The 57,671-nt window shown below is 46.9% G+C and carries 55 protein-coding genes, 1 tRNA gene, 1 rRNA gene and 1 pseudogene (1 of these 58 running past the window's edge); 27 read left to right on the forward strand and 31 right to left on the reverse strand.

Features of this window, described 5'->3' with window-relative positions:
- Nucleotides 1-776 (reverse strand): 16S ribosomal RNA (locus Q0144_RS08990); the annotation flags it as partial.
- A gap of 762 nt (nucleotides 777-1,538) precedes the next feature.
- Here Q0144_RS08990 and Q0144_RS08995 point away from each other — a divergent pair.
- Together Q0144_RS08995 and Q0144_RS09000 are read left to right on the forward strand one after the other, a co-directional pair.
- Nucleotides 1,539-2,063, forward strand: coding sequence for a DUF4149 domain-containing protein (locus tag Q0144_RS08995; protein ID WP_298063487.1), 525 nt, complete (start codon nucleotides 1,539-1,541; stop codon nucleotides 2,061-2,063).
- A complete protein-coding gene (locus Q0144_RS09000) occupies nucleotides 2,053-2,448 on the forward strand; it encodes a YbgC/FadM family acyl-CoA thioesterase (protein WP_298063490.1) in 396 nt (131 codons plus the stop codon). The genes Q0144_RS08995 and Q0144_RS09000 overlap by 11 nt, the downstream gene beginning before the upstream one ends.
- Before the next feature lie 484 nt (nucleotides 2,449-2,932).
- On the opposite strand, the gene Q0144_RS09005 is transcribed toward Q0144_RS09000, so the two are convergent.
- From Q0144_RS09005 to Q0144_RS09030, 6 genes are all read right to left on the reverse strand, one after another.
- Nucleotides 2,933-3,589, reverse strand: a complete 657-nt coding sequence (locus tag Q0144_RS09005; protein WP_298063492.1) for a uracil-DNA glycosylase — start codon at nucleotides 3,587-3,589, stop codon at nucleotides 2,933-2,935.
- A 7-nt stretch (nucleotides 3,590-3,596) separates the two neighbouring features.
- Nucleotides 3,597-4,397 (reverse strand): peptide chain release factor N(5)-glutamine methyltransferase, encoded by an 801-nt coding sequence (gene prmC, locus Q0144_RS09010; RefSeq protein ID WP_298063494.1) that lies wholly within the window; start codon nucleotides 4,395-4,397, stop codon nucleotides 3,597-3,599.
- Nucleotides 4,384-5,592 (reverse strand): M48 family metallopeptidase, encoded by a 1,209-nt coding sequence (locus Q0144_RS09015; protein ID WP_298063496.1) that lies wholly within the window; start codon nucleotides 5,590-5,592, stop codon nucleotides 4,384-4,386. The genes prmC and Q0144_RS09015 overlap by 14 nt, the downstream gene beginning before the upstream one ends.
- 5 nt (nucleotides 5,593-5,597) lie before the next feature.
- On the reverse strand, nucleotides 5,598-7,550 hold the full coding sequence (gene abc-f, locus Q0144_RS09020; RefSeq protein WP_298063498.1) for a ribosomal protection-like ABC-F family protein: 1,953 nt from the start codon (nucleotides 7,548-7,550) through the stop codon (nucleotides 5,598-5,600).
- A 240-nt stretch (nucleotides 7,551-7,790) separates the two neighbouring features.
- Nucleotides 7,791-7,952 (reverse strand): hypothetical protein, encoded by a 162-nt coding sequence (locus Q0144_RS09025; RefSeq protein ID WP_298063500.1) that lies wholly within the window; start codon nucleotides 7,950-7,952, stop codon nucleotides 7,791-7,793.
- Nucleotides 7,953-8,099: a hypothetical protein gene (locus tag Q0144_RS09030; protein ID WP_298063502.1), complete on the reverse strand. Its 147-nt coding sequence runs from the start codon at nucleotides 8,097-8,099 to the stop codon at nucleotides 7,953-7,955. It lies immediately after the preceding gene.
- A 33-nt stretch (nucleotides 8,100-8,132) separates the two neighbouring features.
- On the opposite strand from Q0144_RS09030, the gene Q0144_RS09035 reads away from it, so the two are divergent.
- Nucleotides 8,133-8,723 carry an alpha/beta hydrolase-fold protein gene (locus Q0144_RS09035; protein WP_298063505.1) on the forward strand — a complete coding sequence of 197 codons (591 nt, stop codon included), beginning with the start codon at nucleotides 8,133-8,135 and terminating at the stop codon, nucleotides 8,721-8,723.
- A gap of 802 nt (nucleotides 8,724-9,525) precedes the next feature.
- On the opposite strand, the gene Q0144_RS09040 is transcribed toward Q0144_RS09035, so the two are convergent.
- Together Q0144_RS09040 and Q0144_RS09045 are read right to left on the reverse strand one after the other, a co-directional pair.
- The gene (locus Q0144_RS09040) at nucleotides 9,526-10,149 is read right to left on the reverse strand and encodes a hypothetical protein (protein WP_298063507.1); all 624 of its coding nucleotides are present in this window, start codon (nucleotides 10,147-10,149) and stop codon (nucleotides 9,526-9,528) included.
- Nucleotides 10,150-10,182: 33 nt separating this feature from the next.
- The gene (locus tag Q0144_RS09045) at nucleotides 10,183-11,169 is read right to left on the reverse strand and encodes an amidohydrolase family protein (RefSeq protein WP_298063509.1); all 987 of its coding nucleotides are present in this window, start codon (nucleotides 11,167-11,169) and stop codon (nucleotides 10,183-10,185) included.
- Nucleotides 11,170-11,764: 595 nt separating this feature from the next.
- Here Q0144_RS09045 and Q0144_RS09050 point away from each other — a divergent pair.
- Complete coding sequence (locus tag Q0144_RS09050; protein WP_298063511.1) at nucleotides 11,765-13,087, forward strand: MATE family efflux transporter; 1,323 nt, start codon at nucleotides 11,765-11,767, stop codon at nucleotides 13,085-13,087.
- On the forward strand, nucleotides 13,063-14,340 hold the full coding sequence (locus Q0144_RS09055) for a M48 family metallopeptidase (RefSeq protein ID WP_298063514.1): 1,278 nt from the start codon (nucleotides 13,063-13,065) through the stop codon (nucleotides 14,338-14,340). The genes Q0144_RS09050 and Q0144_RS09055 overlap by 25 nt, the downstream gene beginning before the upstream one ends.
- A 310-nt stretch (nucleotides 14,341-14,650) precedes the next feature.
- On the opposite strand, the gene Q0144_RS09060 is transcribed toward Q0144_RS09055, so the two are convergent.
- The 4 genes from Q0144_RS09060 to dnaJ all read right to left on the reverse strand — a co-directional run bounded on the left by Q0144_RS09060 (nucleotide 14,651) and on the right by dnaJ (nucleotide 18,257).
- Entirely contained in the window at nucleotides 14,651-14,872 is a 222-nt protein-coding gene (locus Q0144_RS09060; protein WP_298063516.1) for a hypothetical protein, read from the reverse strand.
- A 168-nt stretch (nucleotides 14,873-15,040) separates the two neighbouring features.
- Nucleotides 15,041-15,481: a hypothetical protein gene (locus Q0144_RS09065; protein ID WP_298063518.1), complete on the reverse strand. Its 441-nt coding sequence runs from the start codon at nucleotides 15,479-15,481 to the stop codon at nucleotides 15,041-15,043.
- Between the two features lie 213 nt (nucleotides 15,482-15,694).
- Nucleotides 15,695-16,939, reverse strand: a complete 1,245-nt coding sequence (locus tag Q0144_RS09070) for a hypothetical protein (protein ID WP_298063520.1) — start codon at nucleotides 16,937-16,939, stop codon at nucleotides 15,695-15,697.
- Nucleotides 16,940-17,162: 223 nt separating this feature from the next.
- Complete coding sequence (dnaJ, locus tag Q0144_RS09075) at nucleotides 17,163-18,257, reverse strand: molecular chaperone DnaJ (protein WP_298063523.1); 1,095 nt, start codon at nucleotides 18,255-18,257, stop codon at nucleotides 17,163-17,165.
- A gap of 129 nt (nucleotides 18,258-18,386) precedes the next feature.
- Between dnaJ and Q0144_RS09080 the strand changes: the two genes are divergently transcribed.
- From Q0144_RS09080 to Q0144_RS09120, 9 genes are all read left to right on the forward strand, one after another.
- Nucleotides 18,387-19,058, forward strand: a complete 672-nt coding sequence (locus Q0144_RS09080; protein ID WP_005870149.1) for a response regulator transcription factor — start codon at nucleotides 18,387-18,389, stop codon at nucleotides 19,056-19,058.
- The gene (locus Q0144_RS09085; RefSeq protein ID WP_298063526.1) at nucleotides 19,055-20,296 is read left to right on the forward strand and encodes an ArsS family sensor histidine kinase; all 1,242 of its coding nucleotides are present in this window, start codon (nucleotides 19,055-19,057) and stop codon (nucleotides 20,294-20,296) included. Before Q0144_RS09080 ends, Q0144_RS09085 begins: the two co-directional genes overlap by 4 nt.
- The gene (gene recR / locus Q0144_RS09090; RefSeq protein WP_298063529.1) at nucleotides 20,293-20,862 is read left to right on the forward strand and encodes a recombination mediator RecR; all 570 of its coding nucleotides are present in this window, start codon (nucleotides 20,293-20,295) and stop codon (nucleotides 20,860-20,862) included. The genes Q0144_RS09085 and recR overlap by 4 nt, the downstream gene beginning before the upstream one ends.
- A gap of 518 nt (nucleotides 20,863-21,380) precedes the next feature.
- On the forward strand, nucleotides 21,381-22,688 hold the full coding sequence (gene murC, locus Q0144_RS09095; RefSeq protein ID WP_298063532.1) for a UDP-N-acetylmuramate--L-alanine ligase: 1,308 nt from the start codon (nucleotides 21,381-21,383) through the stop codon (nucleotides 22,686-22,688).
- 61 nt (nucleotides 22,689-22,749) lie between these two features.
- Nucleotides 22,750-23,622 carry a hypothetical protein gene (locus tag Q0144_RS09100; RefSeq protein WP_298063535.1) on the forward strand — a complete coding sequence of 291 codons (873 nt, stop codon included), beginning with the start codon at nucleotides 22,750-22,752 and terminating at the stop codon, nucleotides 23,620-23,622.
- Nucleotides 23,612-25,819 carry an endonuclease MutS2 gene (locus Q0144_RS09105; RefSeq protein ID WP_298063538.1) on the forward strand — a complete coding sequence of 736 codons (2,208 nt, stop codon included), beginning with the start codon at nucleotides 23,612-23,614 and terminating at the stop codon, nucleotides 25,817-25,819. Before Q0144_RS09100 ends, Q0144_RS09105 begins: the two co-directional genes overlap by 11 nt.
- Nucleotides 25,820-27,075: 1,256 nt before the next feature.
- Nucleotides 27,076-27,798 (forward strand): CorA family divalent cation transporter, encoded by a 723-nt coding sequence (locus Q0144_RS09110; protein ID WP_298063540.1) that lies wholly within the window; start codon nucleotides 27,076-27,078, stop codon nucleotides 27,796-27,798.
- Between the two features lie 16 nt (nucleotides 27,799-27,814).
- Nucleotides 27,815-28,228, forward strand: coding sequence for a hypothetical protein (locus tag Q0144_RS09115; RefSeq protein ID WP_298063542.1), 414 nt, complete (start codon nucleotides 27,815-27,817; stop codon nucleotides 28,226-28,228).
- Nucleotides 28,229-28,273: 45 nt separating this feature from the next.
- A complete protein-coding gene (locus Q0144_RS09120; protein ID WP_298063544.1) occupies nucleotides 28,274-29,107 on the forward strand; it encodes a methylated-DNA--[protein]-cysteine S-methyltransferase in 834 nt (277 codons plus the stop codon).
- A 716-nt stretch (nucleotides 29,108-29,823) separates the two neighbouring features.
- On the opposite strand, the gene Q0144_RS09125 is transcribed toward Q0144_RS09120, so the two are convergent.
- Nucleotides 29,824-30,081 carry an MGMT family protein gene (locus Q0144_RS09125; protein WP_298063546.1) on the reverse strand — a complete coding sequence of 86 codons (258 nt, stop codon included), beginning with the start codon at nucleotides 30,079-30,081 and terminating at the stop codon, nucleotides 29,824-29,826.
- Between the two features lie 148 nt (nucleotides 30,082-30,229).
- On the opposite strand from Q0144_RS09125, the gene Q0144_RS09130 reads away from it, so the two are divergent.
- From Q0144_RS09130 to Q0144_RS09190, 13 genes and pseudogenes are all read left to right on the forward strand, one after another.
- On the forward strand, nucleotides 30,230-31,330 hold the full coding sequence (locus Q0144_RS09130) for a hypothetical protein (RefSeq protein ID WP_298063548.1): 1,101 nt from the start codon (nucleotides 30,230-30,232) through the stop codon (nucleotides 31,328-31,330).
- A gap of 230 nt (nucleotides 31,331-31,560) precedes the next feature.
- A complete protein-coding gene (gene pepE / locus Q0144_RS09135) occupies nucleotides 31,561-32,394 on the forward strand; it encodes a dipeptidase PepE (protein WP_297941632.1) in 834 nt (277 codons plus the stop codon).
- Nucleotides 32,395-32,627: 233 nt separating this feature from the next.
- A complete protein-coding gene (locus Q0144_RS09140) occupies nucleotides 32,628-33,137 on the forward strand; it encodes a hypothetical protein (RefSeq protein ID WP_298063550.1) in 510 nt (169 codons plus the stop codon).
- A 208-nt stretch (nucleotides 33,138-33,345) separates the two neighbouring features.
- On the forward strand, nucleotides 33,346-34,212 hold the full coding sequence (locus tag Q0144_RS09145) for a hypothetical protein (RefSeq protein WP_298063553.1): 867 nt from the start codon (nucleotides 33,346-33,348) through the stop codon (nucleotides 34,210-34,212).
- Between the two features lie 498 nt (nucleotides 34,213-34,710).
- Entirely contained in the window at nucleotides 34,711-35,208 is a 498-nt protein-coding gene (locus Q0144_RS09150) for a hypothetical protein (RefSeq protein WP_298063556.1), read from the forward strand.
- A 61-nt stretch (nucleotides 35,209-35,269) separates the two neighbouring features.
- Nucleotides 35,270-35,545, forward strand: coding sequence for an immunity 53 family protein (locus Q0144_RS09155; protein WP_298063558.1), 276 nt, complete (start codon nucleotides 35,270-35,272; stop codon nucleotides 35,543-35,545).
- Nucleotides 35,530-35,832: a hypothetical protein gene (locus tag Q0144_RS09160; RefSeq protein ID WP_298063560.1), complete on the forward strand. Its 303-nt coding sequence runs from the start codon at nucleotides 35,530-35,532 to the stop codon at nucleotides 35,830-35,832. The genes Q0144_RS09155 and Q0144_RS09160 overlap by 16 nt, the downstream gene beginning before the upstream one ends.
- A 277-nt stretch (nucleotides 35,833-36,109) precedes the next feature.
- Nucleotides 36,110-36,682: a hypothetical protein gene (locus tag Q0144_RS09165; RefSeq protein WP_298063562.1), complete on the forward strand. Its 573-nt coding sequence runs from the start codon at nucleotides 36,110-36,112 to the stop codon at nucleotides 36,680-36,682.
- A 32-nt stretch (nucleotides 36,683-36,714) separates the two neighbouring features.
- Nucleotides 36,715-37,146: a hypothetical protein gene (locus Q0144_RS09170; protein WP_298063564.1), complete on the forward strand. Its 432-nt coding sequence runs from the start codon at nucleotides 36,715-36,717 to the stop codon at nucleotides 37,144-37,146.
- A 112-nt stretch (nucleotides 37,147-37,258) separates the two neighbouring features.
- Nucleotides 37,259-37,621, forward strand: coding sequence for a hypothetical protein (locus tag Q0144_RS09175; protein WP_298063566.1), 363 nt, complete (start codon nucleotides 37,259-37,261; stop codon nucleotides 37,619-37,621).
- Between the two features lie 22 nt (nucleotides 37,622-37,643).
- A complete protein-coding gene (locus Q0144_RS09180; protein WP_297904579.1) occupies nucleotides 37,644-37,973 on the forward strand; it encodes a hypothetical protein in 330 nt (109 codons plus the stop codon).
- Nucleotides 37,974-38,079: 106 nt separating this feature from the next.
- Nucleotides 38,080-38,808: a hypothetical protein gene (locus tag Q0144_RS09185; protein WP_298063569.1), complete on the forward strand. Its 729-nt coding sequence runs from the start codon at nucleotides 38,080-38,082 to the stop codon at nucleotides 38,806-38,808.
- 165 nt (nucleotides 38,809-38,973) lie between these two features.
- Nucleotides 38,974-39,717: pseudogene (locus tag Q0144_RS09190) on the forward strand (DUF4272 domain-containing protein).
- A gap of 461 nt (nucleotides 39,718-40,178) precedes the next feature.
- On the opposite strand, the gene Q0144_RS09195 reads toward Q0144_RS09190, so the two are convergent.
- The 17 genes from Q0144_RS09195 to tuf all read right to left on the reverse strand — a co-directional run.
- Nucleotides 40,179-40,343, reverse strand: coding sequence for a hypothetical protein (locus Q0144_RS09195; RefSeq protein WP_297990429.1), 165 nt, complete (start codon nucleotides 40,341-40,343; stop codon nucleotides 40,179-40,181).
- Nucleotides 40,343-40,873: a thiol peroxidase gene (gene tpx / locus Q0144_RS09200; RefSeq protein ID WP_297990427.1), complete on the reverse strand. Its 531-nt coding sequence runs from the start codon at nucleotides 40,871-40,873 to the stop codon at nucleotides 40,343-40,345. Before tpx ends, Q0144_RS09195 begins: the two co-directional genes overlap by 1 nt.
- A 633-nt stretch (nucleotides 40,874-41,506) precedes the next feature.
- The gene (gene fusA / locus Q0144_RS09205) at nucleotides 41,507-43,582 is read right to left on the reverse strand and encodes an elongation factor G (protein WP_297990424.1); all 2,076 of its coding nucleotides are present in this window, start codon (nucleotides 43,580-43,582) and stop codon (nucleotides 41,507-41,509) included.
- 9 nt (nucleotides 43,583-43,591) lie between these two features.
- The gene (gene rpsG / locus Q0144_RS09210) at nucleotides 43,592-44,062 is read right to left on the reverse strand and encodes a 30S ribosomal protein S7 (protein ID WP_177386837.1); all 471 of its coding nucleotides are present in this window, start codon (nucleotides 44,060-44,062) and stop codon (nucleotides 43,592-43,594) included.
- 69 nt (nucleotides 44,063-44,131) lie between these two features.
- Entirely contained in the window at nucleotides 44,132-44,506 is a 375-nt protein-coding gene (rpsL, locus tag Q0144_RS09215) for a 30S ribosomal protein S12 (protein WP_291939381.1), read from the reverse strand.
- Nucleotides 44,507-44,589: 83 nt separating this feature from the next.
- Complete coding sequence (locus Q0144_RS09220) at nucleotides 44,590-44,979, reverse strand: DoxX family protein (RefSeq protein WP_297882273.1); 390 nt, start codon at nucleotides 44,977-44,979, stop codon at nucleotides 44,590-44,592.
- Between the two features lie 46 nt (nucleotides 44,980-45,025).
- Nucleotides 45,026-49,540, reverse strand: a complete 4,515-nt coding sequence (gene rpoC, locus Q0144_RS09225; protein ID WP_298063572.1) for a DNA-directed RNA polymerase subunit beta' — start codon at nucleotides 49,538-49,540, stop codon at nucleotides 45,026-45,028.
- Entirely contained in the window at nucleotides 49,537-53,673 is a 4,137-nt protein-coding gene (gene rpoB, locus Q0144_RS09230) for a DNA-directed RNA polymerase subunit beta (protein ID WP_298063598.1), read from the reverse strand. Before rpoB ends, rpoC begins: the two co-directional genes overlap by 4 nt.
- 90 nt (nucleotides 53,674-53,763) lie before the next feature.
- A complete protein-coding gene (gene rplL / locus Q0144_RS09235) occupies nucleotides 53,764-54,147 on the reverse strand; it encodes a 50S ribosomal protein L7/L12 (protein WP_291939393.1) in 384 nt (127 codons plus the stop codon).
- A 20-nt stretch (nucleotides 54,148-54,167) separates the two neighbouring features.
- Complete coding sequence (gene rplJ / locus Q0144_RS09240) at nucleotides 54,168-54,647, reverse strand: 50S ribosomal protein L10 (protein ID WP_291939396.1); 480 nt, start codon at nucleotides 54,645-54,647, stop codon at nucleotides 54,168-54,170.
- A gap of 113 nt (nucleotides 54,648-54,760) precedes the next feature.
- Nucleotides 54,761-55,462 carry a 50S ribosomal protein L1 gene (rplA, locus tag Q0144_RS09245; RefSeq protein WP_297895448.1) on the reverse strand — a complete coding sequence of 234 codons (702 nt, stop codon included), beginning with the start codon at nucleotides 55,460-55,462 and terminating at the stop codon, nucleotides 54,761-54,763.
- Between the two features lie 56 nt (nucleotides 55,463-55,518).
- Nucleotides 55,519-55,944, reverse strand: a complete 426-nt coding sequence (gene rplK / locus Q0144_RS09250; RefSeq protein WP_298063602.1) for a 50S ribosomal protein L11 — start codon at nucleotides 55,942-55,944, stop codon at nucleotides 55,519-55,521.
- 20 nt (nucleotides 55,945-55,964) lie between these two features.
- Nucleotides 55,965-56,495, reverse strand: a complete 531-nt coding sequence (gene nusG, locus Q0144_RS09255) for a transcription termination/antitermination protein NusG (RefSeq protein WP_298041814.1) — start codon at nucleotides 56,493-56,495, stop codon at nucleotides 55,965-55,967.
- 14 nt (nucleotides 56,496-56,509) lie between these two features.
- On the reverse strand, nucleotides 56,510-56,683 hold the full coding sequence (secE, locus tag Q0144_RS09260) for a preprotein translocase subunit SecE (protein ID WP_297997693.1): 174 nt from the start codon (nucleotides 56,681-56,683) through the stop codon (nucleotides 56,510-56,512).
- A gap of 12 nt (nucleotides 56,684-56,695) precedes the next feature.
- Nucleotides 56,696-56,771, reverse strand: a tRNA-Trp gene (locus tag Q0144_RS09265).
- 7 nt (nucleotides 56,772-56,778) lie between these two features.
- Nucleotides 56,779-56,952, reverse strand: a complete 174-nt coding sequence (gene rpmG / locus Q0144_RS09270; RefSeq protein WP_005872634.1) for a 50S ribosomal protein L33 — start codon at nucleotides 56,950-56,952, stop codon at nucleotides 56,779-56,781.
- A gap of 55 nt (nucleotides 56,953-57,007) precedes the next feature.
- Nucleotides 57,008-57,671: the 3' portion of an elongation factor Tu gene (gene tuf / locus Q0144_RS09275; RefSeq protein ID WP_040304280.1), read on the reverse strand. 536 nt of this gene lie beyond the right edge of the window; 664 of the gene's 1,200 nt are visible here — the last part of the coding sequence; the start codon falls outside the window, past its right edge — the gene reads right to left on this strand; the stop codon is at nucleotides 57,008-57,010.

Genomic DNA, 57,671 nt, shown 5'->3' on the forward strand with positions numbered 1-57,671 from the left:
TACCAGGGTATCTAATCCTGTTTGCTCCCCACGCTTTCACGCATTAGCGTCAGTTAAGTTCCAGCAGATCGCCTTCGCAATAGGTATTCTTCTTGATATCTACGGATTTTACCCCTACACCAAGAATTCCATCTGCCTCTCCCTTACTCTAGATTATCAGTTTCCCAAGCAGTTTAACGGTTAAGCCGTTAGATTTCACAAGAGACTTGATAATCCGCCTACGCGTCCTTTACGCCCAGTGATTCCGAGTAACGCTTGCACCCTCCGTATTACCGCGGCTGCTGGCACGGAGTTAGCCGGTGCTTATTCGTTAGGTACCGTCATTATTCTTCCCTAACAAAAGGAGTTTACGCTCCGAAAAGTGTCATCCTCCACGCGGCGTTGCTGCGTCAGGGTTTCCCCCATTGCGCAATATTCCCTACTGCTGCCTCCCGTAGGAGTTTGGACCGTGTCTCAGTTCCAATGTGACTGATCATCCTCTCAGACCAGTTACGCGTCATAGCCTCGGTAGGCCGTTACCCCACCGACTAGCTGATACGATATAGTCTCATCCCTTGCCGAAATTCTTTCCCGATTTATCTTATGGTAAAAAGGAGTATGGAGTATTAGCAGTCATTTCTAACTGTTGTCCTCCAGCAAGGGGCAGATTAGCTATATATTACTCACCCGTGCGCCACTAAATTTAAAAGAGCAAGCTCTTTTAAATTCCGTTCGACTTGCATGTATTAGGCACGCCGCCAGCGTTCACTCTGAGCCAGGATCAAACTCTCCATATTTATTTGATTTCGCAGACTAGCGAAGCTAGTCTTTGCGACCAAAGGGCTACGCCCTTTGGAAACCCCTAAAGCACACCGCTTCTATCGGAAGCGGCGTATATTATGCAGATAAAACCTATTATCCGCTTATCCACATAATTAAATTTTAAAACTAACGAAACTTTCGTTAGTTCAGATTCAAATAATTGAATTAAGCTTTAGAGAGTCGATATGAAGTTTTTAATCTAAAAACTTTATGTTTTTGTAACATTGTTTTTATGAACTTAAATCCTTTAACGGATCTAAATCCATAGGCTCAATCGATCACTTGTTTAGATTTCAAAGATTGACTAAAGATATTTGTTTTTAACAGTTAAAATTTTAAAAAACACGTTCGCTAAAAGGCTAAAACTACTAGGACTTAAGAGTTAAGGAAGCAGGTTTGGCTCGGTGCGAAACAGAATTGTGATTATACAAGAGCGATGCTTAAAGGGGGCTGAATAAAAAGGAATTTTAAAAAACGATTTGGAAAATTTTAAATTTTATAATGAAATTTTATACTTAACGCGCCTGAGACAAATTTCATCTCCAGCCTCCGTAAAAATTTTATAAATTTCGCAAACGACCGGATCCAAACTAAAATTTTATTATACCGCGATATGCCGCAGTATCGCGACTGCCAACCGCACCCATTCGCCCAAAAACCCGCCTACAAAACGCTTAAGCGCACGATTATAAGATTTCGCTATAATCACGTCCGATTTAAAATTTAAAAGGACCTTTATGCGCGCAATTTTTTCTATCTATATCTTCATCATCGCAGCCCTTATCGGCATTGAGCTCTCGCTCGGCGCACTCGTCGCACCCGTGGTGTTTTTCCCGCAGCAGATTATCGGAGAGGGCGTGCTATCGCACTTCCAAAGTGGCAAACTAATGAGCGAGATCTTCGTAAAATACGGCGGCATCCTCATCGCAGTCTCGGTCATCTGCCTCGTTTTTGAGATGATAAATTTCAACAACAATAAATCGCAATCCTTTCGCTTGCGCCTTTCGACTCTGATGCTGGCGCTCATAAATATCATACTTGCCCTACTTTTCGTGCTTTACTTTACCGACTATGTCATAAGCGCCCAAAAGATCGGTGCAGAAGCGACGATGACGCCGGAATTTGCCCAAATCCACGCGGCTAGCGAGTGGTGCATGAAACTCATCATCGTGTTTCAAACGGTGCTGTTTTTCGCAAAAATCCTCCCCGCCCTGGCTGCTAGAGATGTCGCGGCGGCGAAAGACGCGCGGAATGAAGATTAGAATTTACTACGAAGATACCGACGCGCAGGGCATCGTGTATCACGCCAACTACATAAAATTTTGCGAGCGGGCGCGCAGCGAGGCGCTTATGCAGGCAGGAGTGGACTTCGCGCGCGCGGACGCACACTTCGTAGTTAGCGAGCTTTGCGCCAAATTTCTGCGCCCCGCGCGCCTCGGAGACACGCTTGAAATTCGCACGAGCCTAGCCGCGCTCAAAAACGCCAGTGCCCTTTTGCGACAAGAAATTTACAAGATCAAAGATATTAAAAACGCGGATTTTAACGAGCTTTTATACGCGCAGGACGTAAAAATCGCCTTCGTAAAAGACGGCAGACCGATCAAATTTAGCGCCGAAATTTTAGAATTTTTCAAATCTTTGAGATAAATTTATTTCGCGGGTTCAAATTTACCTAGTCGTATGCGGCACAAACATATCGCAGACCGACCTTAGGCGTAAAATCTAAGAATGCGCAGAGCTCTTAGGCAAAATAAAATTTGCAGGCTAGATAAAATTTTACGACATAGAATTTCGCTCAGCATTGAGGCTCAAATTTAACGCTACGTCGCGACACAAATCCCTTACGCACCCCGAGATAGCCAGATAGAAAACAAAATTTGAAATATCAGAATTTTGCAATGGCGTTAAATTTTGCCCTACTCCGCCGCTTTATGAAATTTTATCGCTCTTAAATTTAAACCCACGCAGATCGAGTCTGTGTTTTACTCCGCTAAAATCCCGCTCGTCCGTGAAATTTAAGCAGGTTAAATTCGCCCCGTCCGCTCGCCCGCCGTAACAAAAATCACGATGCGCGTGCAAAAAGCTACGCGCAAAATCAAAACGGCGCGCAGAGCAAGCGCCAAAATACGCCTCACAGCAGCTCTTTTATCTTCTGCAGATCCTCTTTGAAAAGCTCCGCCTTGCTCGGATTTTGCGCGATGAATGCAGGATCGAAGCTCGGCACGAAGCTGATGCCGCCCTCATTAAAGACCGAGCCGTGCAGCGCGTCCATGCCCGCTAGATCGCCGTTTCGCAGCACGATTTTGCAGCAGAGCTCCCCTAGGCAGAGCACGACTTTGGGTTTTAAAATTTTGATCTCGTCGGTCAGATACGGCGCGCATTTTAAGATCATTTCCGAGCTTACGCGCCTATTTTGCGGCACCGCGCACCTTATCAGAAAGCTAAAATAAATTTCTTCCGGCGCGCAAATTTGATCTAGCGCCGCTTCAATCTCAGCCTCCAAGCCGCCGCCAAAACCCTCGCTAACGCCAGGCGCAAGAGCCACGATCATAAGTTTTACGCTCGCGGGAGTTTTGAAATTTTTGATAGTTTTGAAATTTTTAAAATTTTGCTCGCTAGAGCTCGTGCGCGTTTTGGCAAGCTCGCAGAGATTACACTCGGCGGTAGCGGATTTTAGCGTATCCAGCGCTTTGAAAAATCGCGCGCCGCCGCTTAAAATTTCGGCGCCTACGTAGCGGTAGCCGAACGCTTTGTAATAAAGCAGTCTGCGTAGTTGCGAGCTTTGCACGGCGCGCCTACGATCTGTTTAAATTTCGCGCGACGAATCCGCGATCAAACTGCACCAAATCTTTGTAAAATTCCGCCCTAAAGCCCTGCTCGCGCAAAAACGCCGACAAGCTCTGCTTTTGATCGTAGCCCATCTCGCAGGCTAGAAATTTTGCGCGCCGTGCGGCGATCAGCACGATGCGTTTTAAAATTTCATCCCCCCGCTCGCCGCCAAACAGCGCCTGTTTCGGCTCTTGCAGCACGCGCGCGTCTAATTCGTAGGAGTTTGCGATGTATGGAGGATTTGAGACGATGAGATCAAACTCGCCCGCGATCTCATCCGCGTAGGCGCAGTGCACAAACTCGACGTCGGCGCCCAAATTTGCGGCGTTTGCTCGCGCCACCTCAAGTGCATCCGCACTGATGTCGCTAGCCGTGATGCGGCAAGCGGGAAGTAGCTTTTTTAAGCAGATAGCGATTATGCCGCTGCCCGTACCGATCTCGCAAATGCGCGGCTCGCCCAAGCTCTGCGCCAAAGCAAGCGTCTTTTTTACCAAAATTTCGGTCTCGCAGCGCGGTATCAGCACCCGCTCGTCGACGTAAAATTTAAAGCCCATAAACTCGCAGCTTTGCGTGATGTATTCAAGCGGGCGACCGTCTTTGAACTCGGCTATCTTGGCGCGAAATTCCGCTTCATGCGCGAGCTCTTCCGAGCATCTTAGCACGAGCTGCTCACCTTCAAGGCGCTCACAAAGCTTTAAAATTTCGCGCGCGACGTATTTTGAGCCGCACTGCTCCAGTCCCCATCTTAACGCTTCAGCGATCCTCATCAAGCTCTCTTATACGCTCATACAGGCTCGGGTGCGAATGATACACTGCGGCGTAAATTTTATGAGCGAGCGGAAACGCCTTGTTTTCGCTGCCCAGCTTCTTTAGCGCGCCGATCATGCTCTCTTTATCCTGCACGCTCGCGCCATGTCGGTCCGCGCTAAATTCGTGCATGCGGCTAAGCTTGGAGATTACGGGCTCAAAAAACGCATGCAGAATCGGCGCAAACAAAATCATAAAAACCAGCGTCGCACCGCCGTCCGCGTTAAGTCCTAGGGCGCCGAACACGCCTGCGGGGAGGTTTCCGAATACCGCGAACGTCGCGCCCAAAAGCACGAAGCTAAGCGCTAAATTTTTCAAAACATCGCCGTGTTTGAAATGCCCGAGCTCGTGCCCTAAAACGGCTAAAATTTCATCCCCGCTCAGCTTTTCGATGAGCGTGTCGAAAAGCACGACCTTTTTCGTCGCGCCGAAGCCGCCGAAATAGGCGTTTAGGCGCTTGTCGCGCTTGCTCGCGTCAATCGTAAAAACACCGCTACTTTTAAAACCGCAGCGCTGCAAAAGCTCCTCTATGCGCTCTTTTAGCTCGCCTTGCTCTAGCGGCTGCATCTTATTAAACAGCGGCGCGATAACGGTCGGATAGATCAGATTTATCAGTAAAACTATGCCGAAGCTTAGCAAAAAGCCCCAGACCCACCAGTGCGCACCCAGGCTATTTACGCAAAAAACGAGCGCAGAGGCTACCGCAAAGCCAAAAATTAGCGTGAGCGCGAGTGATTTTAGCGCGTCTTTTACGAAAACGGCGGGCGTTATCGTGGAAAAGCCTAGGCGGCGATCTTTGACGAAGGTTTTGTAAATCTCAAGCGGAAGCGATATCGCGCCGCCGATGATTAAAAACGCCGTCACAAAGCAGCTCTGCGCAAAAATCCCGTCGCCCGTTAGATCATATATCGCGCGCTGTAACGCGCCAGCGCCCGCAAGTATCCAAATAAGCGCTACCGCAAAAGAAAAGCAGTGCGAAAATATATTAAATTTTAAATTTACCGCACCGACCTCGCCCGCCTTGCGATAATCCTCCTCGCTAAGCACCACCGCAGGCTCTTTTAGCTTGGCGCGGATGAAGCTTAGCTCGAGCAGATCGAGCGAAATTTTATAAATCGTGTAAAGCGCGTATAAAAAGATCAAAAACCAAACCATCGCGCCTACTTTAGGCTCTCGGCGAGCGAAAGCACTTCGTAATATTCATTTTCCATATTGTTTAACGTTCCTCTTTTTTCTTCAAGCTCTTCAAAAAGCCCCTGCATACCGAGCTTTTGATAAATTTCAGGCGTCGAGAGCGCGTGATTTAGCTCCTTTATGCGCGCTTCGATAGCCTCGATTTTAGCGGGGTACTCTTCTAAAATTTTATTCTGTTTGTAGCTAAGCTTCGCGGCGCTCGTCTTTTCCTTTTTGTTTTCGCGGCCGCCTTCTTCAGCGCTCGCGCTCGTGCCAGCGTCGGCCTCGATCTGATCGATCTCCGCCATCTCGTCTTCAAACTCCAAATACTGCGAATAGGGCATTTGAATTTGATCGATGACGCCGTTTTTTTCAAAAACCCAAAGCTTATTCGTGATCTTATCGATGAAATAGCGATCGTGGCTTACGATGATTACCGCGCCTTCGAAGCTTAGCAGATAGTCCTCTAAAATATTGATCGTCGCGATATCAAGATCGTTCGTCGGCTCGTCCAAAATCAAGCAATCGTACTGCTCGGTAAAGAGCTTGGCAAGCGCCAGACGGTTCTTTTCGCCGCCGCTAAGAACGCCCACGGGCTTATCCAAAAACTCCTTCGGAAATAAGAAATTTTTCAAATACCCGTATACGTGCATGTAGCTGCCGCGGACGCTTATGTGATCGCCACCGTTGGGGCAGAAAATTTCGATTATGCTTTTATCGTCCGTGATGCCGCTGCGGGTCTGATCGAAGTAGCCGATCCTGATCTCGCCGCGTTTGATCTCGCCCGCATCGATCTTGCTGCGGCCAAGTAGAATTTTAAGCAGAGTGCTTTTGCCCGCGCCGTTGGCGCCTACGATACCGATGCGCTCGCCCTGCAAAACTCGCGCCGAAAAGCCCTTAAAAAGCACCTTGCCGTTTAAAATTTTACCGATATTCGTGCATTCAAAAAGCATCTTTTTGCGATTGTCGCCGCCCGTGCCGTTAAAGCTCCTGCTCGCGCGCTCCAGCTCGAGCCGCACGCGACGGATCGCGCCCGGATTTTTCTTCGCATCCTGCCTCATCTGCATGATACGCGCCTTGCGCCCTTCGTTGCGCTTTAGGCGCGCCTTTACGCCGCGGTGCAGCCACTCTTCCTCGGCGCGCAGCTGTTTAAGCAGCGTCTCGTGGGACTTTTCGAGCGAAGCAAGCATCTCCTGCTTGCGCCTCAGATAGTTCTCATATCCGCCGTCGAAATTTGAAATTTTACCCTCTTCGATCTCGATACTGCGCGTCGCCAAGCGGTCGATGAAGTAGCGATCGTGGCTGATAAAAACGATCGTCTGCTTCGAGCTAAGCAGCATGTCCTCTAGGAATTTCACCATATAGACGTCGAGGTGGTTCGTGGGCTCGTCCAGCAGCAGCACGTCGGGCTTTTTAAGCACCAGCGCACCCAGCGCCACGCGACGAATTTCGCCGCCGCTAAGCGTGCATACGGAGCGGTTTTCGTAAATTTTAAGTCCGAAATTTTGCAGCACCTGCTCGATCTTATTGTCGATCTGCCAGCCGTCCTTGGCCTCGATAAATTTAATCAATTCGTCTTGGCGCGCTAAAAGCTCCTTGTTTTCGGGCTGTGCGGCGATTTCACTTGAGATCGCGTCGTATTCGCTAAGGGCGGCGTAAATTTCAGCTAGCTCCCGCCTCAGCGCGTCTTTGACCGAGAGATTGTCTTCAAATTTAGGCGTTTGAGCGAGCATCTGGATATTTAGCCCGCTTTGAGTGATCACACGCCCCTCGTCGGTCTCGCACAGACCCGCAATTATCTTCATCAGCGTGGACTTGCCGCCGCCGTTTTTACCGATCACGGCGACGCGCTCATTGGCGCCTAGTGCGAAATTTACGTCGTCTAAAACGACGTGAGAGCCGAATTTTTTCGTAACATCGATAAGCTCGATCAAAGCCAATTTTAAGTTCCTCTAGTGTTAAATTCGGTGATTTTACACAAAATTCTATTAAATTTTAATAACTTTTAAAGGTTTAGCGATGCAAAATTTGGAATTTAGCGGCCTGCGCGTAGAAATTTTCGCCCCGCACGAGCCGTCTTTTGCGTCAGCCACGCGTGCGCAGCCTCTCAGATCCACGCCGGATACCCTGCCCGACACCTCTGCATCCGCGCAATTTGTCTCATCTGAGCTTCCCGCACCTCATACGTCCGCACAGGATGATCCGCCCGCCGTTTCGTTTGGTCTGTCCGCGCAAGCTACTTCACCTGAGCCTCCCGCGTCTGCAGCACCGAATACACCGCTCATTACGTCCATTGCGCCCGTTTCGCGCTCCTCTCTCGCCGTGCCTAAGACACAAGCCATTCAACCCGCTGCGCCGTCCGTGCTAGATACTGCACCCGAATTTACGGCGACTACCGACTCGATTTCGCCCGAGTCATCGATGCCGAATATAGTGCCAGCCGCGTCCGCACAAATCGCCTCTCCCCGCTTGGGTGCCGTGCCGATCATCTACCTGCACGCCTTGGAGTTTAGCGCGCTGGTGTGGGCGAAATTTACGAGTTCGTCTCGCGACAAAGCGGCGCGGATTTCGTGCTTACAGCGATCTATCTAAGCGAGACGCAGTGGGGCGATAAGCTTAGCCCGTGGGCGGCAAAATCGCCGTTTAAAGGGGTGCGCGATTTCGCAGGCGGCGGCGCGGCGCACTTAGAAAAATTTACGGACGAGCTGATCCCGCGTATCGAGCGACATGTATTCGGCGCGGGAAAGCCTTCGTGGCGAGCATGCGCGGGATACTCGCTGGCGGGGCTTTTTAGCGCGTATGCGGCGTTTGCGAGCGATAAATTTCAAAAGATCGCCTGCGTCTCGGCGTCGTTTTGGTTCGACGGCTTTGATGCCTTCGTTGCCGCACACTCGCCGCAAAGGGGGCTGGCGCACGTCTACGCATCCTTGGGCCAGGCCGAGATGAACCCGAAAAATCCGCGTGGAGCACTCTGCGGCGAGACGGCGCTAAATTTCATCGCAAAATGCCGCGGTGCGGGCGCGCAAGCGGAGTTTGAGCAAAATCCGGGCGGGCATATGCAAGATGAGATCGCAAGAATTTCAAAGGCGCTTTTAAGCCTCATAAATTCCTAAAATTCGAGTAAATTTTAAAATTTAGCGGGGCGGGCAATTAAACGGCAGGCGCGACAAATAGGCGCTGCGAGAGATTGAAACAAACGAGCCGAGAAGCGGCACGAAGCGTAAATTTAAAGCGAGCCGCCGCTAGAATTTATCGCCAGCGGTTTTTTGTGCGATGAAATGAAATTTAAAACAAACCCGCGTTGAAATTTTATAGCGTGAGCGATGCAACAAGAATGGCGCAGCGCAATTCGGCGCGAATGACACAACGCGTCGTTGGTATTTTGACAGTTTCGATAAGTGCGATATCGTTTTAGCGTAAATCATGCGACGCGGCGCCAGTGCAGCATAGGCGGCGCGATGTATGCGGATTTCAAGCAGACTGCCGCTAAATTTTTGCAGGTTGCGCTAGCGGTTTAAAACTTAAAACGAGCCGTCGTTGTAAAATTTAAAGCAAATCGTGCCGCGGCTAGGATTTAGCGCGCCTGCAAGCTAAATTTAAACGGCAGCGCGCGCCGTGTATGATCCCGCCGTTTCATTTAGTGCACCTACGAGCCAAATTTGCCGCTGAAATTTCAAAATTTGCGCTGCGCCAAAGAGTGCTTTGATATTACGATACGTGCCACCCCGCTAAATTTTAAAATTTAGCGGGGTGGCCGTCAAGCGGCAGGCGCGATAAAACAGGCGCTGCGAAATATTTTCAACAACCCTAAAATATCCGCAATAACAGAAAAAAATTCTCGCAAAATTTCCATAATAATGGCAAGAATTCCTACAAAAATTACCGCTAAAATTTCATGCAAAACCGCTGTAAAATTTATCTGCGTTTGATGCCGTAGCCGTCACGATCCACGCATATAAAGCCCGTCGTAGCGCCTCCGTCGCGCGCCATCACCACGCCGTCTGCGGCAAATCTATCATCGCAGCCGATCTCGTAGTCTTTTTTAACAACCTCGCTCGCAGGACCCTCGAAAATCTCGTAAAATTCCGATACAAACCCATCTTTGTAATAAATAGTGGTTTTGCCCTCGCCTTCCCAGATGCTTACGCCCACGGCATTTGCGCTTTTTGTTTTGGCTTTAAGTTCATTAAAAGTCCCAAAATCCCAGCCTAGGATTTTTAAAACAGCGCGCTCGTTCGTCTTTTTGTCTATATTATAAAAACTCGCACTTTGGTTTTTATCTTTATTCACGGCTATCATGCTTGAGACATCGTCGCCGCCAAAACGGACGTCAAAAGAAACTCCCTCGGGCTTTATCTCGCGCGCAAAATCGCGCAGGGCTAAAATTTGAACGCGATTTTGCTCGTAATTTTCCGCTAAACCGGACTCCGAAAAGAATAGTTTGTGGATTAAAAACCCCGCAGCTAGTACAAGCGCGGCGCCTGCGAGAAGCTTAAATAACCTAAAAATTTCCGAGAAAAAATATTTTATAAAATTCACGCCCGCTTCCTAAATTTCGCCGAATTTCACCATCTACGCAAAGGGCAGAATTTTTTTGTAATTGCTCCACAGCTTGCTATCTTCGCCGAAATATGCAAGCAGTCCGCGCGCGTTGCGATCGAAAGGGTTGGGCTCTTTATGCAGCGCGATACGCTGCGACAGGCGCAGATCGTAGGTGTTGTATATCGCGGAATACGGCACCGGAAAGTCCGAAGCGTAAAGCAAGCGCGAATGCACGTCCGTTTGGCTCGCCAGATGCGGCAGAGCCTTGGCGCGCACCGGCGTCATCAGCGCCGAAACGTCGGCGTAGAGGTTCTTGTGCGTGCGCAGAAGCGCTAAAAGCGCGAAATAATCGTGTCCGAAATTTCGCGGGCGACGCGAGAGCGCACGAAAAATATGCGAATACTCGTAGTTAATCGCCATGTGCGCGCACACCGTCGTAACGCCCAGCTCAAGCGGCGCATAGATCATCTCCAGCGCTTCGCAGCGGCGCGTGCTCGGCACCGAGCTTTCGTTGCCGACGTGGATCACCAGCGGCAAGCCGAGCTTGGCGAGCTTTTCAAAATACGGCACGTAGCGAGGCAGCCTCGTATCCAGATCCCAATAGTTTTGTAAAAATTTCGCCCCCTTAAATCCAAGCTCAAAGCAGCGATCGATCTCATCTAGCGCGTCCGCTCGCTTCGGATTGATGCTAAAAAACGGCACGATGAGATCTGGGTTTTTTTGATAAATTTCAAACACGCTGTCGTTGTCCGCACAGACGGTCTTATCGCGATGGATTAGCTCGCCCGCGTCGCTAAATTTAGCATCCACGCCGAAAAGCACCGCCTTTTTAACGTATTTCGAAGCTCTAAGCCCGCCGAGCAGAGCGTCCACGTAGGCCTCGTATGGCTCTTTAATCGCGCGCGATACGTCTATGCCGAAGCGCCTGCCGAAAAGGCACAGCGCGAGCCTGTCGTAAGGGCGGTCGAAGCGCACCTCCTTGCTTAGCAGATGGACGTGAAAATCAAGCGTTTGCATCGTGGATCCTTGGAGAAAATTTTGCCGAGTTTATATCAAATTGCGGTAAATAGTTAGAATTTTAATTAGAGTTTAAATTTACGTTCCGCGCCCTGCCTCGCATAGAATTTAGCGCGGACGTAGTCCGCCCCTTATAAAGCGTCGTCGGGGGTTAGGTGGGGTTTGTGGGCGAGCGGAGCAATGCGGTGCTGCGGGGCAGCGCCGCCTCCGCGAGAAGTGTGACCTCGCAATTCAAGCCCCCTTTCTGCCCCCAAGATATTTCACATCTATTACGTAAACGCAATAGTACGTTCAACAAAATCAGGACTTGCACAACTAGAGTTTTAAACAAAATTTTAAAATGTAAAATTGCAAAATTCTACTAATTGAAATTTATAACTTTACAGCCAAATTAATAGAATTATGTAACGAAAGTTTAGCACTCCATGTTATCGAACTTGCCGTACGAATATTTTTTCGTGGATGGAATATTTTAAGAAAAATAGGCAAAGGGCAAAGTATATAAAAGAGCGATTACGCACAAAATAGCCGAGTTGATACAAAAGCAAACCTAAAAGAATTTTCGGCTACAATTTCCCCCAAATAAAGGCAAAATATGAAAGAAATCTCGCTACTAAGGCTCTCGCTCGCAATCTACATCGATATGTTTTTGCGCCTCGTGACCACGTTTATCAACACCTACATGATCTCGCGCGTGGACGTCTCACTAGTGGGCGCGCTGGGGGCGGGCAACGAGATATTTTTGCTCTTCGTCACCGTTTTCGGCTTTCTGGCCGTGGGCTGCTCGGTACTCGTAGCGCAGGCGCTGGGGGCGAAAAACAAAGTCCTAGCGATGCGCGCGATCCACACGAGCATCGCATTCAACGCGCTCGTAGGGCTTTGTAGCGGCGTTTTCGTCTTTAGCTGCGCGCCGTTTTTACTCCGCGCGCTGCAAGTGCCCGCCGAGCTTTTGAGCGAAAGCGCGATCTATCTTAAGGTCATCAGCATCGTCTTTGCGATAGACGCCGTCGCGATCGTGCTTAGCGCCATCGTGCGCGTTTACGGATACGCAAATTTCATCATCGCAGTCTCTGTAGCGATGAATTTAGTAACGCTCGCGGGCAACTACGTCGTGCTCTTTAGGCCGTTCGGACTGCCGTACTACGGGCTTGAGGGCATCGGTGTGAGCACCATCGCGGGGCGCATGATCGGTGTATGTTTATTCTTCCTCATCATCACGAAGGTGCTAAAGATAAAATTTTACCTCACGATGTTTTTAAAGATCAAGCTCGCCACGCTGCGTAAAATTCTATCCGTAGGGCTTCCGAGCGCTGGCGAAAACATGCTGTGGATCGTGCAGTATCTAGTCGCCTTCGCCTTCGTCGCGAACATGGGCGAGGCGAGCCTTACCGTGCAGACGATCTATTTTCAAATTTCATCATTCATCTTCTTCGGCGGAAGCGCGATCAGTATGGCAAATGAAGTGATCGTAAGCCGCCTCGTAGGTGCCGCCAAGCCGCAGGAGGCGTACCGGCACACATTTACCGCGCTGCGCTTTGGGCTCGGGGCGACGGCGTTTTTTGTCGCGATCGTGTTTTTAGCGCGCGAGCAGATCATGGAGATGTTGAGCTTAAACGAGGCGCACAAGCAAGTCATGCGGCCGCTTTTTTACCTCACGCTGGGGCTTGAGTTCGGACGGACGCTTAATATCGTGTTCGTAAACGCCCTACGCGCAAGCGGCGACGCGAGGTTTCCCTTTGCGATGGGCGTGATCTTTATGTGGGGCGTCTCGATCCCCGTGGGTTGGCTTTTGGGTATCCATTTGGGATATGGAATTTTGGGCGTTTGGATCGGGTTTTTCTGCGACGAGTGGCTACGCGGCAGCGCCAACACGGCGCGATGGATAAGTAAAAAATGGCAGAGCAAAAAGTTAGTCTAAATTTGCTAGGCTTGCCGATCAGCCTGCGTTTTAAGCGGATGAAATACGCGCGCATCCGCATTAGTAAGGACTGCGAGATCAGCGTGAGCGTGCCGCGCTCCTACACCGCGGCGCAAGCAAAAGACTTCATCCTAAAGCACGAAAGCTGGATCCGCCGAACGCTAGCGCGACTGCGAAGCAAGCTACTAGCGAGCGATCAGGTTAGAATTTTAGGCAAAATTTATAAGCTGAAATTTAGCCGCGAGGCTGAGCTCGGCGCGAACTGCGACGCGAATGAAAATTTAGGCGATAGCGGCACGCAAGGCTGCGTGAACTGGGCGAATGGCGATGCGAATAGTGACGCGAGCGGCGTAAATTCGGCTCATTTACAAAGCGGCGCGGGCATAGGCGGTAGCGGCGGCGATGCGAGCAGTAGCGCAAATAACGGCACGGGCGGCATGAATTACGGTGCGGGCGGCGGCACGGCAAGTGAAATTTTAAAATTTCACTCGGGCGAACACACTTCGCAAAGTGGTGCGGCGGGCGAGGATTTGAAATTCAACCTACCGGACGATGCGGCGCAAGGGCTCGCACAACAGAGCAAAGTGCGACAAAGCGGCGAGTTTATAAATACGGCGGCGCAAAATGTCTGCGAGCAATCCTACGGCGAAATTTTAAAATTTAATCCTGCCGCAGGGGATGAAATTTCAAAATTTAAACCCGCTGCGAACGGAGAAATTTCAAATTTTGACTCTGTCGTGGGCGAAGGAATTTCGGTCGCTAGCGAAAAAACTTCAAAATCCGCGAGCGAAAACGCGCCGCAAAATGTAGCGCAAAGCGCGCAAGCGGCGGAGCGCGACGAGCCCGATTTTACGATCAAAAATTTTATCCAAAGCTCTAAATTTAAAGATAAAATTTTCGTATCAGGGGGCGCGATCTTTTGCGAGAGCGAGGGTGAGTTTACGGCGTTTAAAAAGGCCTTTGCGCTTGAGCTTTACCTACGCTATATCGAGAAATTTTCTCCGCGAATAGGCCGCAAGATCGCGCGAGTGCGGGTGCGCAAAATGCAGACGCGCTGGGGCAGCTGCAACCACGCAAAGGGCTATCTCAACTTCTCGCTAAGCCTGATAGAGCGGGATCCGCGCTTCGTCGAATACGTCGTGCTGCACGAGCTCGCGCACCTCATCCATGCAAACCACGGAGCGGATTTTTACGCGCTCATCGCGCAGATAATGCCCGATTTTAGGGCACGTATCAAGCTAGGCAAGGGGTAAAGACCGCCTCAAAGAACTTTTGCAATAGCAATATTTTGCCTATTTTTATATCCCTGCTTTTACACTATCGTCATAATGAACTTCTTTTAATTTAAAAATCTCTATTATTCTTTCGATCTCATTTTTTTGTATTAACGATGTATTGATGTCAAAGATAAGTCCCTCTACCCATAATTTCTTGAAGCCAAAATTTATTATAAGCGGAGCATTTTCTTTAAAAAATAGTCCAGACGAAAATTGCAAATATATTAATTTTAATTCATCATATTTGAATGTCTTCGTAAAATAATTAGATATTACAAAGCCATTTTCATAAAATATAATTTTTCGAAACGTCTGCTCTGTAAATAGCATTATGAGCGTTAAAAAATATAATAAATGAGATAGAAATACCAATAATATCGCCTCTATACCAACCGGTATACACTAGTAATAATAATACCGCATATGATAAATATGGTCTTAAGTGCCCAAAAATTTTACTTCTTTCCACGCGATAAATTTCTTTACCTAGCCATTCTGGATTTTTCATGGGGTGCCTTTAAATTTGATCTGTTATTTTACTTCCGTAAATCTTAAAATGAAATTTTTTAGCTCAAGCGAATTTTAATTACCGTGTCATACACGCTTATCTATACCTAGATAAAATTTTTCACGCCTTAAATCAGCGAAATTTCGCAAATTTTCGCGGGCCAAAGCGCTAATCTAAAGCCGCAAATTCCACGTATTTCTCCATCGCAACCAGCAGGAGCCAGCGCGCGGTAGGGCTGAAAAAATAGTGGTGTTCTGGGACCTGCTCCATTATAAATTTTAAAAAATCGTGAAAGTACTCGGGCGCAAATTTAACCTCGGCGCTCGTTAAACTATCGCCCAGATAGTAGATTTCGCCGCTCAAAATCCTCTCTTTTGCCGCGGGGTTTGCGTCTATGAAGCTTCTCGCGCCAGCAAAGCTGGGGCAGTCCGCAGTCGCGTAATCTTTCAAACCTCGCAAGACGGGCTTGGAGCCGACGAAGGTGAAATTTTCCTCTATAAAGCGCGCTCCGCCCTCGCTCACCTGCCAGCAATCGCCCAAGCTCGATAGAAACGCAAACATCTCATCATCCGCGGATTTGAAATTTGCAGGCTCATTTTTGCGATCCATCTTCGTCCTTTTTAAATTCATAGTTGCTTTTATTTTGAAATTTTTACGATAAAGAACAAAAAATATGTTTGATTTAATCTTTTTAAAATCATTATATTGAATTAGGCTAATCAAGGTTTCCCGAGCTCTTTTTATTTCAAGCGAAATCCTTTACCGCCCTTAAAATTCAACCAATTCAAATAATCGTTCTTTCTTTATTTTTTTGAACTTTATTTATTTGTTATCATCAGCGAACTGCTCTTTGACAAGATCTTTGATATCGCTTTTAATACTTTTAGTATCAACTATTGAATCCTCACCCAGCTTCTGAAATTTTTCTTTATCTGCCTTCGTATATTCCTGTTCATCATCATATTTTTTTGTGATCAACCAAATCATCTTGCGACGCAAAAACTTCTCATCTCTAACATTTGACCTCTCTTTGATCCACCCAATTAGTAATACCATCAACATTATAAAACCAATATAACCTAGAATTGGATACATAATCGATACTAATTTTTTAAAGCCCATAAAGGATAATATATACCCTACAACTACGGTGCCAATCATAATTGGATAAAAACGTTTTGATTGATTAGATGAGAAACGTTTTGCTAAGGCATAGAATAAACTGAAAGCAGTATTAAAGATCAAGCCGAAGATAACAAGTGCATACACAAACGCAAATGCAGGGTGAATCTGTTTGGCAATAGCCAACATAGGAATATCAACAGTCGTTGCAAGTTTTACATTTGCATATAAGATACAGGTTGTAACTGTGATGATAATACCGATTATAAATCCACCCAAAGTACCACCTTTTTCTGCTACACCAATCCTCATAATGGATCCCCCTAATACAAAAGCCATTGATACACCTGTCATAACGCAGAGCGAAAAATAATTCAGAACAGAAAACCAGATATTTGGCATTGGAGTAGAGATTGTATTTGCAATTGTTTCTAATTCTTTAAAATCAAAACGTTGACTTGCAAAGGTATACACTGCCATAATCATAATCATGATAAAAATAATAGGCGTAAATATTCCGATCACATTCGTGATTTTTTCAAAATTAAGAAAGCTAACAAGGATTATCAATACGGCACATAGGAGTGCTCCTGACCAGAATGGCATGCCAAATTGCTGATTAAGATTTGATCCAGCCCCGGCAATCATGACAAAACCTACCACAAAACAGCAAATAATTAAAGAAATATCAAGAATTTTATTAGTGATAGATCCAGCAATTTGTGAAAGAACTTCAAAGTGATCATTGGATCTAAAATAACTACCGAATGTAATAATGATTTTACCAAAGACGGCATTGAGGATACCAAGAATAACGGCTCCAAGAATACCCCATTTGCCAAAACTGACGAAATATTGCATCAGATCCTGACCGGACGATAATCCAGCACCGACAATAACCCCAACATATGCTAACGCTACATTTAAAATTTGTTTTAACATCATCCTACCTCTTAATTATAAAAATTTTAATTTGCTTTACTAATATTAAGAATCTTTAAATTTAAATAATATTAAATGCTAATTAAATTTTATCCAAATAATGACACGAAATTTACACCGAAATTACATCCAAACTCTTAGCGAGATTCCAAGCGAAAATCCCGTACTTTGGTGAATAAAACCGCAAGACCACCGCTCAAAACAGATCAAGGCAAATCAAGGCAATTTACTTGAAAAAATTCTTGATTTTATCGAGTATCCCCTCGTCGTCTCCGCCCTTACTGCCGAAGCTTTCTTGAAGCTCGCGCAAAAGCGCCTCTTGCTTCTCGTTCAATTTTTTAGGCGTCTGGACGTTTACCTGTACGATCAGATCGCCGTTTTTCTTGGTGCGGATATTCGGCACGCCCTCGCCGTAGATCGTGAAGCGCTGCTTGTCCTTCGTGCCTACTTTGAGTTTCAGCTCTGCCTTGCCGCGCGGCGTCGGCACCTCGATGCTCTCGCCCAAGATCGCCTGCGTGAAAAACACCGGCACCTCGATATACAGGTCGTCTCCGTCGCGCAGGAAGTGGCTGTCCTCCTTCACGCGCACTATCACGTACAGATCCCCGATCTCGCCGGTTTTGGAGACGTTGCCTTTGCCGCTTAGGCGCACGCGCTGTCCGTCGTCGATGCCTGCAGGAATGTCAAATTTAAGACTCACGTCCTCCTCGGTAAAGCCCTTGCCGCCGCAATCCTTGCACCTATCTTTTACGATCTCGCCCGTGCCACCGCATTCGGAGCAGCTTTGGATGAAGCTCATATATCCGCGCCTGACCGCGACGCGCCCAGTGCCGCCGCAAGCGGAGCAGGTATGCTTCTTTTTATCCTTCGAGCCGGTGGCGTCGCAGGTGGAGCACGGCTTTTTGATCTTGTATTTTATCTCCTTGTGAACGCCTTCCAAAGCCTCTTTAAATTCCAGCGTTACGGCTAGCTCGGTATCTATGCCGTATGGATCGCTAGGACGAGCCGAGCGACCGCCGCCGCCGAATGCCTGCTCGAAAAAATCGCCGAAAATAGAGCCGAAGTCAAATCCTCCGCCGCCCGCGCCGCCGTATGCGCCGCTGATGCCCTCTTTGCCGTAGCGATCATACATCCTGCGCTTTTGATCGTCGCTTAAAATTTGATACGCTTCGTTGATCTTTTTAAATTTCTCCTCCGATTCCTTGTCGCCTTGGTTTCGGTCGGGATGGAATTGCAAAGCGAGCTTTCGAAACGCCTTTTTTATCGTCTCGGCGTCGGCATCGCGCGCCACGCCTAAAATTTCATAATAGTCTTCTTCCACGAAATTCTCCTTGAACTATACAAAAGGGGCAATTTTATCTAAATTTAATAAAACGCAAGTTAAGACTTAACTATTTTTATGTATAATGCAATATTTAAAATTTCAAATCAACGATGCAAAGGATAAAAAATGATAAACGTATTGATGATAGAAGACGACAGCGAGTTCGCACAGCTTCTAACCGAATATCTGGCCAAATTTAACATCCAAGTTACAAACTTCGAAGACCCGTATCTGGGCATTAGCGCAGGGATCAAAAACTACGATCTGCTAATTTTAGATCTTACGCTTCCTGGGATGGACGGACTTGAAGTCTGCAAAGAGATCCGCGAGAAATACGACATTCCGATCATCATCAGCTCGGCTAGAAGCGACGTGAGCGATCGCGTCGTAGGCCTTCAGATCGGCGCGGACGATTACCTGCCGAAGCCTTATGATCCAAAAGAGATGCACGCGCGCATTATGAGCTTAATTCGTCGCTATAAAAAAGCCAGCGAAAAGGAAGAAACCGCCACAGATAGCGTATTTCGCATCGACGACAAGCGCCATGAAATTTACTTCGGCGAGGAGTCGCTCGTGCTAACGCCTGCGGAGTATGAAATTTTAGAATACCTAATCAAGCAGCATAGTTTTTCGGTATCTCGCGAGCAGCTCGTATATCACTGCAAGAGCCTAAAGGACAAGGATTCAAAGAGCCTAGATGTTATCATCGGACGCCTACGCACCAAAATCGGCGACAGCTCCAAAGCGCCTAAGCATATCTTTTCGGTTCGCGGTATCGGCTACAAGCTCATAGGATGAAGCACTCATTAATCACCAAAATTTCGGTTTTTTTTGTAATCGCGATCATCTTAGTCTGCGTGCTTTTCATCACGTTCGCACGGATGCAGATGAATAGAGCTCTAGGTAGCATGCAGGCTAATCAAATAAACGCGGTCAATAATCTACTTGAGCTATACAAGCGTAATGCCCCTCCCAGCGATATTGAGCGCTACTTCTCCAGCTATGGCTTGGAGCTTGTAAAAGATAAAAATATCATCCAAAACATCATCACGAGTGGTAAAATTTTTTTCGTCCAAGACACTTCTATCGGCGAGTTTAGTTCGGTTGAGTATAATAATTCACTGTTTTTAAATATCAAAAACAACTCTTTCGTCGTGGTTTTCGAAAGCCTTGGCACGAAGAATTTAAACGATCCGCTTTGGGTCGGATTTTTGCTTACGATGGCGGTTTTGATCTCGCTTTATTTATCGATCGTGCGAAGTTTTACGCCGCTAAAAAAACTAAGCAAAAATATCAAAAAATTCGCCCAGGGCAACTTGGACGTAAATTTAGCCGCCACGCACAGCGAAGACGAGATTGGGCAGGTCGCACAGGAATTTAACAATGCGATTGCTAAAATTCAAGAGCTAATCCGCTCGCGCCAGCTATTTTTACGCACCATCATGCATGAGCTTAAAACCCCGATCGGCAAGGGCAGGCTAATCACCGAAATGCTTGAGGACGAAACACAAAAAGAGCGGCTCGTCAATGTCTTCGAGCGGCTTGAAATTTTAATCAACGAGTTTGCAAAAATCGAGCAACTGCTCTCAAAAAGCTACTCGCTCAACTATCAGGATTATCATTTCAGCCTCATTTTAGAGCAGGTCAAAGATATGTCGATGCTCGATAATTGGGATGAGCTTATCAGCACGGATATCGAGTGCGATGCGGTGATAAACGTGGATTTCGGGCTATTTGCACTGGCGATTAAAAATTTAATCGATAACGCCCTAAAATACTCCAGCGATAAAAAAGTTCGCATCATCTGCGACGAAAATAAAGTAAGTGTCGCCAACCGCGGCGCGGCGCTTGCAAAATCATTCGAGCACTACAAGCAGGCCTTTATCAGAAATAAAGACGAGAAAGCCACCGGCATGGGGCTTGGGCTTTACATCATCGATAAAATTTGCGAGCTGCATAAATTCCGCTTCGAGTACAATTACAGCGACGGCACACACTACTTCTCGATCGTCTTTTCGCCAAAGGGCGCCATATGAGCGGCGGAGATAGGTTCGAAGAGCTCGTTGCAAGCTTTGAAAAGCTTCCCGGCGTGGGCAAAAAGTCCGCCCTGCGCTTTGCGTACTACGTAAGCGTGCAAAATTCCTTCCTAGGGCTAAATTTAGCGCACAATATCGAAGAGGCGGTGCGCGGACTGCACAGATGCCGCATCTGCGGTGCGGTATGCGAGGGCGAGATCTGCGAATATTGCGCTGACGATGAGCGCGAAAGCGATAAAATTTGCATCGTCGAAAACCCAAAAGATATCTTTATTTTAGAGAGCAATAAAATTTACAACGGTCGCTACTTCGTGCTAGACGCCGCTGACGAAGATAAAATCGCGGCGCTGCGCGAGATGGTGAGCCAAAACGGCGCGAGCGAGCTGATTTTTGCGCTGACGCCCAGCATCAACTCCGACGGGATCATGCTTTACGTCGAGGATAAGCTCGCGGATCTAAGCTTGAAATTTACCAAGCTCGCTCAAGGCGTACCTACGGGCGTGAGCCTAGATAACGTCGATATGCTCTCGCTAATAAAGGCAATCAACGGGCGCACCGAAATTTAAAATTCCGACGAAATTTTAAATTTATGCGGATAAAGATATCGGCTAAATTTAAAACATAAAGCAGCGAATAGATTTAGCCGCAAAGCCCAAGCGGCGAAATTTGGGGCGTTAAATTTAAATAGTGGACGTGCGATGAACGCGATGAAATTTATTAAAATTTACGCGGCTTCGGCGCGCGAAGCGATGCGGCAGGCACGGCGACAAACGGCACCTCGCTAGCCGCGAGGTTTTAACGGCGAGTTTGAGCCGTAAAATTTAAGCGCCCCGTTTCGAAGCGAAGTTTCGGACGCGGAATTTAGAGCGCTCAAATTTTAAAAGGCGAAATTTTAAGCAGCAAATTTCGGGCGCTAAATTTTAAAAGCGGATTTGGAAGTAGCAGACGGGGTTGCGCGATGCGGCGAGCTCGTAAAATTTAAAGGCGAATTTCAAGGCGCGGAATGGTTTAAATTTTTAAATTTCGCCGGCGCGGGATTTAAAAATTTAAACGTAATTATCTATTATATTATTTAAGGAAAAAGGTGAAAAAGGTTCATTTTATCGGCATCGGCGGCATAGGAATATCGGCATTAGCGAGATTTTTACACGAGAAAAATTTTATCATCTCAGGTTCGGATATCAAAGAGAGCGAGACGACCTACAAGCTAAGAGCGGACGGCATGGAGATCATCACGCCGCACGACGCTTCGGCGATCAAGGATCAGGAGATCGTCATCTACTCCGCCGCGATCAAAGAGGACAACGTCGAGCTGCAAGCCGCGCGCAAAAAAGGGATCGTCTGCCTCTCGCGTAAGGAGGCCCTGCCCTTCGTGCTAAAAGACAAGCGCGTCTTCGCAGTCGCCGGCGCGCACGGCAAAAGCACCACGAGCGCGATAACCTCGGCGCTAATAGACGGCTCGGTTATCATCGGCGCGATCTCCAAGCAGTTCGGCTCGAATATGAAATATGAAAACAGCGAAAACATCATCTTTGAAGCCGACGAGAGCGATTCTAGCTTTTTAAATTCCAACCCCTACGTTGCGGTCGTGACCAACGCTGAGCCCGAGCATATGGATCATTACGACAACGATTTGGATAAATTTCACGCGGCGTATCGCGGCTTTTTGGAGCGCGCCAAGATCCGCGTGATAAACGCCGAGGATGAGTTTTTAAGCTCGATAAAGCTCGGCTGTATCAAGCTCTTTCCTTCACGCGACATAACGGATCTGAAGGTGCTGCTGCGCGATCATCAGCCGTTTATGAGCTTTAATCTTAAAGAGCTCGGGCGCTTCGAGGTTTACGGGCTCGGAAGACACATCGCGATTGACGCGTCGCTAGCGATCCTAGCCGCGGCGTGCGAGACGGGACTAGAGCAGATCCGTAAAAATTTGCTAAATTACAAAGGCATAAAAAAGCGCTTCGACATCCTGTGCGCCACCCCGAGCTTCGTGCTCATCGACGACTACGGTCACCATCCCACCGAGATCAGAGCGACGCTGCAAAGCGCGCGCGAATACGCTAGCCTGCTAGGTCTTAGCAAGATCACGGCGATCTTTCAGCCGCACCGATTCAGCAGGCTCAAGGCGAATTTAAACGCCTTTAAAGAATGCTTTGCGGGCGTGGAGGAGTTAGTCGTACTGCCCGTTTACGCTGCGGGCGAGCCTAGTAACGGCATCGATCTAAAAGAGGAGTTTAAGGGACTGGGCGCGCTATTTACCGAGCGAGTCTTTAGAAACGGCGAGAAAATAGAATTTAGCGATATTTTCGGCGTCCGCCACATCATAAACGACGGGCTCGTGATCGGATTTGGCGCAGGCGACATCACCTATCAGCTGCGCGGAGAATTTTAAGCTTGAAAGCTCTCGCCGAATTTATTAGACAAACTCCGCTACGGGCGGGCAAGGATAAAATTTGAGATTTTTGGTGTTTATTTTCGCGTTTTTATTTATCGCGGCGATCTTTTTCGTGCGGGACGAAATTTTAAGCAAAAGGGCTAAAATCATCGCCACGGCGCTGATTGTACTGCTGTGCGCGGGAGCGTATTTTTATGAAAGCGCGAGCGAGCGCTCCGCCAAGCTTGAGGAGGAGATGGTGTTTAAATTTAACGCAGGCGCCAGATTAAGATGCGGCGGCGCGATAAATTTCACTTCCGAAACGCGTGGCGCGGCAAATTCCTCTCCCGAAACACGCGGCGCGGATGCGAAAAATTTGGGCGTGCAAGCCGGCGAAGTAAATTTAAACGCGCAGGACAGAGCCGCTTCCGCCGCGCAAACGAACGAGCAGGCTTCAGCCGCGCAAATAAACGGCGCTGTCTCGGGCGGACAAAATTCCGCACAAAGCCCTACTTCGCAAAATTCCGCCGAGCCTGGACAAAATTTTAAATCTCAAAATTCTACTAAAAATTTAGACGTAGCTTCACAAAATTCTACGCAGCAGAACGATACACAGAACCGCACGCCGCAAAATTCCACAGGCCAAGGAGGTACGCGAAGCTCTGCCTCACAAAATTCCGTGCAACTAGGCGACACGCAAACCTCTAATCCCCAAGGCTCCGCGCAGAATTTTAACGTAGCCGAGCAAAATTCTATGCAAGGTTCTACAGCGCAGAATTCTAAAGCTACGCAAAATTTTGCTGCAGACAAAGAACAGGCCTCCGCGCAGATCGTGACGCGAGAAAATTTCACCTACTCCTTTTCGCTGGGCGCTTTCATCGCCAAAAAAAGCGCGGGCGCGGAGTTTAGGGGCAAAACTTATAAAATCAAAGAGTGCGTTTATGATCAGTGACGAACTCTTTACGCGCCTCGATCTAGGCGAGTATCTAGCCAAATTTAAAAGCTTTTTGGCGCGCGAAAAGCCGCTGTTTTTAAGCGGCGATAGCAAGCTGAATTTTGAAAAAATTTCAGAGCTTACGAAATTTGATCTCGCGCAGTGCGAGAGCGTCGCGAACCTAGACGACGCGCTGATGCGCATCTCAAAGCATGGCGTGCTTCATATCAGCGAAATTTACGAGTTTAGCAAGATCGTCCGATATTTTCTGTACCTCAAAAAGCAGCCTTTTGAGGGCAAACTTGCCGCTTGGCTTGCCAAGATCGAAATTCCTGCGCCTATCGCGCAATTAAAGGATTATTTCGACGATCAGGGCGGCTTTCGCGACGCGATAGACGAGCGCTTCGGCGCGCTAAACGAGGCGTTTAAGATAAAAAAGGGCGAGATCGAACAGACGCTAAAAAGGCTGATCTATTCCAAAGCCCTTTCGCCCTATCTCGCCGACACGCAGATCCACTACATAAGCGATACCGAGGCTCTGCTGGTGCGCGGCGGCTTTAATCACGTGCTAAAAGGCAGCGTCGTAGCGCGCTCAAGCGGAGGCTATTTTTACGTGCTTCCAGACGCGATCGCAGCTCTGAAGTCCGCTCAAAGCGCGATTTTGGATAAAAAAGAGCAGATCGTATTCGAGCATTGCAAGCAGATTAGCGCAGTTTTTAATAAAAACTTAGCCTTTCTGAAATTTATAAACGCCGCTTTCGACGCGATTGACGCGCTGATTGCGCGCGCTGCGATGGCAAGAGCGAGCGATTACGAGTTCGTCCTGCCCGAGCCTTCGCGCGACATCGTCCTAGATAGCTTCGCCCACCCCGCGCTTAAAAATCCAAAGCGCGTGAGCGTGGAATTTAGCGGAAAAATTCTGCTCATCACTGGCGTAAATGCGGGCGGAAAATCGATGCTTTTAAAAAGCATTCTAAGCGCGGCGCTGCTAGCCAAATACCTCCTTCCGATGCCTATTCGCGCAAGCCTCAGCCGCATCGGCACCTTTAAGGAGTTCGAGCTCATAATGGAGGATCCGCAAAACTCCAAAAACGACATCTCGACCTTTGCAGGCAGAATGGTTGCCTTTAGCAAGCTGTTCGGGCGCAAAGAGATTCTAATCGGCGTCGATGAGATCGAGCTGGGTACCGATTTTGAGGAGGCTGCAAGCCTATACGGCGCGATGATCGAGCAGCTGATGAGCGGCGACGTGAAGATGATCATCACCACGCATCACAAGCGCCTGGCGATGCTGCTTGCGAAAGATCCGCGCGTGGAGCTGCTGGCGGCACTTTACGACGAGAAAAACAGCGCGCCGAAGTATGAGTTTTTAAAGGGCACGATCGGCAAATCCTACGCCTTTGAAACCGCGCTGCGCTACGGCATAGCGCAAAATTTGATCGCCGCGGCGCGCAAAAACTACGGCGAAAACAAAGAAAATTTAAACGAAGCGATCTCAAAAGCGATAAATTTAGAGCTTGAGCTAAAACAAAAGCTGGCGCAGACGCAGCAAAAAGAGGAGAAGTTAGACGCGCTGAGCGAAGCGCTAAAAGATCAGCGCGAGCGTGCGCAAAGCGAGCTGAGGGCGGAGCTTTCAAGGCTGCAAAACGAATACTACCGCGCGATTTCGGAGGCCAAACGCAGCGTGAGCCTAAGCGACGTGCGCGAAAAGCAGCGCGCCATAAACCGCGCAAACGAGCTTGCACGAGCCGTGCAGCAGCCCGAACTCAGCACGCCCGAGCCGCAAAGCCTCAAGGTGGGCGATCGCGTCAAATACGGCAAGATCAAGGGCGAAATTTTATCGCTCAGCAAAACCCAGGCGCTGATGCTAAGCGACGGCATCAGGCTGCGCGTGCCGCTTAGCGAGCTAAAGCGCAGCGGTGCGACGCCCGCGTCCGTAAAAAATATCAGTATCAAGGTGCAAAAGCCCGCCTCCGCGTCGCTCGTGCTCGATCTGCACGGCTTGCGCGCCGAGGAAGCAATCAGCAGGCTTGATAAATTTATCAGCCAAAGCCTCGTGATGGGCTTTGATGAGATCATCGTCAAGCACGGCATCGGCACGGGCAAGCTCGCGTTCGCGGTCAAGGAGTTTTTAAAATCACACCCGAGCGTCAAGGGCTTTCGCGACGGCACGCCCGCAGAAGGGGGCTTCGGCTCAAAGGTCGTCTCGCTTTAGGCTCTAGCTCAAAGGTCTTTTCGCTTCAGACGCCAGCGCGAACGATGCGGAATTCGCTCATGTCATCTATGCCTTCGCCGAGGTTTTGCAAAAGCACGGGTGTTTTTAACGTAGAATTTCGCCGCGGAATTTGTAGCTTGGCTTTTACACTAAAATTTTATGCGGCGTGAGCCGCAATTCAAATAACGCGGACGTAGTCCGCACCGCTTAAAGCGTCGTCGGGGGATGGGTGGGGTTTGGGGCGGGAAGGGGAGCGACCTCGCAATTCAAGCTCCCTTCCCGCCCCAAATGCGGTACTGAGCTTAGACGCAGAATTTTACCTTAAAATTCTGCGGCGAAATTCTAATACAGTTTTGCACAAGAGTTTTATAGTTTAGCTTTGCGATAAATTTCAGCGAGAACTTGCGCCAAATTTACACGATACAGCCGTTTTCAGTATGGCTTTGCGTTAAATTTTATAAAAATGTAGTTGCACCAGAACTTCATACGGTGTAGTCGCAATGTAAAATAAGCGCGGACGTAGTCCGCACCGCTAGCGTCGCGCGGGTGGGGGTTGGTAAGGGGGCGCCCCGCTAACTCTGAGCGCCGCCCCCCCTTACGGATTATGTGTAACGCATACGCCGGCTCGAATTTATAAAGATTTCACTATGTTAAATTTCAGTATTTTTAGCTCTTTGTGTATTTCTTTCGGGGCAGGAAAGGGAGCGACCTCGCAATCGGGGCCTCCTTCCCGCCCCAAGAGAAACATATCGTGGGTTAAAATTTAAACGGAATTTTATAAAGGCAAGTGCTACTTTTAAATTTATAAATAGCGAAACGGCAATATAAATTTGGAATTTAAAATTTCGCTATATAAAATTTTATCTCTAGAGATTAGGTCGTGGCGACGTTTTCTCTTAAGGGGGAAGGGGCGCTACTTGCGAGGCGCTCCCCTTCGCTCTTAAAATCCCCCAACCCCTGGTACGCTAAAGGGGCGAGCCTTACGGCTCGCGTTAAATTTTAATAGGGGTTGAATTACGGCATGCTAAATTTTAAAATTTAGCCGAAATTTACAGCTCACAAAATTTTAAAATTCCAAACACAAAAGAATTTTGAAATTCCAAATACGATAAAATTTAAGCTACGGCGGAATTTTAGAATTCCTATTAGCGGCGGAATTTCAGAATTCTTATAGGCAGCGGAATTTCAAAATTCCGTAAATTTGAGCGAAATTCTGAAATTCCGCAAATTTAAAACGATTGAATAAGGAGGTCTCATTGAACCCGATTACCGAAAAGCGCAGCGTTTCGGGCTACTACTACGCCGAGGAGCGCGAGTATGTGTACTTCGTGACGGATGCGCCGCGCGAGCAAAACTACCGCTTTATTTTTGATGCGGGCGCGATCTATTCGCAAGATGACGCGGGCGGCGAGGTGCGGCTTAGCAGCGAAGCGGAGTTTTTCGCGGTCGTCAAAAAGATCCTCGCGCAGTATCGCGATAAAATTTTAGAGCACTCCGCGGAGCTTGAGAATTACGAAAAGATCTACACGCGGCGCGGCGATTTTTCAAAATTTATGAAAAGGCACTCTGTCCTAAAATACGAAATCCGCAAATTTCAAAACAAAATTTCGCATTTCTACGAGGCGCTGCTCATCTGCGCAAATGAGCAGCCGGCGCTGAAAAAACAGCTGAAAAACTACGCCTACGAAGCGGGCGTTTTTAAAGGCGTGATGAGCGAATATGCCGTCAGGATCGAGGATATCTATCAGTTCATCCAGGGTCTCAAAAACGACAAAATTAGCCGCAACATCTACATTCTCACGATCATCTCGTCGCTGCTGATGCCGCTAAATTTCATCACGAGCTTTTTCGGGATGAACACGACGGGGCTATTTTTAAGCGGCTCGGCGCACGGCACGCTCATCGTGACGCTTGCGATGTGCGTGATCTTCGCGGCGATGGTCGGCTTTCTTATGCTCTACGCCAAAAAACGAAGCTAAAGCGAAGGGATAAAATTTGAACAAAAACGAGCTAAAAAATATCCTAGGCGGATACCTCGGCAGGGAGATTGCGGGCGATTTTAGAGTGCTGAAAGAGCACGAGATCGCGCGCTGCAACGACGCGGCGAAATTTCCTTTTGAGGGCGATAGTGGGCTGCTGCGCGAGTTTTGTATATTTGCAGACGGCGGCAGCGGCGATCTTTGGCTGCTAAGCTCTAGCGGTGAGATCGCGTTTTACGACCATGATCTGGAGTTTTTGTCCGAAGCAAATTTGAAAAAATTCGATCTAAATCTTGCGAGCTGGCTAAAGATCGCGGAGCTATTTTGCAAATTTGAAGCCCTTAGCAACCCGAGCGCCGCGCAAAAGGCGGAGTTTAAGCAGAGCGTAGCTAAAATCTGTCCGCAAATTTTAGAAATTTGGGAAATTTAGGCGCTGCTTGCGACGCCTAAATTTAATCGCAAAATAGGAGCAACGATGAAATTTATCGCATATTACGACTCGCCGCTTGGTAAAATCACGCTCGCGGGCGATGAGGCGGGGCTTTGTGGGCTGTGGTTCGAGGGCGAGAAATACTACGCGCACGCCCTTGCGACGAGCGGTGCGGATGAAAAGCAGGACAGCGCCGATCTGTTCGCAAAAGAGAAGCACGCCGCAAGCGAAACACAGCGCGATTTTGCGGCGTTGGAAAAGAGTGGAAAGAGCGATTTTGCTGTAAAAGCGACGAACGGCGCAGATGAAAAGTACAACGCGCGCGATTTCGCAGAAGCGGAGAGCGGCGCGGACGTAAAATTCTGCGCGAACGTACTTGTAGCGAGCGAAAAATTCTGTGAGCGCGATTTTGCGGCTCAGGATGCGAGCAAAAAATCTTACGCGACCGACCTTTCGGCGCAAAGCGTGGGTGAAAAATTTTGCATAAACAAGCAAAGCGGCTACTTCGAGGAGAAAAATCTGGCCGTTTTCGATCAAACTAAGCGCTGGCTCGATCTGTATTTTAGCAGACGCGAGCCGGGTTTTACGCCCGCCCTAAATCCCGTGGGCTCGGCGTTTAGGCGCGCCGTGTGGGAAATTTTGCTCAAAATTCCTTACGGCAAAACTACGACCTACGGGCAGATCGCGCGCGAAATCGCCGCGGCGCGCGGGCTAGCGAAGATGTCCGCGCAAGCCGTGGGCGGTGCAGTAGGACACAACGATATCTCGATCATCATCCCCTGCCACCGCGTCATAGGCGCGCACGGCAACCTCACGGGCTATGCGGGCGGCATCGATAGAAAAATAAAGCTGCTGAAGCTCGAAGGCATCAATATGTAGGGGCTTTTCACGCCCTCAAATAGCACTGCGCCGTAAGAATACAATTTAAGCGGCCGGTAGCGCGCCAAAGGCCCAAAAAAAGCCAGCCGGATAGCAAAGCCGCGCAAGATGGGGCTTGTACCAAAAGGACGATAAGCGTTGCGAGCCGTATCGTCAAATGAGCCTAGCTACGCCGCCGAAACGGAGCCCCGCCTGAAACTCAAATCGGCGCACCGCAAAACGTCCCGCACTGGTGCGCCCATAGAGTGGATTGAGCAAAATTTAAAATTTCGCCGCTTTTTCTCCGCCTCTCGCAGAAGCCGCATCGATTTAAAATTTTAACGCGCCGAGGACGAACAGATCGGCCGCTGCAAAATCTGCGATAGCCAAAAATCTACAAGCGGCGTCGAAACGGGCGCGACAAGAAAACTAATAGGCGGCGTCGCGCCTGCTTCGTAAAACCGCGGCGGGCTGATTGCCGAGGAGCCGCTTAGTGCAGCATTTAAACCGCCGCGCAAAAAAGATAAAATTTATCTTTTCGCGCATGATGATTTGCGCCGCATCTACAAACAAATGAAGCTCGCAGGCTCTTGGCGGTCGATGGCGCCGCTATTACGCCGCTTAAACCTGCGCGGATCTAAAATTTTATAAATTAAAATTCCATGTCGCGGACAATTTAAAATTTCGCGCTTCAAACGATCTGTAAATTCCGTGCTTCAGGCTGTAGCAATTAGATCTTAGCGCTCCCAGCGATGCTTTTTCATACGGGCGCGCTCGCCTCTAAATTCCACGCCTTCGGCCTCTAGCAGTTCGCGCTGAGTCGCAAAGCTCGCCGCCAAGGCTCCTGCGTGGTTTACGACGCGGTGGCACGGGTAGCTGCCGTAAGGCTCTGCTTGCGAGAGCACGCGCCCCACGAGCCGCGAGCAAGCGGGTAGCCCGATCAAGCGTGCGATCTGTCCGTAGCTAGCGACCCTGCCCGCGGGGATCTCCTCCACAAGGGTAAAATTTCATAGATCAAATTTTGTGTCAAAACCATGGCGTAATTATACTTTTTCGCATTTAAATTTAGACCTAAATGTAGCCGCTTTGCAGCGCCAAATTCGATATAATTTCTAAAATTTAGCGCTTTAAAAGGAGCGAGCTGTGGACGAGAAATTTCAATCAGACACGAAAGAGCTGGACGAGAAATTTGCCGCTATCCCTGAAAATTTAAAGAAGCGATACGATAGACATAGATTTATCAGACGCGTGATTATGGCGTATTGGTCATCAGCGTTTGCTACTTTTTATTTTTTAATGATATTGGGAATATATTTAGAGTCATTTTTTACAAATATCGGTATAAAATTATCATCTGAAATTTTTATATATATTCGTGATGTCGCGATAATAGTTTTGCCTATATGTGCGACGATCTGTTTTTTAAGATACACTAAGACTAAGCGATACAGCAACCTTTTTATCAAAGATCAAGGGGATAATTTGTTGGTTTTTACGATCGAAAATTTTGCCAGCATAGTTTTGATTTTATATCCGATTCTGCTTATTTTGGGGTCATTTTTCGTCGAAGATAATGACGGAGGATATGGTATTTATGCATTTTTATACGGCCTCTTAGTGGCTCCAATCTGCTTGTTAATCTTTGCGATATGCTATTTTTTCAATAAAAGCTCATATACACCCGCGTCCGGGGCTTCAGATCTACGCAGGGAGCCCGATCTGGCGACTCAAAGCGCAAAATCCGCAGAGGAAAGACTAACCGAACTAAACGACCTGGACGCAAAATTTAAAAATTTACCGCGTAATCTAAAAAATCGCTACGACACACATAGGCTTATCAGACGCTCTAGCGTGACGTTTGTGGGCTTTACGGTTTTAGTTTCGTGGTTTGCAAGCTTTGTAAATAACGTTCTGGGCGGGCTTCTTTCTCTTGCTGCGGTGTTGGTTTTACCATATATTTTTACGCGAATTTATCTAAAAAGCTATCCGACGAAAAAATATAGCAAACTTTTTATAAAAAATCAGTGCTTTTCTCTGGCGGTTTTTATAATCGAAAATTTAGCCAGCGTGGCTTTGATCCTCTATCCGCTTGCGCTCATAATAGCGGCGCTGATCGCTAAAAATAATGAGAGGATAATAGGTCTGTTTTTGAGCGGTTCAAATGTATTATCGCTTTGTTTTCTCGTTTTTGTAGCGTGCTATCTGTTTAATCGAAGCACTTATATTCCGAAGGACGAAGCGTAAATCTCGCTAAATTTAACCTCGTGTCGGTGCCCTGAATTTCATTAAATTTAGCCGCGCTTTTAAATTTTACGACGCGGCGCCTCGCCTAATTTCAAAATTTAGTAGTTTTAAAATTTTACCTTGCCGAGGCCTTCGGGCGAGCGAAATTTAAACCGAATATTCAGCCCCTCTTTATATGTAAAGGAATATAATTTCAAAACAGATATCAACTTTGATTTAAAGGAGAAAAGATGCAAAATCAAAGACGAAACCTGCTAAAAGTAGCCGCTTTGGCGGCGGGCGCTGCGATGCTCGGTACGAGCGAACTGGTTGCGAGCGAAAAGGCGTTTAAGCTCTCCAAGCGCGATCATAGCAAGCAAAGAGCGCTGCTGCTCTCAAGCTCGGGCTACAAAGACACGAAGTATCTATCGCACGCGGTGTCGTGGATCGGTAAATTTGCGCAGGAGAACAACCTCGCGGGCAAAAAGATCGTTTTTATCCCTTACGCGAGCCTTCGCAGGAGCTACGACGAATATGAAAAGCGCGTCAAAGAGGCGCTTGCGAGCTTAAGCTTGAATATCGTCGGTGTTCATCACGCTAAAAATGCCGCGAAGGAAGTCGCGAGCGCGGATTGCATATTCGTAGGCGGCGGCAACACCTTCAAGCTCGTGCACGATATGTATGAAAACGAGCTCATCGCCCTGATTAGCAAAATGGTCGAGGACGGCACGCCGTATATCGGCTGGAGCGCGGGCTCGAACGTCGCGGGCGCTACGATGATGACGACGAACGATATGCCGATCATCGAGCCCGAGTCGTTTAATACCTTCAACATCTTCCCGCACCAGATCAATCCGCACTTCATCTCGGGCAAGCCTGCGGGGCACAACGGCGAGAGTAGAGAGGAGAGGCTGGAGGAATTTTTGATCGCTAATCAAAAATCGACGGTTTATGCGATGCCGGAGGGTACGGCGTTTTGGCTTGAGGGCGAGAAGGCGACCGTGCTAGGGCCTGCTGCGGTGCTAAAGATGAATTATAAACAAAAGGTTAAGTTGATCGAGCCGGGCAGCTCGTTTAAGTATTGATCGCACCCGCTTAAATTTAACCAATAGGTGCGTCAGGCGGCACCGCTCGGCCAAATGCGCAAATCGGTTAAATTTTTAATTGCGGCGCTCGGCTAAATTCGGGCGCCGCTTTTTAAATTTATGCGATAAAGCGCGCTTTGCTTATGCGGACACGCGATCAAAAGATAAGCATCGATTTAAAGCGGCGCACGATCGCCGAAGCCATAAAAAGTAAAATTTAAAACGCAGATAAAATGCCCCGCGTCCACCTTCTTATGCCGCTCGGCGATTTTATTCCGTATATCGCGGACATCCTTGCCGGCTGCGGCGGGACGGTATATTTGCAAAAAAGCGGCGGCGCTTATAGTGCCGTAAAAATCGATGTGGGCGGCCGCCGAAACTTAAGCGATCGGGAGCAAAGTTTTAAATTTTTTATTTCGCTAGAATCGCCGCAAGAGCCCGAACTGCCTGCAAAGGTATTTTACGACGATATGTATCGAAGCATCATCGAAGGCACGGGAGGACGAGAAACGCAAGAAGCTATAGAGATGATCGCGCTGCGACTCGTCGCAAAAAATCCGGGCGCGGCTATTCGGAAAATTTTCTCCGGAAATAAACTCAAAAACGACGAAGAGATCGGTCGCGGGCTTAGCTGCGGCGCTTCTTTTTACAAAGATTATTTTTACGCGAAGCGCTGCATGGACGGTAAAATTTTGAAATTTGATCTGAACAACGACAAACTGCCGAATATTACGACGCCGTAAACGGGCGGCATCGCCGATTTAAAGATCAAAGGACGCCGCGGCGAGCAAACGAGCACTTCCGCCTGTATCGCCGCTCGCTTACGCCGAGCGGCGATGAGCTTGTAGCCGAGATTTTAAAAACCGAAAAATACCAAAAGGCGGTTCGGCGCATAAACGTACCCAGTAGCGCCGATACGTAAGGTTTAAATTTAAGATAAGGGAGCGAATTATGCGGGCAGCAAACGGCACGGATTATGCGGAGTTTCAAAACGAAATTTTATCTTTTTACCGCGAACATGGGCGGGCGCTGCCGTGGCGACAAACGAGCGATCCGTATGCGATCCTCGTATCGGAGTTTATGCTGCAGCAGACCCAGACGCAGCGAGTGATCCCCAAATATGCGCGCTGGCTGGAGGAATTCCCCACCGTGTGCGCGCTCGCCGACGCGCCTTTTACACAGGTGCTGCGGTACTGGGTGGGTCTGGGCTACAACCGCCGCGCGCGCTATTTGCACGAGTGCGCCAAAAAGATCGTGCGCGAATTTGACGGCGCCGTGCCCTCTAATCCTGCCGCACTGCGGACGCTTCCTGGTATCGGAGCTTACACCGCCGCAGCCGTAGCCGCGTTTGCCTACGATAAGCCCACGATTTTTATCGAGACGAATATCCGCGCCGTTTTCATCCACTTCTTTTTCTCGTACCGCGAGGAAGTGAACGATAAAGAAATCGCGCCGCTCGTGCGCGCGAGCCTTTATGAGGAGGATCCGCGAACGTGGTATTATGCGCTGATGGACTACGGCGCGGCGCTCAAAAAGCGGCGGGACAATCCGAACAGGCAAAGCAAACACTACGTCAAGCAGTCTCAATTTAAAGGATCTCTGCGTCAGGCGCGAGGAGCGATCATCCGTGCGCTTATCGCGCAGTCGTCGCAAACGCACGACGAGCTCGCCGTAAATTCTTGTGCGGATACGGCCGCGCAAACGGCGCTTTTTAATCGGGCGCTTGAGGCTTTACTGCGCGAAGGCTTCGTAGCAAAATTTGAGCACCTTTATACTTTAGCCCCCAATTTTAAGGACGACGCCCCAAGCGCGAAATAACTAATCACTTACCGTATGTTGCCGATCATTGCCGAATACGGCGAAGCGGTTATATTCGGCAAAAGAAGCGACGACGCTTTTATGCCGCAAAATCGATGCGGGCAACCGCAGAAATTTAATCTAGAAAAACGGAAGAAATTTACAATTTTTTATCTTGTCCGAATCGCCGTAAAAGTGCGGATCGCTCGCGTGGAGATTTTACGACAAGGCGCCGCATCAAAACACCATCAAGAACGCCGAGGATGAGAGGGCAGAAAACCGCGCTGCGGTAATGTCGGCAGTCGATGCGCGAGGCGGCTAAATTTAGTAGCCGAATTTAAGCGGATTTGAGCTTTTGCTTTTCGCGTGCATTAAAATTTGAAAGCTTGATTTAACCCTTGGGATAGTAAAATTTCGCAACGACTTTTATTTGGAGAAAAATGCCATATTAAATACGAAATTCCGCGCGAGCGATGAAATTCTCCGTTTCAAACGCTTTGGGCGCAAAGGAATAAATAAATGAACTTATCAAGTAGAATAAAAGCGCTAAAGACGCGGCTTAAACTGCAAAAGCCGGAAATTATAACAAATCCTGTACAAAAGGATGAGCTTGTCGAGCAAGATCTGTGCAGTAAAGATCTGTGCGATTTAGACCATAGCACAATCAAACTCTTATCGGGAGATTTGCAGGTTTTCAATGATTATACTTTTAGGTATTATATCCTGGATTTTATTGATTTTTACGAGCGCTTCGGCGATGAAGCGATTATAGAAGATATGTTTATTCAAGCATTTGCACCGCCTATGCGGCGGGCAAGAGCGAAACAATTTAGCAGAGATGAGGTAAAAATAATCATAGATTTTTTGCAAAAAAATTATGAAAATATTACAAGAATTACGCATTCCAAGAAATATAAAAAGTTAAAACCCTATGAGCAAGAAGAAATTTATATACCATTCAAACATTTTGAAAAAGAGATAAAAAATGCGATAAATTTTTGGACAAAAACATTATAGTAGCACCTTTAGAAGAAGGTATTAGAAATACTAGAAAAATTATTAAACGTAGGAGGAAACAATGAATAATCTAAAGCTTATACAAAACTGGTATGCTTCCAAATGCGACGGGGAATGGGAGCATCAATACGGCCTTACGCTGGAAACGGTCGATAACCCGGGCTGGTGGATCGAAATCGATGGCGAGAACGGGAAAAAGCCGATAAAAATAAATGTCGATAGAGATGACGAGGATTGGTTTTTCGTCAATGCCACGGAAAACAAACTCAAAGGAAGTTGTGGAGCCGAGAATTTAGAGGAGTTATTGGAATACGTGGTAAAATGGCTAACGGATTAAAATTTAGCGAAAGCATTATGAAAGAGCTATATAAAATTTATCTGAAAGATAGTAAAAAGAGCTTCGTAGCCACTGGAAATACTACTCATTACGACGGCAATAAAATTTTACCACAGCCGTTTGCTTTAAGCATCGTTCAATACGATGGCGACAGCGGATTTTATCTATTTTGTCTCGACAAATCGGGGAAAGAGCAAACCGATACCTATCATGAAAGTATAGAGGATGCGTTTAAGCAGGCCGAATTTGAATTCGGCGTAAAGAAAAAGGATTGGATAAAGCTTTAGATTATGTAAATAAAATATCGCCAACCGATTAAATTTAAAAAGGAGCATTATGAAATTTAAAATTTTCAAGCCAAAGCTTTATGAAAAGTATAAGGATATGGTTATAGAGGTGTGAGGGTGAATACAACATTGATGGCTAAAATAGATATTTTATCAAATTTGATAAATTTTGCTAACGATATGCTTAATGAAAATATGCCCCCGACAACAAGCTACAGCCTAATGAGGCGCTATTCAAACAATGACAACTATCTCAAAAAAGCCATAGGAATAAAAAATGAGCACTAGGATAGGTTTAATACTTTTGGGCACATTTTTTGTATTTGAAAGCATTCTTGGCTGCTTTAGCGGAAAGATGTATTTTAAATACGGGGGCTGGAGCGCAGTTGAGCCGGTCTACATTATCAAGATTTTTATCATCGGCGTATTGTTTGTTTCTGCAGGAATTTTCATAAACAAAAAAATAGGTAGAGTGATTAATGCCTTGATAGGTTTAAGTCTTTTAATAATATCTATAGAAATTTTTACAACGCAAGATCCCGCAGGAATACAAAGTAAAATCGGATATCCTTTTCTTATCTCTGGATTTTTGGTTTTACTTATTAGTATCTCGTTTTTTTACCTCGCCCTCCATCCTGAAAAGAACATAAAAAGATACCCAGAGTATATGTGGTGTAAGGACTGCTTTAAATTTTATATGTACGAGGACGTCAAAGATACGGATCAAATTTGCTCATACTGCGGCAAAAAGCTTACGGAGTATAATGACGGCGACTATTGGCGAAGAAACGCTCCTCATCAAGGTGTTAAAACTCCGAAGATCAAAAAGCGTAAATTTAAAAAGCGATGAAATTTTGATTTGTTATAGAGGAATATATAAAAATGCTAAATAGAATTTTTGCATTAATCGGATTTTTTGCTTTTTTCACATGGGGACTGGCGGCCGCTCTATCGGGAAAAGTCGATATAAAACCCGGCTTTATGGCACCAGTAAAGCTTGATAGCGCATATCTGCGTACCATCATAGGAATTTTATGCTTTGCGGCGTGCGTTTTCTTTTTATATCTTGCTTTTCGCTCCGAAAAAAGCATAAAATATTATCCTAAATTTATGCGCTGCAAAGAGTGTCTTAAATTTTATAATTTCTCGGACGTTAAAGATGGGGGCGTTTGCCCTAAGTGCGGAGGCGAACTGCAAAATTATGCCGAGATAGAAAAATCGGATCAAATAGAAAAGAATAAAAAGCTTGAGAAATATTATAAATTTGAAGAGGAGTGGCTAAAGAAGGTACAAAATCGGTGCGATGAGGAATAAAATTTTAAAAGATGAGGTGCCGCCTTAAGGTATAAATTAAAATTTAGATATATCCGCACGGAAATATCATAAGGCGTTATAAATAGAATTCCGATAAAGGAGCGAAAATAAGATGAGAATTTTGACATTAGTATTAGTCATAATTTGGATGGCAATATTTAGCGGCTGCATGAATCCGATACCTAATAAGTTTTTAACAAGCAATAATTATGGATTTGTTAGTCAGTGTGCAGGCATTTTTGACTTCGGAGCGGATTATGAAATCGATGATAGCAAAATTTATGCCTTTAAAAAAAACGTGCACCGTACAATTTATATTAAAACAGAGCAAAATTTTATACCTACGCAGATAAACGCAGGGTTGGCGGGACTTGTTCCTATCGAAAGTTGTGGCGATAAGTGGTGTAAAATTTACTATCCTTGCGGTCAAAAAGAGTATTTTGTAAAGAAAGACGATATAGTAAAAAGATATTAATTTTATACTTGAAAGGAGAGCTGTGAAGTATTTCGCACCTTTTATATTGTTATTATTCTTTTGCGGATGTGAGCCGTATTTTATGAAATATGCCGCCAAATGCGCCGGCGCCGATGATAAATCCGCTCAAAAGAATATGTATTGGTTTAAGGATAGGCATAAATATAGTTATTTTTATGAGGGAGAATATAGAACCTATGCATCCAAAAATGAAAATGATGTCTTGGCAAGACCCGATTATCCTATATTTGTAATAAGCCACTGCGATGATAAGTGGTGCGAGGTCGTTGAAAAGTGCAGCGATATAAAAGTATTTGTAAAAAAGAGCGATATAATACCATACAAAAGATAGGCGCCGCCTTAAGGTATAAATTTCAATACGCGCAGAGTATCTTAAGCGCGTATAGCGTAAATTTAAAGCAGCTTGAGAAAGCAAATAAAACAAGAAGGATTCAAAAATGAAAAGCGTAAAAGGTATTTTCCGTTATCTTTTTCCGGTAAGAGATGGACGAGAACTGTATTGGATTAAAATTCCAAAAGGGCAAAGCGGTCGTTTTGGAAAAGAATTTATATTCGAGCCCGAATCGATTGCGAAATCGGACGCGCAAAAACTCGGTATAAAAATAGATCCAAAGCTTTTAAGTGATAAGCGAATTAAATTTCATATACGCGATATGTATTATAAGACATATTATGATATAACATCTTTCGGTATCGATGAGAGCTACGCCGATTCGCGGCAAATAGATCTTGATTTGGAAGACATAAAACAAATTGTAAAATCGGATGCAGACGATCCTTATTATGTATATGGCTATAGCTTAAACATAGAGCAGATGAGATCTTTTGGATGCCTTGATATGGTTAAGCCCGGTTTTTCATACTTCTTTGGTTCCTCTGCCGGCCATGAAAGAATAATCAAAGCTCCAAATAGCGGCGATAAAAATATAAAAGGCTGCTATATAAATGTCTTTGATAGCGATACGGAAGCCTTTTACGTGGCGCTATTGGACGTTAAGCTGCCTTTTAGCGAAGTTGCAAAAATAGTCGCTCCGCTGAGCGTAGAGGCAAATATCCATTATTCTTATAGCCTCTCCGAAGAGCAGATTATAAAATTGGGATTTCCTGAAATTTTAAAAGAAAATGGCGGCAAAATCGACGCTCAAATATCGGTAGAGATAGTATAATCTCATAATTTAAAATTTAGCCGTTAAATGGATTAAGTAATGCAGCCCAAAATTAGAAATTTATGCGTATCACTGGAAAATAAAATTTTAAATTGACGTGCGTTTAAATTTTAAAATTTAAGCGCCCTTTTTGTTATAATTTCATCAAATTTAAAAGGAGAGACGATGGCTTTGTTAAATCTTTTCAAAAAAGGTGGCAAAAATAGCGCAAACGCCGCAAAGATCGGCAAGACCGCGCAGGAGCGCAAGGATATAAGCATCGAAATTTTAAAATCGCAGGGCGTGCCGTACATTGACCATCTGCCGCTGCGATACGAGACGGACGAGATCACTCCGCGCGAAAAAGACGAGGTCATCGCTCGCGCGATCTGTTCTTACGCGACGATAATGTGCGCCTGCTCGATCAGAGACGAGGGCAAGCTCGCAGACGAGGATAAGCAGGGCGTGCAGGGCTTTCTAGATAACCGCTACGGCTGCATAGACAAGCTCACGCGCATGGAGCGCCGCGTCGTGCAGGGCGAGGCGAGCCGCGACGAGGCCGTGAATATGGGCTGGAAATACGAGTCGCTGTGGTCGCTGATGTAGGCGATGGGGCTCGTGGAGGAGCTTAGCTTTCCAAAGGGTATCTGCGACTGCGGATTTGTGATGGATACCTTTAGCGGCGGCGATTTTTCTGCGCGCGTGAAGCTGCGGGGCACGGATGAAATTTTGCAGGCGCTCGATCTTATCTACCGCTACCACTGGGCGTGCGTCAATGCCCGCGTGCACGGCTCAGACTGCGCGGGGCTCGACGAAGAGGTCGTGATGGAGAGGCGCGGCGGGCTAGAATGGCTGTGCTGCAAGGGGGACGAAAACGATAATCTGACGGATGAATATAATGCGTGGGATTATCCGGACTTGAATACTTAGCGCTTGTCTTTTTCTGCTTATACTTCGTTGAAATTTAATTTTCAGGCTCGGCAGGCTATCTGCCTGGCCTACACCTAAAAATCAAATTTCGCCTCGTTTAAGCGAAAAATACTTCGCCTTAATTCCCGCGTTTTTTCTCTTTGCTATACGTCGTTGCGTCTAAAATTTGCTCGATTACATATTTACATACACGCTCCGCCCGCAAATTTTATCCGCGCCTTGTTTAGCTTTGCGGCACCGCCGCTTACACTCCTTCTTTGTACTCAAATTTAGAAACTATTTTTGCATCGTCGTACCCACAACTGCAAGCATAAGATCGGAATTTAAAACCCGATCGCGCGCTGTTTTTTCTAAATCCAAAATATGTGCCGACGGATCGAAAGGCATACCGAATGTGAGAATTTATGAATCAATTGGAGATTAAAATTTTAAAATTTTTCTTGCAAACTGCGCAAAGAGGATCACAAACGCAGATCCGCTGAAATTTCAGACGCGACCTGCCAAATTTCAGGGCGCCGCGGAATTTTAAAATTTAAAGTTGCGGGCGAGCAAGGCGCCTGTCCGCGTATTTTAAGCCCGCTAAATTTAAGCGGGCAACGTCTGCGCCGCAGACCTAGAAATTGCATCAGCCCTGCGTCGCAGCGCTTCCGCTCGCAAACGCCGCCGCATTGAGCGCCGCGTCGTAATCGGGCTCATCTACGATGTCGTCCGTGATCTGCTTGTAAGCGATCTTACCTGCGGTATCCACGACGAAAACCGCGCGGCACGTTAGCCCCGCAAGCGCGCCGTCCGCGATCAGCACGCCGTATGCGCGCGCAAACTCCTTATCGCGAAAGTCGCTTAGGGCGCGTAAATTTTTGATCCCCTCGGTCGAGCAAAATCTGCCCGCGGCAAACGGCAGATCCATCGAGATCACGAAAACCTCGGTATTTTTTATGCTCGCGGCGCGCTCGTTAAATTTGCGCGTCTCGGTCGCGCACACGTCCGTATCCAGGGACGGCACGGCGATGATGACCTGCGCCTTGCCCGTGCCGCCGCCGACTTTGACCTCGCTAAGATCGGCTGCGACCAGGCTGAGCTCGGGCGCCTTATCTCCCAGCTTAAGCTCGCTGCCCAAAAGATCGACGCTTACGCCTTGTAATTTGGTTTGTTGCATGATTTTCCTTTGTTTTAAAATATCTGAAACGGGCGCATTATAACCCGCGAAAGCAAACGCCTGCTAAATCCGAAAACAGGCGGGCTAGAGCGCCGCCAGCTCGGCCGATATGATCGGCGCGTAGATCGCTCTGCGAAGATGAAATTTTATGGCGCGAAGCGGCGGCGCAATTAAAGCGCCTTCCCGAGAATACCACGACTCGCATAAGCACTGATGATCGCGACCTGGTATAGGTCTATGATAGTGCGCTCCGCCTTGAGGCTGCGCCGAAAGTAAAATTTTATCCTACTTGCGATCCAGCTTACGGCGATTTTGTCCGTGAATGAAAATCAAAGCGCGATAGCGCCGCACGCGCTTTATCTGTGAATGAATATATCTCTAGTAAAACGATGGGCGCGGCATCATGAGCGCGTTTTAAGTTATGCTTTAAATTTTTAAATTTAATTGAAATTTTTTGATCTAAATTTGCAATCTACAGAAATCAAAATTTATGGGTTGAAATTTTATTTGAAGCTAGAGCGTGAGTTAAAATTTCGGCTCGTAAAGCAGGTTAAATTTAAGCGCCGTCTTAAAATTTAAAGAAGCGCCGGGGTTGGCGATAAAGCTATCGCCGCACCCTAGCGCCCGTTAAGCCTAGCCGTTGCGCTTTTTGATGATCTCTTCGCCGACGTTTTTAGGAACCTCGTCGTAGTGATCAAATTCCATCGAATAGGTCGCGCGACCCTGCGTCTGAGAGCGCAGATCGGTCGAGTAACCGAACATCTCCGAAAGCGGGCAAAACGCGTCGATGATCTTGTTTCCGCCGCGCTCGCTCATATTATTAACCTGTCCGCGGCGCTTGTTTAGATCGCCGATGACGTCGCCCATATACTCCTCAGGGGTTTCTACCTCGACCTTCATCATAGGCTCTAAGATTACGGCGCCCGCTTTTCTAGCGCCCTCTTTGAAGCCCATAGAAGCGGCGAGTTTGAATGCCATTTCGGAGCTATCGACTTCGTGGTAGCTTCCGTCATAGACAGTTACGCGCACGTCCTCGACCGGATAGCCCGCCAAAACGCCGTTTTGCATCGCCTCTTGGCAGCCCTTATCGACTGCAGGGATGTATTCTTTCGGAATCGCGCCGCCTTTAATATCGTTTACGAACTCATATCCGGCGCCAGGCTCCAAAGGCTCTAGGCGCAAAAATACGTGACCGTATTGACCGCGACCGCCCGATTGTTTGGCGTATTTGTACTCTTGCTCGACTTTTTTGCGGATAGTCTCGCGATATGCGACCTGCGGCTGTCCGACCTCGGCCTCAACCTTAAATTCTCTAAGCATTCTATCTACAATAATCTCAAGGTGTAGCTCGCCCATTCCCGAAATGATAGTTTGTCCGCTCTCTTCGTCGGTCGTAACCCTAAAGCTCGGATCTTCTTGCGCCAATTTTTGAAGCGCGATACCCATTTTTTCTTGATCGGCTTTGGTTTTAGGCTCTACCGCTACGCTAATAACCGGATCAGGAAATTCCATACGCTCTAAAATTACTTTATCTTTTTCGCTAGCTAACGTATCGCCGGTAAGAGTGTCTTTAAGACCCACGACAGCACCGATCTCGCCCGCATAAAGCTCCTTGATCTCTTCGCGTTTATTTGAGTGCATCCTTAGCAAGCGTCCGATGCGCTCTTTTTTGCCTTTGCCAGTATTTACGACGTAGCTGCCACTTTCCAAAACACCGCGATAAACGCGTACAAAGGTAAGCTGACCTACAAAAGGATCGGTCATAATCTTAAATCCAAGGCCCGCGAACTCGCCCTCGTCGGTAGAGCTTACGTGAACCTCGCTGCCATCCTCATACTGACCCTTAATCGCAGGCACTTCATCAGGCGCAGGTAGATAATCTACGACCGCATCTAGCAAAGGCTGCACGCCCTTGTTTTTAAATGCGGTGCCGCATAGCATAGGAAAAAAACTTAGGCTTAAGCAGCCTTTCTTGATGCCCTTTTTAATCTCTTCTACGCTTAGCTCTTCGCCGTTAAAATACTTCTCCATCAAAGCTTCATCAGTCTCTGCTACCGCCTCAATCATCTTGTCGCGATATTCCTGTGCTTTTTCTCGTAATTCAGCAGGAATTTCAACGATCTCGGGAGCAGAAGGACCCTTGCTATCATCCCAAACGAGCGCTTTCATAGTGACTAAATCGATAACGCCTTTAAAATCGTCCTCAGCGCCGATCGGAATTTGAATAGGAACTGGATGAGCCTTGAGCCTATCTTTTACCTGCTGTTCGACATTATAAAAATTTGCGCCTACACGGTCCATCTTATTTACGAAAATGATGCGCGGAACGTGATATTTATTCGCTTGACGCCAAACGGTCTCGCTTTGAGGCTGAACGCCGCCTACAGAGCAAAATACTGCTACTGCGCCATCTAAAACGCGCATCGAGCGCTCCACTTCGATAGTAAAGTCAACGTGACCCGGGGTGTCGATCAAATTTATCTGATGATTATTCCAAAAGCAGGTAGTTGCCGCAGACGTGATCGTGATGCCGCGCTCGCGCTCCTGCTCCATCCAGTCCATAGTAGCGGCGCCCTCGTGAACCTCGCCAATCTTATGGCTCATACCGGTAAAAAATAGAATTCTTTCGCTTGTAGTGGTCTTTCCGGCGTCGATGTGAGCGGCAATTCCTATATTTCTAACCATATGTAAAGGGGTTTTTCTTGCCATGACGCCCTCCTACCAACGATAATGCGCGAAAGCTTTGTTGGCTTCTGCCATCTTGTAGGTGTCTTCTTTCTTTTTAAATGAAGAGCCTTTAGAATTTGCGGCGTCCATAAGCTCGTAAGCCAGGCGCTCTATCATTGTGCGCTCGCTTCTTTTTCTCGCAAAAGAGATGATCCAGCGAATAGCCAAAGCCTGCTGGCGAGCCGGCCTGACCTCGATCGGAACCTGGTAAGTAGCGCCGCCTACACGACGAGATTTTACCTCCATCAAAGGCTTAACGTTATCGATGGCATCGTTAAAAATTTCGATGCCTTTCTTCTCACCGCCTTTATTGTCGATGAAATTTAAGGCGCCGTACATGATCTCGGTAGCGACGCTCTTTTTGCCGTCGAACATAAGCGAATTAATAAATTTTGTGATTACCTTGCTGTCATAAATCGGATCAGGCATAACTTCCCTAACGGGAGCTTTTCTTCTTCTCATTTTATTCCTTCAAATTTTAAAATTTTACTCAAACTCGGCAAAATCTAGTGCCGGTCTGTTTAGGCTAAACTATTTTTTAGGTCGTTTAGCACCGTATTTTGATCTTGCAACGGTTCGTTTAGCAACGCCTGCAGTATCGAGCGCACCGCGGACGATGTGATATTTAACGCCCGGTAGGTCCTTTACGCGACCGCCGCGAACTAGCACGATGGAGTGCTCTTGTAGATTGTGACCTTCACCGCCGATATAGCTGATGACTTCAAATCCGCTAGTAAGCCTTACTTTGGCAACTTTACGAAGCGCTGAGTTTGGCTTTTTAGGGGTCGTAGTATAGACCTTAGTACAAACTCCTCTTCGTTGAGGGCAATTCTTTAGCGCCGGAGACTTCGATTTCTCGGTAAGCTTCTTGCGCTCTTTTCTGACCAATTGATTTATGGTTGGCACATCTTTCCTTTCACAAAAATTTATTCAAAAAGACTTGGATTATACTTTGTTTAAACTTACAGAAACGTAAATTTAACTAAATTTTAATCTCTAATCAGTACAAACTCTCCGCCGCCGCAGATTACTAGGCAGATCGCGGCAGAGAGATACAGATATACGATTTCCAGCTCAAATCCGCCCACGCCGGTAAGCGCACCCAACGGAGTGTGCAGGACATAAATTATCATGAGCACGTTTGCGATCACAAGCAGAGCGCCTATGCGGCAAAATACGCCTATGATTATCATCGCTGGCGCCAGCACCTCGCCTACGTATGCACCGTAAGCCACTAAATCCGGAATTCCTCTGGCTACCAGCATCGATTTTACGCCGTCTATGCCGTGAGTAAGTTTAAAAATTCCATGCATTAAAAGACAAACTCCAAGCCCCAACCTGACAAACAACAGACCGAAATTTATGTTGATCATATTCATGTCTCATCCTTTAAATTTAGGTAAATTTAGGGCTTTTTGCCCTAAATTATTTTTTAAGTTTAACTTCCTTGTCTTTATACAAACCGGTTCCGACCGGAATTATGCGACCTAGGATGACGTTTTCTTTTAAGTCCTCCAATCGGTCAAATTTACCCGCGATGCTAGCCTCGGTTAGAACCTTCGTAGTCTCTTGGAAGGACGCTGCCGAAATGACGCTATCGCTTCCGACGGCCGCACGAGTTACGCCCAGTAGCACGGACTCTGCAATCGCAGGCTCGCCACCAATTTTCATAATGCGCTCGTTTTCTTCTCTAAATCTGCGGCGGCTAATCAGATCGCCGACGATTAGCTGAGTATCGCCGCTATCGACGATTCGAACCTGGCGGAGCATCTGAGATACGATGATCTCGATATGCTTATCGCTGATAACGACGCCTTGAGAGCGATAAACCTGTTGAATTTCGCTTATCAGATAATAATGCAGCGCCTTTTCGCCTAAAATTCTAAGCACGTCGTGCGAGCTGATAACTCCATCGGTAAGTTTCTCGCCTGCGTGGACGAACTCGCCGTTTCGCACTTGGATCTGGCGGCTCTTATCGATTAGATACTCGGCGCTCGTTCCGTCCTCGCCCTCGATTATAATACGCTCTTTCGCGCGCAAAGCCTTATCGAAGCGGACGGTTCCGTCGATGTCTGCGATGATCGCGGTATTTTTTGGACGGCGCGCCTCAAATAGCTCCGATACGCGCGGCAAACCGCCAGTGATATCTTTTGATTTTGCAGCAGCCTTTGGCGTCCTAGCCAAAATATCTGCAATCGCTACCTGATCGCCTTTATTCGTAAAAATCGCGGTCTTCGGCCCTAGATTATATTTGATAGGCTCGCCCTTGCTAGGAGTTACGATAATGGCCGGTTTAACGCCTTGAGGCAGATACTCGTTGATGACCAAGCGGCTCTGGCCGGTAGTCTCGTCATATTGCTCCGTAGCGGTGTATCCCGGCTCGATATCCTCGAAGCTGATCTTACCCTCGCATTCTGCTGCTACCGGGATAGAATACGGATCCCACTCCGCAATGATCAAGCGATCGTCTTTTTTAGGCTTGGCGATAAGATCTTCGCTTTTTACGACGCTATTATCATCATAGGTAATGACAGATTCGCGTGGTATATAGTGACGGATCGCCTCTCTGCCGTTTTCATCGGAGATGACTACGTACATACCCTTCTCACTTACGACGTGACCTTTTTTGATATCTCTTAGCCTCTCTAAATAATCACCTTTGAGGATGAAATACTTAAGCGTACCATTTGCTCCCGCTTTGATCTTTTGAGTTACCGGCTCGCCGTCTTTGACGCGAAGTTCGCTTGCAAACGGAATTCGAGTAGGGATATTCCAGTCTTCTTTTATAACCTCTACTAAACTATCATTTTCTCCAACGGTTTCGCCGTCTTTGAATACGATGTAGAATTTTCCCTCAACTTTACCGCTTACGCCCGCAAGCTCGGTAGGTTTGGCTAGATCGTGGCGCCGGATAGTATATCTAAATTCTTCCTTCTTACCCTTTAGCGTTATATTTACGTCGTCGTGAGTTATATCAATACTTACCTTACCGGTAATTGGGGCTTTGATCTTAGGCTCGACCAAAAGCACCGCGGCGTTTCTGCGGTTCATCACGATATTTTTGCCGCCGTTTTCATAGGTCTTGACGTTGTAGTATCTAATGAAACCCTCTTTATCGGCGATTACTTGGCGATCTTGCTGCTCGGTAGATGCGGTACCGCCGGCGTGGAAGGTTCGTAGCGTAAGCTGCGTGCCCGGTTCGCCGATGGATTGCGCCGATATGATACCGACCGCTTCGCCCGGTTTTACCAGCTTGCCCTCTCCCAAATTTACGCCGTAGCACTTCGCGCAAACCCCTTTTTCAGCCTTGCACGTAATAGGTGTACGGATGCTTACGGATTTGATGCCGGCATCGACTACGGTGCGTACCTCATTAACGCCCAGAAGCGTGCCTTCAGTAAATAAAATTTCATTCGATACTGGATCAATCACATCCGAGCTTAGCACCCTACCCATAATCCTATCGGCTAAGCTTTCTATTTGCGTTCCGTTTTCTACGATCTCAGTAACCTCGATACCCTCGTGCGTGCCGCAGTCGTGCATCGTAACTCTGACGTTTTGTGCGACGTCGATCAGCTTTCGCGTCAGATAGCCCGCATTCGCAGTCTTGAGCGCAGTATCGGCAAGACCCTTACGAGCGCCGTGAGTCGAGATGAAGTACTCATTTACATTCAGACCCTCTCTAAAATTTGAAGTGATCGGCGTCTCGATGATCGAGCCGTCCGGCTTACTCATCAGGCCTCTCATACCCGCTAGCTGCTTGATCTGCTCCGCACTACCGCGTGCACCGCTATCGGCCATCATATAAATAGAATTAAAGCCGTCCTTGTCCTTCTCCATCATCTTCATCATCTCATCGGCTAGCTTCTTGCTAGTGCTAGTCCAGATGTCGATCGTTTTATTATAGCGCTCGCCGTCGGTTAGCAAACCCGCGCCGTATTGGTTCTGAACTTCTCTGACCTGCTTTTTAGCCTCTTCGACAAGACCCGCTTTGGACTTCGGCACGATGATGTCCGAAACGGAGATCGAAACGCCCGCTTTAGTAGCGGATTCAAAGCCTAAATTTTTAAGATTATCCAAAAATTCCGCGCTTATCTCAAGGCCGCCGTTTTTATAGACGTAATCGACAAGTTCGGCGATATCCTTTTTCTTCATAATCTTATTCCAAAGATGATCTGGAATAAAGCTAGGCAGGATCGATTTGATGATCAAGCGGCCTGCGGTCGTAAAGATAATGCGGCGATCAATCATCGTTTTGATTTTGGCGTGGATATCTAGGGCGTTTGCCTCTACGGCGAGCATTACCTCATCGACGTTTGCAAAAATTTTATTCGTTCCTTTTGCACCCGGCTTTTCGAGGCTTAGATAATAAATTCCTAAAACCATATCCTGGCTAGGCACCGCGACTGGCTTTCCGCTCGCAGGAAGCAAGATATTCATCGAGCTAAGCATTAAAATTTTACATTCCGCGATCGCCTCTTGGCTAAGCGGCACATGCACAGCCATCTGATCGCCGTCGAAGTCAGCGTTGAACGCGGCGCAGACTAGCGGATGCAGCCTGATCGCCTTACCCTCGACGAGCACTGGATGAAACGCCTGAATAGACATCTTATGAAGCGTCGGCGCGCGGTTTAGCATAACCGGGTGATCTTTAACGACCTCCTCCAAGCACTCCCAAACTTCATTGATCCTATTTTCAATCATCTTTTTAGCCTGCTTGACGGTCGTAGCATAGCCCTTCTCTTGCAAGCGTGCGATTAGATGCGGCTTGAATAGCTCAAGCGCCATAGTTTTAGGCAGACCGCACTGATCCATGCGTAAATTTGGACCTACGACGATGACGGAGCGACCCGAAAAATCCACACGCTTGCCAAGTAAATTTTGTCGGAAGCGACCCTGCTTACCTTTAATGATCTCGCTTAGAGATTTAAGCGGTCGCTTATTGGCGCCCTTTACGGCATTGGCGCGACGTCCATTGTCAAAAAGCGCGTCCACCGCCTCTTGAAGCATTCGTTTTTCATTACGGATGATGATCTCGGGCGCGTCAAGCTCCATCAGCCTTTTGAGCCTAGAATTTCGATTTATGACGCGGCGATACAGATCGTTTACGTCTGAAACTGCGAATTTTCCGCCCTCGAGGCTAACAAGCGGGCGTAGATCGGCAGGCAGTACGGGCAGATTTGTAATCATCATCCACTCGGGCTTATTGCCGGAATTTAAAAAGCTCTCGACGACCTTTAGACGCTTGACGATGGTTTTTTTCTTCGCTTCGGAGTTTGTGTTAGCCATCTCCTCCTTCAAAGAATTTAAAATTTCGACCAAATCAAGCTCGGCTAGCATATCGCGGATCACCTGACCGCCCATTTTGGCGACGAAGCCTGTCTGCGAAAAGCGCTCTTTTAGGCTCTGATACTGCTCCTCATTTAAAACATCGTATTTCTCGACCTTTTTAGAATTTTCGTTGTCGTAAAATGCCTCGCCCGCGCTTTCTACGATGTAAGCCTCATAATAAAGCACGCGCTCAAGATCTTTCATCTTGATATTTAGAAGCGTACCGATGCGGCTAGGCAAGGAATTTACGTACCAAATATGCGCCACCGGCGTTACCAGCTCGATATGCCCCATTCTAGTGCGGCGAACCTTCGAGCTCGTGATCTCGACGCCACATTTTTCGCACTTCCAGCCTTTGTAGCGCATCTTCTTATATTTGCCGCAGATGCACTCATAATCTCTTACTGGACCGAAAATTTTAGCGCAAAATAGACCGTCGCGTTCCGGCTTGAGCGTGCGGTAGTTAATAGTCTCGGGCTTTTTGACCTCGCCGTGGCTCCAAGCCTTGATCTGCTCGGGACTAGCAAGCCTGATTGCAAACGCATCGAAATCGTGGACTCTAGCGTCCTCTTTTATCTCTATTCTTTCTAAATTTGAATTATCGCTCATTTATTCTCTCCATTCTCGTAAATTTCAACGTCTAGAGCAAGCGATTTAAGCTCGTTTGTTAAAACAAAAAATGTCTCAGGAATTCCTGTAGACGGAACGTTTTCGCCTTTTGTCAGCGCCTTATACGCAGCCAAGCGTCCGTCGACGTCGTCGGATTTGATCGTTAGCATCTCGCGAAGCGTGTATGCCGCGCCGTATGCCTCCAGAGCCCAAACTTCCATCTCGCCGAATCTTTGACCGCCGAATAGCGCCTTGCCGCCGACCGGCTGCTGCGTAACTAGGCTGTAAGGACCGGTGCTTCTTGCGTGAACCTTTTCGTCGACTAGGTGGTGCAGCTTGAGATAATACATGCAGCCCACGTTTACGCGCTCTTTGATCTTTTCGCCGGTGCGACCATCGTAAAGCTCGGTCTTGCCGTCCTGATCGATGCCCGCCATTTCAAATAGCTTTTTGAAATCCTCCGGCACGATGCCTTCAAATATCGGAGCGGAAAATCTAACGCCCTTAGCCCAGTCTCTAGCGTATTTTAAAAGATCTTCGTCGCTGATCTTTTCAAGCGTTTTTTTAGCCTGCATTAGTTTGGAAACGCCTGCGATCTCAATCATTTTGGCGCGAAGGGTTTTTATCCATTCGCCCGTTTTCTCTTCTAAAATTTTAGCGATCTGCTCTCCTAAGCGCCAGCCCACAAGACCTAAGTGGCTCTCCATTATCTGACCGATATTCATACGGCTTGGAACGCCGAGAGGATTTAGCACGATATCTACGCGCTGTCCGCTAGGTAGATACGGCATATCGACTTCAGGAACTATGTTTGAGACGATACCCTTGTTTCCGTGGCGACCCGCCATCTTATCGCCCACTTTTAGCTTGCGCTTAGTTGCTATATAGACCTTTACGAGCTTAACGACGCCGCTTGGCAAGATATCGTCTTTTTCTAAAATTTCGATTTTTTCGTCATGCTCCTCTTTGAGCTTGCGCTTCTCGTTTTGGAAGTGGTTTTTTAGCTCTTCGTATTCCTTCTGAACAGCTTTAGAATAAGCCTTGACGAAAGAATTTAACGTAAAGCGGTTAGAGCTTTCAAGCTCCTCTTTTTTAACCTTATCGCCCTTTTTATAATCTTTTTTATTTAGGCTTTGATCGCTTTGTAAAGCGCTTTTAGAAAGTAGCGCCACTACCTTTAGCATCTCTTCGCGATCAAGCATCAAAAGCCTGTCGTGATGCTCCCTTTCGAGCTCGGTTTTTTCATCCTCATAGGCTTTGTTCGTGCGTGGATCCTTCTCGTAGCCCTTTTTGGTAAAAATTTTAACGTCGATTACTACGCCTTCCATTGAAGCGGTAGCGTAGAGAGATTTATTTACCACATGCCCCGCCTTCTCGCCAAAAATTGCGCGCAAAAGCCTCTCCTCTGGGGTCGGCTTAACCTCGCCTTTCGGAGTTACCTTGCCTACTAGGATCATGCCCGGCTTTACGTGAGTACCGATCTTTACGATACCGCTATCATCGAGGTGGGTAAGCTCCTCCTCTTTGATATTAGGGATGTCGCGCGTGATCTCCTCCACGCCGTCTTTAAGCTCTCTAGCCTCGATCTCCTTTTCATAAACATGCACGCTGGTGTATTCGTCGGCGCGGATCATCTTTTCGCTCATGACGACGGCGTCCTCGTAATTATAGCCATGCCACGGCATGAAAGCTATAAGGGCGTTTTTGCCGATCGCAAGCTCGCCGCCGTCCATGCTAGGACCGTCGGCTATGATTTGACCGGCCTTTATCACGTCGCCTTTTCGCACGATAGGGCGCTGTGAAAAGGTAGTGTTTTGGTTGGTGCGTAAATTTTTCTCCATCGAGTAGTGATCGATAAACGGTCCCTTCTCGTCCTCGCCCAAAATAAAGATATTTTTATTATCGACCTTTTCTACGACGCCGTCGCGAATGGCCTTGATCGCTTCCCATGAATCGCGCGCGATAATCGCTTCCATGCCCGTTCCGACGATAGGAGCAGTAGAGTGCAGAAGCGGCACGGCTTGGCGCTGCATGTTCGAGCCCATAAGTGCGCGGTTAGCATCGTCGTGCTCCAAAAACGGAATCAACGACGCCGCTACGCCCGCGACCATACCGGAGCAAAGGTCTATCAGCGAAATATCCTCGCGTTTAGCCATGATATTTTCGCCGTCTTTTCTAACCTCCAAAAGCTCCTCTACGATATTGCCCTCTTCGTCCAATTTAGCGGACGCAGGAGCGATTACGAGCCCTTCTTCCTGCGTAGCGGTAAGATAGACAATCTCGTCGGTTACCTTGCCGTTTACGACTCTTTTATACGGAGCCTCGACGAAGCCCAGATCATTTACCTTCGCATAGGTCGCTAGGGTGTTAATAAGACCGATGTTTTGACCCTCCGGCGTCTCGATAGGGCAAATTCTACCGTAGTGCGTAGGATGGACGTCGCGCACCTCAAAGCCGGCGCGCTCTTTAACTAAACCGCCCTCGCCCAGCGCAGATAGACGGCGCTTATGCGTGACCTCGCTAAGCGGATTGGTCTGATCCATAAACTGGCTTAGCTGACCGCCGGTGAAAAATTCCATAAGCGTAGTGGTGATGATTTTAGGGTTTACGAAATCATACGGCATAAGCTCGTCTAAATTTCCGCTAATGCCGGTAAATTTATCTTTGATCGCCTTTTGAACCTTGATAAATCCAAGGTGCATCTCATTTGCCAAAAGCTCGCCAATCGAGCGAATACGACGATTGCCGAGATTATCGCGATCGTCGATGAAGCCGTCGCCGTTTTTAACTCTAATTAAATATTTCGCCGTCTTGATAATATCCTCGCTGGTTAGTACGGTTACGTACTCCGGCGCTTCGATGCCTAGTTTGTGATTCATTTTCATACGACCTACTTTGGTTAGATCGTAGCGCTCAGGGTTGAAAAACAGATCGTTTACGAAGCTCTTTGCCGCCTCTTTTACCACCGGCTCACCCGGGCGCATAACTTTGTAAATTCTAATCGCAGCTAGATCGTTCTCGTCGTCTATGCCCTCGCTTTGTTGCAAGAGCTTAAGCGCGTCGGCGTCTTGGATGAAGGAATTTATGATTGAAGTATCTACGCCGCTAGCTAGGTCGTTAGCGATCGTAAATTTTTTCTCTGTGTTAGCGATCTTGGCTAGCTTGCCCTCATCTAGCGCAGTTAGCGAATCAAAAAGTACTTCGCCGCTATTTTTATCGACGATGGCATCGGCCAGGTAGCGCTCGGCTAAAATTTCAGCTGGATACTCAATGAGTTTTAGTCCGTCCTCTGCTAACTTCTCCGCTTTTTTGGATGTTAGGCGCTTGCTTGCTTGATGAAGCACTTCGCCCTTTTCGTTTATAATGTCGTAATCGAGCCTGCCCGCGTATTCTTTCGGATCGAAATCGGTTAGGAATTTTCCTTTTTTAATATAGATTGTCTTAATAGGATAAAATAATTTTATGATGTCTTGCTTTTTGTAACCGAGTGCGCGAAATAGGATCGTTATCGGAACCTTGCGCCTTTTATTTATGCGCACGTATAGTACGTCTTTTACGTCGTATTCGAAATACAGCCAGCTGCCGCGATCAGGTATTATTTGAGCGGTGTAGATTAGTTTATTTAAAACGGTTGGACTCTCTTCCTCTTTGAAGATTACGCCCGGGCTTCTGTGCAGCTGATTTACGACGACACGCTCGACGCCGTTAATGATAAATGAAATTCTATCGGTCATTAGAGGAATGTCGCGAATGAATATATCTTGCTCTTTGATCTCTTTTACGCCGATTTTTTTGCCCGTCTTTTCGTCACGCTCATGCACGAGCAAGCGGAGTTTCATCTTTAAATTTACCGAATAAGTAAGCCCTCTTTCCATGCATTCTCTAATCGAATACTTTGGCTTTGAAATTTCGCTGCTTACATACTCGATACTTAGTCTATTCTGTGCGTCGTGGATAGGAAAAATGGCTTTGAAAACCTTCTCTATGCCGCTTTCTCCACCCGAGTTATCAAGATTTAAAAAATGATCAAAACTTTTCTTTTGTAGTTGTAATAAATTCGGAATTTCGATGTCCTTGGGAACCTTTGAAAAATCCACTCTAAGACGATTTCCTGAATATAGGCTGTTTAACATTCCACTACCTCGTAGTTGTATTTTAAAGAAAGAAGTGCCGATACGACGCACCGGCACACATTTGTATACGAAATTTTAAAATTTCGCGATTTATTTGAGTTCGACTTTAGCGCCTGCTTCTTCAAGCTCTTTTTTAGCCTTCTCGGCGTCTTCTTTGTTAAGTCCCTCTTTAAGAACGGACGGAGTAGCCTCGGTAGCGTCTTTGGCTTCTTTTAGACCAAGACCTGTTAGGGCGCGAACGACCTTAATTACGTTGATTTTCTTATCGCCCGCATCAAGCAATACGACGTCGAATTCCGTTTTCTCTTCAGCTGCTGCCGCACCTGCGCCGCCAGCACCTGCGCCGCCAGCTACCATAACCGGAGCCGCGCTTACGCCGAATTTTTCCTCAAATTTTTTAACTAGTTCGCTAAGCTCTAGCACCGAACGATTAGAGATATACTCCAAAACCTCTTCATCTGTTGAAATTGCCATTTTATTCTCCTAAATTTTAATTAAGCGCTAGCTTCTTTTTTCTGCTTAAGCGCATTGAGGCCGATCGTAAAATTTTGAATCGGCGCATTCCATACTTGAAGTAACATCGCGATAAGCTCGTCTCTCGAAGGCATCTTCGAAAGCGCTCTAACCTTATCTATGCCGGCTACTTCCCCATCGATATGAGCGGTCTTAAGCTTAAAAATTTCATTTTTCTCTTCAAATTTAGCCGCTACTTTACATACAGAAAGCTGCTCGCCCCATAAGAAGATATTGGTATCTTTAAAGCTAAGTCCGTTTTTTTCGGCATTTTTTAAAGCGATATTAGCTAGGGTATTTTTGATAACTCGAACTTTTACGCCCGCTTCGCGCGCGCTATTTCTAAGATCTTCAAGCTGCTTAACGCTAAGGCCTTTAAAATCGGAAATTACTATAGCTTCGCTAGCCTTGAAAGCCTCGCCAAGCTCCGCTACTATCTTTGATTTTTCGTCTCTCGTCATTAGGTCTCCTTTCCGATCGGTGATTTCAAGCCAAGCGATCGAAATTTTAAAATTTCGATCAATTAAGTTAAAAACCTTGAGCTATCTCCAATCTAAGATAAAAATTTAAAATTTTATTTTAAATCGATTATTTCTTGATTATCCAGCGTAACTGCAGGGCTCATAGTAAGTGAAAGCGATGCATGAGTTACGTATCTGCCCTTCGCAGTCGCCGGCTTATGCTTATTTATGGTTTTAATAAACGTCGTAAGATTGTCTAAAAGCTGCTCTTTGCTAAAGCTAGCCTTGCCAAGGCCTGCGTGGATATTTCCCTGCTTATCGACGCGGAAGTTTACCTGTCCACCCTTAGCATTTTTAACGGCCTGAGCGACATCCATAGTAACGGTACCGGTTTTAGGGTTCGGCATAACGCCTTTTGGACCAAGAATACGACCTACCTTACCGACTAGTCCCATTAAATTTGGAGTGGCGATAAGAACATCGAAATTTATATTTCCCTTTTGAATCTCTTCGATCAGATCATCGGCACCCACGATATCGGCACCTGCTTCGCTAGCCTCGCTAGCTTTTGCGTCTTTTGCAACCACGGCTACTCGAACGCTCTTGCCAGTACCAGCAGGCAAAACGACCGAGCCGCGCACCATCTGATCAGCATGTCTTGGATCTACGTTTAGTTTAAGAGCGATCTCCACCGTCTCGTCAAATTTAGCAGAAGCTAGAGTTTTTACTGTGCTTACCGCTTCGTCTACACTATAAATTTTATTTACGTCAACTTTTTTTAAAAGTTCGTTGAATCTTTTTGAATTTTTTGGCATATATTTCTCCGCAATTAAAGTGCTACCGCTTTTTTAAACCTTAGCGGTCAAAAGGTTTAGTCAGTGACCGTAATACCCATAGAACGAGCCGAACCCGCTATAATCCTAGCAGCCTGCTCTCTATCTTTGGTATTCAGATCGGCGATCTTTTTCTCGACGATCTCTAAAACTTGAGCCTTAGTTAAGGATGCTACCTTCTTTTTAAGAGGATTGTCCGAACCCTTATCTATCTTCGCCGCTTTTTTGATCAAATCCGTCGCAGGCGGTTGTTTAGTGATGAAAGTAAAGCTTTTATCGGCATAAACCGTGATAATGACCGGAATACTAAAGCCCGCCATATCTTTGGTTCGCTCGTTAAACGCTTTGCAAAATTCCATAATATTAACGCCCTTTTGACCTAGTGCAGGACCTACCGGTGGGCTTGGATTTGCTTTTGCGGCCGCTATTTGCAGCTTGATTTCGCCAACAACTTTCTTAGCCATAAATTTACTCCTTATAAAATTTAAATAATCTTTTCAACTTGCGAATATGAAATTTCAATCGGCGTGCTTCGTCCGAAGATCGAAACATTGAGGCGAAGTTTGCCATGGATCATATCATACTCTTCTACGATGCCGTTGAAATTAGCAAAAGGCCCATCGACGATCCTAACCGTCTCGCCCTCATCAAAATTAATCTTGGGCTTAGGAGCCTCGCGATTATTGATCTTTTCTAGAATTATTTCGATATCTTTTTCCGGTAGCGGAGAGGGCTTTTTAGCCTCGCCGATAAAGCGACTAACCTTAGGTAGCATCTGAATTCTATGCCATAAAGTGGTATCCAAATCTAAATTTGCAAAACAATACCCTGGATATAAGCTACGCTCTTTAATGGTTTGCTTTGTATTTTTGACCTCTATAACATCTTCGGTAGGCACTAGCACTTCGCCGATCTTAGTCTCAAGCGCTTCGTCTTGCTTTAGCGCTTCTATTGCGCGCTTTACCGCCATCTCGCTGCCGGCGTAAGTTTGTATCGCATACCATTTATTTGCCATATTGCGATCCTTACTTAAGCAGTTATCAAAGCGGACATAATAAGATCCACTAGCGCTAAGAACAGTGCGATAACTACGACTACGACTACTACAGAGATATATGCTGTTTTAGTCTGATCTTTAGTCGGGAAAATTACCTTATCTAACTCTATCTTTGCTTGTTTATAATACTCTTTTACTTTTTCCATACCCAATCCTCGTGGCAGGGCAAGAGGGATTCGAACCCCCAACCATCGGATTTGGAATCCGGCGCTCTACCGTTGGAGCTATTGCCCTATAACAATTAGCCTTTTAACTTGACTTCTTTATGAAGCGTGTGCTTTTTTAATCTAGGGCAATATTTTTTAAGTTCTAGTTTTTCGGTCGTAGTTTTGCTATTTTTATAAGTAGTATAGTTAATATCGCCACTTTCGGAGCATTTTAATCCGACCTTTACTCTACTTGAATTCTTTGCCATTTGGTTTCCTTGAATAAAAAAGCAAGCGGAATTTTAAAATTCCGCTTGCAAAAAATTAAGCGATGATTTTCGAAACGACGCCTGAACCTACGGTATGACCGCCTTCGCGAATCGCGAAGCGAGTACCTTGCTCAAGAGCAATCGGGGCGATTAGCTCAACGGTAATCTTAACATTATCGCCAGGCATTACCATCTCGGTTCCCTCAGGAAGAGTAATCGAACCGGTAACATCTGTAGTACGAACGTAAAACTGCGGTCTATAATTATTAAAGAATGGAGTATGGCGTCCGCCCTCTTCTTTAGTTAGGATATAAACCTCGCCCTCAAATTTAGTATGAGGAGTGATCGATTTTGGTTTGCATAAAACCATACCGCGCTCTACTTCCTCTTTCTTAGTACCGCGTAATAAAACACCTACGTTATCGCCAGCTTCACCTTGATCCATCTCTTTTCTAAACATCTCAACGCCAGTGACGGTAGTAGTCTGAGTAGGTTTAATACCTACGATCTCGATAGTATCGCCAACTTTAACGATACCTTTTTCGATTCTACCGGTTACAACGGTACCGCGACCGGAAATCGAGAAAATATCTTCGATCGGAAGAAGGAAATCTTTATCAGTATCGCGAACAGGAGTTGGAATATAGCTATCAACTGCGTCCATAAGCTCCATAATCTTTGCAGACCATTCGCCGTCTTGTCCGGCTTTGGCTTCCTCA

Source organism: uncultured Campylobacter sp. (assembly GCF_938045345.1).
GTDB lineage: Bacteria > Campylobacterota > Campylobacteria > Campylobacterales > Campylobacteraceae > Campylobacter_B.

Coding starts and splice junctions, on each gene's coding strand:
- Q0144_RS08995 (WP_298063487.1), top strand. CDS start 1,539: ATGCGCGCAATTTTTTCTATCTATATCTTCATCATCGCAGCCCTTATC.
- Q0144_RS09000 (WP_298063490.1), top strand. CDS start 2,053: ATGAAGATTAGAATTTACTACGAAGATACCGACGCGCAGGGCATCGTG.
- prmC (WP_298063494.1), bottom strand. CDS start 4,397: ATGAGGATCGCTGAAGCGTTAAGATGGGGACTGGAGCAGTGCGGCTCA.
- Q0144_RS09015 (WP_298063496.1), bottom strand. CDS start 5,592: ATGGTTTGGTTTTTGATCTTTTTATACGCGCTTTACACGATTTATAAA.
- Q0144_RS09025 (WP_298063500.1), bottom strand. CDS start 7,952: ATGGCTTGTGTCTTAGGCACGGCGAGAGAGGAGCGCGAAACGGGCGCA.
- Q0144_RS09030 (WP_298063502.1), bottom strand. CDS start 8,099: ATGATCGGCACGGCACCCAAGCGGGGAGAGGCGATTTGTGCGGACGCG.
- Q0144_RS09045 (WP_298063509.1), bottom strand. CDS start 11,169: ATGCAAACGCTTGATTTTCACGTCCATCTGCTAAGCAAGGAGGTGCGC.
- Q0144_RS09050 (WP_298063511.1), top strand. CDS start 11,765: ATGAAAGAAATCTCGCTACTAAGGCTCTCGCTCGCAATCTACATCGAT.
- Q0144_RS09055 (WP_298063514.1), top strand. CDS start 13,063: ATGGCAGAGCAAAAAGTTAGTCTAAATTTGCTAGGCTTGCCGATCAGC.
- Q0144_RS09060 (WP_298063516.1), bottom strand. CDS start 14,872: ATGAAAAATCCAGAATGGCTAGGTAAAGAAATTTATCGCGTGGAAAGA.
- Q0144_RS09065 (WP_298063518.1), bottom strand. CDS start 15,481: ATGGATCGCAAAAATGAGCCTGCAAATTTCAAATCCGCGGATGATGAG.
- Q0144_RS09070 (WP_298063520.1), bottom strand. CDS start 16,939: ATGATGTTAAAACAAATTTTAAATGTAGCGTTAGCATATGTTGGGGTT.
- Q0144_RS09080 (WP_005870149.1), top strand. CDS start 18,387: ATGATAAACGTATTGATGATAGAAGACGACAGCGAGTTCGCACAGCTT.
- Q0144_RS09085 (WP_298063526.1), top strand. CDS start 19,055: ATGAAGCACTCATTAATCACCAAAATTTCGGTTTTTTTTGTAATCGCG.
- recR (WP_298063529.1), top strand. CDS start 20,293: ATGAGCGGCGGAGATAGGTTCGAAGAGCTCGTTGCAAGCTTTGAAAAG.
- Q0144_RS09105 (WP_298063538.1), top strand. CDS start 23,612: ATGATCAGTGACGAACTCTTTACGCGCCTCGATCTAGGCGAGTATCTA.
- Q0144_RS09120 (WP_298063544.1), top strand. CDS start 28,274: ATGAAATTTATCGCATATTACGACTCGCCGCTTGGTAAAATCACGCTC.
- pepE (WP_297941632.1), top strand. CDS start 31,561: ATGCAAAATCAAAGACGAAACCTGCTAAAAGTAGCCGCTTTGGCGGCG.
- Q0144_RS09140 (WP_298063550.1), top strand. CDS start 32,628: ATGCCCCGCGTCCACCTTCTTATGCCGCTCGGCGATTTTATTCCGTAT.
- Q0144_RS09145 (WP_298063553.1), top strand. CDS start 33,346: ATGCGGGCAGCAAACGGCACGGATTATGCGGAGTTTCAAAACGAAATT.
- Q0144_RS09150 (WP_298063556.1), top strand. CDS start 34,711: ATGAACTTATCAAGTAGAATAAAAGCGCTAAAGACGCGGCTTAAACTG.
- Q0144_RS09155 (WP_298063558.1), top strand. CDS start 35,270: ATGAATAATCTAAAGCTTATACAAAACTGGTATGCTTCCAAATGCGAC.
- Q0144_RS09160 (WP_298063560.1), top strand. CDS start 35,530: ATGGCTAACGGATTAAAATTTAGCGAAAGCATTATGAAAGAGCTATAT.
- Q0144_RS09165 (WP_298063562.1), top strand. CDS start 36,110: ATGAGCACTAGGATAGGTTTAATACTTTTGGGCACATTTTTTGTATTT.
- Q0144_RS09170 (WP_298063564.1), top strand. CDS start 36,715: ATGCTAAATAGAATTTTTGCATTAATCGGATTTTTTGCTTTTTTCACA.
- Q0144_RS09175 (WP_298063566.1), top strand. CDS start 37,259: ATGAGAATTTTGACATTAGTATTAGTCATAATTTGGATGGCAATATTT.
- Q0144_RS09185 (WP_298063569.1), top strand. CDS start 38,080: ATGAAAAGCGTAAAAGGTATTTTCCGTTATCTTTTTCCGGTAAGAGAT.
- Q0144_RS09195 (WP_297990429.1), bottom strand. CDS start 40,343: ATGCAATTTCTAGGTCTGCGGCGCAGACGTTGCCCGCTTAAATTTAGC.
- tpx (WP_297990427.1), bottom strand. CDS start 40,873: ATGCAACAAACCAAATTACAAGGCGTAAGCGTCGATCTTTTGGGCAGC.
- fusA (WP_297990424.1), bottom strand. CDS start 43,582: ATGGCAAGAAAAACCCCTTTACATATGGTTAGAAATATAGGAATTGCC.
- rpsG (WP_177386837.1), bottom strand. CDS start 44,062: ATGAGAAGAAGAAAAGCTCCCGTTAGGGAAGTTATGCCTGATCCGATT.
- Q0144_RS09220 (WP_297882273.1), bottom strand. CDS start 44,979: ATGAATATGATCAACATAAATTTCGGTCTGTTGTTTGTCAGGTTGGGG.
- rpoC (WP_298063572.1), bottom strand. CDS start 49,540: ATGAGCGATAATTCAAATTTAGAAAGAATAGAGATAAAAGAGGACGCT.
- rpoB (WP_298063598.1), bottom strand. CDS start 53,673: ATGTTAAACAGCCTATATTCAGGAAATCGTCTTAGAGTGGATTTTTCA.
- rplL (WP_291939393.1), bottom strand. CDS start 54,147: ATGGCAATTTCAACAGATGAAGAGGTTTTGGAGTATATCTCTAATCGT.
- rplJ (WP_291939396.1), bottom strand. CDS start 54,647: ATGACGAGAGACGAAAAATCAAAGATAGTAGCGGAGCTTGGCGAGGCT.
- rplA (WP_297895448.1), bottom strand. CDS start 55,462: ATGCCAAAAAATTCAAAAAGATTCAACGAACTTTTAAAAAAAGTTGAC.
- rplK (WP_298063602.1), bottom strand. CDS start 55,944: ATGGCTAAGAAAGTTGTTGGCGAAATCAAGCTGCAAATAGCGGCCGCA.
- nusG (WP_298041814.1), bottom strand. CDS start 56,495: ATGGCAAATAAATGGTATGCGATACAAACTTACGCCGGCAGCGAGATG.
- secE (WP_297997693.1), bottom strand. CDS start 56,683: ATGGAAAAAGTAAAAGAGTATTATAAACAAGCAAAGATAGAGTTAGAT.
- rpmG (WP_005872634.1), bottom strand. CDS start 56,952: ATGGCAAAGAATTCAAGTAGAGTAAAGGTCGGATTAAAATGCTCCGAA.